At 67.4% G+C, this 46196-nt stretch carries 46 protein-coding genes; 30 read left to right on the top strand and 16 right to left on the bottom strand.

The genetic code is table 11. The features are described from left to right. Window positions 1-145 precede the first annotated feature (145 nt). Window positions 146-1417: a tyrosine--tRNA ligase gene (gene tyrS / locus ACFQ4G_RS18495; protein WP_238208973.1), complete on the bottom strand. Its 1272-nt coding sequence runs from the start codon at window positions 1415-1417 to the stop codon at window positions 146-148. A 140-nt stretch (window positions 1418-1557) separates the two neighbouring features. On the opposite strand from tyrS, the gene ACFQ4G_RS18490 reads away from it, so the two are divergent. From ACFQ4G_RS18490 to ribB, 3 genes are read left to right on the top strand one after another with little or no spacing between them, the layout of a single operon-like run. After that, window positions 1558-2697, top strand: a complete 1140-nt coding sequence (locus tag ACFQ4G_RS18490) for an anhydro-N-acetylmuramic acid kinase (RefSeq protein WP_238208972.1) — start codon at window positions 1558-1560, stop codon at window positions 2695-2697. A 49-nt stretch (window positions 2698-2746) separates the two neighbouring features. Continuing rightward, entirely contained in the window at window positions 2747-3850 is a 1104-nt protein-coding gene (gene aroC / locus ACFQ4G_RS18485) for a chorismate synthase (protein ID WP_238208967.1), read from the top strand. 47 nt (window positions 3851-3897) lie between these two features. Next, window positions 3898-4974: a 3,4-dihydroxy-2-butanone-4-phosphate synthase gene (gene ribB, locus ACFQ4G_RS18480; RefSeq protein WP_238208966.1), complete on the top strand. Its 1077-nt coding sequence runs from the start codon at window positions 3898-3900 to the stop codon at window positions 4972-4974. 5 nt (window positions 4975-4979) lie between these two features. Here ribB and ACFQ4G_RS18475 read toward each other — a convergent pair whose 3' ends face one another. Further along, a complete protein-coding gene (locus ACFQ4G_RS18475; protein WP_379040789.1) occupies window positions 4980-5915 on the bottom strand; it encodes a histone deacetylase family protein in 936 nt (311 codons plus the stop codon). 184 nt (window positions 5916-6099) lie between these two features. Between ACFQ4G_RS18475 and ACFQ4G_RS18470 the strand changes: the two genes are divergently transcribed. From ACFQ4G_RS18470 to ACFQ4G_RS18460, 3 genes are all read left to right on the top strand, one after another. Next, entirely contained in the window at window positions 6100-6783 is a 684-nt protein-coding gene (locus ACFQ4G_RS18470) for a L,D-transpeptidase (protein WP_238208964.1), read from the top strand. 205 nt (window positions 6784-6988) lie between these two features. Beyond that, complete coding sequence (locus ACFQ4G_RS18465) at window positions 6989-7441, top strand: hypothetical protein (protein WP_238208963.1); 453 nt, start codon at window positions 6989-6991, stop codon at window positions 7439-7441. 220 nt (window positions 7442-7661) lie between these two features. Beyond that, a complete protein-coding gene (locus ACFQ4G_RS18460; protein WP_238208962.1) occupies window positions 7662-9665 on the top strand; it encodes an acetyl-CoA carboxylase biotin carboxylase subunit in 2004 nt (667 codons plus the stop codon). A 227-nt stretch (window positions 9666-9892) separates the two neighbouring features. Here ACFQ4G_RS18460 and ACFQ4G_RS18455 read toward each other — a convergent pair whose 3' ends face one another. After that, entirely contained in the window at window positions 9893-11302 is a 1410-nt protein-coding gene (locus tag ACFQ4G_RS18455; RefSeq protein ID WP_238208961.1) for an HD-GYP domain-containing protein, read from the bottom strand. 177 nt (window positions 11303-11479) lie between these two features. Here ACFQ4G_RS18455 and ACFQ4G_RS18450 point away from each other — a divergent pair, with 177 nt between their 5' ends. From ACFQ4G_RS18450 to ACFQ4G_RS18435, 4 genes are all read left to right on the top strand, one after another. After that, a complete protein-coding gene (locus ACFQ4G_RS18450) occupies window positions 11480-11911 on the top strand; it encodes a gamma-glutamylcyclotransferase (protein ID WP_238208960.1) in 432 nt (143 codons plus the stop codon). 66 nt (window positions 11912-11977) lie between these two features. Further along, on the top strand, window positions 11978-12259 hold the full coding sequence (locus tag ACFQ4G_RS18445; RefSeq protein ID WP_379040793.1) for an acylphosphatase: 282 nt from the start codon (window positions 11978-11980) through the stop codon (window positions 12257-12259). A gap of 147 nt (window positions 12260-12406) precedes the next feature. Continuing rightward, window positions 12407-13162 carry a DUF599 domain-containing protein gene (locus ACFQ4G_RS18440; RefSeq protein ID WP_238208958.1) on the top strand — a complete coding sequence of 252 codons (756 nt, stop codon included), beginning with the start codon at window positions 12407-12409 and terminating at the stop codon, window positions 13160-13162. Next, a complete protein-coding gene (locus tag ACFQ4G_RS18435; RefSeq protein WP_238208957.1) occupies window positions 13159-13455 on the top strand; it encodes a DUF3253 domain-containing protein in 297 nt (98 codons plus the stop codon). Before ACFQ4G_RS18440 ends, ACFQ4G_RS18435 begins: the two co-directional genes overlap by 4 nt. A gap of 43 nt (window positions 13456-13498) precedes the next feature. Here ACFQ4G_RS18435 and ACFQ4G_RS18430 read toward each other — a convergent pair whose 3' ends face one another. Genes ACFQ4G_RS18430 through epmA form a run of 3 tightly spaced genes read right to left on the bottom strand, consistent with a single transcriptional unit; the run spans window position 13499 to window position 16504 of the window. Then, on the bottom strand, window positions 13499-14311 hold the full coding sequence (locus ACFQ4G_RS18430) for a YdcF family protein (protein ID WP_238208956.1): 813 nt from the start codon (window positions 14309-14311) through the stop codon (window positions 13499-13501). A 55-nt stretch (window positions 14312-14366) separates the two neighbouring features. Then, entirely contained in the window at window positions 14367-15422 is a 1056-nt protein-coding gene (locus tag ACFQ4G_RS18425) for a lysine-2,3-aminomutase-like protein (RefSeq protein ID WP_238208971.1), read from the bottom strand. An 8-nt stretch (window positions 15423-15430) separates the two neighbouring features. Beyond that, the gene (epmA, locus tag ACFQ4G_RS18420) at window positions 15431-16504 is read right to left on the bottom strand and encodes an EF-P lysine aminoacylase EpmA (protein ID WP_238208955.1); all 1074 of its coding nucleotides are present in this window, start codon (window positions 16502-16504) and stop codon (window positions 15431-15433) included. A gap of 160 nt (window positions 16505-16664) precedes the next feature. Between epmA and efp the strand changes: the two genes are divergently transcribed. Then, window positions 16665-17231, top strand: a complete 567-nt coding sequence (efp, locus tag ACFQ4G_RS18415; RefSeq protein WP_238208954.1) for an elongation factor P — start codon at window positions 16665-16667, stop codon at window positions 17229-17231. Between the two features lie 64 nt (window positions 17232-17295). On the opposite strand, the gene ACFQ4G_RS18410 is transcribed toward efp, so the two are convergent. Further along, complete coding sequence (locus ACFQ4G_RS18410; protein ID WP_238208970.1) at window positions 17296-18297, bottom strand: heparan-alpha-glucosaminide N-acetyltransferase; 1002 nt, start codon at window positions 18295-18297, stop codon at window positions 17296-17298. Between the two features lie 519 nt (window positions 18298-18816). Here ACFQ4G_RS18410 and ACFQ4G_RS18405 point away from each other — a divergent pair. The 9 genes from ACFQ4G_RS18405 (at window position 18817) to ACFQ4G_RS18365 (ending at window position 24827) form a co-directional block, all read left to right on the top strand. Next, complete coding sequence (locus ACFQ4G_RS18405; protein ID WP_238208969.1) at window positions 18817-19392, top strand: cold-shock protein; 576 nt, start codon at window positions 18817-18819, stop codon at window positions 19390-19392. A 12-nt stretch (window positions 19393-19404) separates the two neighbouring features. Continuing rightward, complete coding sequence (locus ACFQ4G_RS18400) at window positions 19405-19890, top strand: DUF192 domain-containing protein (protein ID WP_379040784.1); 486 nt, start codon at window positions 19405-19407, stop codon at window positions 19888-19890. Between the two features lie 153 nt (window positions 19891-20043). After that, a complete protein-coding gene (locus ACFQ4G_RS18395; protein ID WP_238208953.1) occupies window positions 20044-20523 on the top strand; it encodes a hypothetical protein in 480 nt (159 codons plus the stop codon). A gap of 69 nt (window positions 20524-20592) precedes the next feature. Continuing rightward, window positions 20593-21492, top strand: coding sequence for a dienelactone hydrolase family protein (locus ACFQ4G_RS18390; RefSeq protein ID WP_238208952.1), 900 nt, complete (start codon window positions 20593-20595; stop codon window positions 21490-21492). Window positions 21493-21729: 237 nt separating this feature from the next. Then, window positions 21730-22164, top strand: coding sequence for a response regulator (locus tag ACFQ4G_RS18385; RefSeq protein ID WP_238208951.1), 435 nt, complete (start codon window positions 21730-21732; stop codon window positions 22162-22164). A 114-nt stretch (window positions 22165-22278) separates the two neighbouring features. Then, window positions 22279-22488: a hypothetical protein gene (locus tag ACFQ4G_RS18380; protein ID WP_238208950.1), complete on the top strand. Its 210-nt coding sequence runs from the start codon at window positions 22279-22281 to the stop codon at window positions 22486-22488. Between the two features lie 160 nt (window positions 22489-22648). Then, window positions 22649-23833 carry a poly(ethylene terephthalate) hydrolase family protein gene (locus ACFQ4G_RS18375; protein WP_238208949.1) on the top strand — a complete coding sequence of 395 codons (1185 nt, stop codon included), beginning with the start codon at window positions 22649-22651 and terminating at the stop codon, window positions 23831-23833. 116 nt (window positions 23834-23949) lie between these two features. After that, on the top strand, window positions 23950-24561 hold the full coding sequence (locus ACFQ4G_RS18370) for a glutathione S-transferase family protein (protein ID WP_238208948.1): 612 nt from the start codon (window positions 23950-23952) through the stop codon (window positions 24559-24561). 65 nt (window positions 24562-24626) lie between these two features. Then, window positions 24627-24827 carry a hypothetical protein gene (locus ACFQ4G_RS18365; RefSeq protein WP_238208947.1) on the top strand — a complete coding sequence of 67 codons (201 nt, stop codon included), beginning with the start codon at window positions 24627-24629 and terminating at the stop codon, window positions 24825-24827. 78 nt (window positions 24828-24905) lie between these two features. On the opposite strand, the gene ACFQ4G_RS18360 is transcribed toward ACFQ4G_RS18365, so the two are convergent. Continuing rightward, on the bottom strand, window positions 24906-25796 hold the full coding sequence (locus ACFQ4G_RS18360; protein WP_238208946.1) for a MipA/OmpV family protein: 891 nt from the start codon (window positions 25794-25796) through the stop codon (window positions 24906-24908). Between the two features lie 143 nt (window positions 25797-25939). Then, window positions 25940-27121 carry an amidinotransferase gene (locus ACFQ4G_RS18355; RefSeq protein WP_238208945.1) on the bottom strand — a complete coding sequence of 394 codons (1182 nt, stop codon included), beginning with the start codon at window positions 27119-27121 and terminating at the stop codon, window positions 25940-25942. Between the two features lie 211 nt (window positions 27122-27332). On the opposite strand from ACFQ4G_RS18355, the gene ACFQ4G_RS18350 reads away from it, so the two are divergent. The 7 genes from ACFQ4G_RS18350 (at window position 27333) to hpnK (ending at window position 33559) form a co-directional block, all read left to right on the top strand. Beyond that, the gene (locus tag ACFQ4G_RS18350; protein ID WP_238208944.1) at window positions 27333-28529 is read left to right on the top strand and encodes a flippase-like domain-containing protein; all 1197 of its coding nucleotides are present in this window, start codon (window positions 27333-27335) and stop codon (window positions 28527-28529) included. Next, on the top strand, window positions 28520-29143 hold the full coding sequence (locus tag ACFQ4G_RS18345) for an MlaC/ttg2D family ABC transporter substrate-binding protein (protein WP_238208943.1): 624 nt from the start codon (window positions 28520-28522) through the stop codon (window positions 29141-29143). The genes ACFQ4G_RS18350 and ACFQ4G_RS18345 overlap by 10 nt, the downstream gene beginning before the upstream one ends. Before the next feature lie 105 nt (window positions 29144-29248). Beyond that, a complete protein-coding gene (gene hpnI / locus ACFQ4G_RS18340; RefSeq protein ID WP_238208942.1) occupies window positions 29249-30478 on the top strand; it encodes a bacteriohopanetetrol glucosamine biosynthesis glycosyltransferase HpnI in 1230 nt (409 codons plus the stop codon). Window positions 30479-30536: 58 nt separating this feature from the next. Then, window positions 30537-31970, top strand: a complete 1434-nt coding sequence (gene hpnJ, locus ACFQ4G_RS18335; protein ID WP_238208941.1) for a hopanoid biosynthesis associated radical SAM protein HpnJ — start codon at window positions 30537-30539, stop codon at window positions 31968-31970. A gap of 166 nt (window positions 31971-32136) precedes the next feature. Beyond that, entirely contained in the window at window positions 32137-32400 is a 264-nt protein-coding gene (locus ACFQ4G_RS18330) for a type II toxin-antitoxin system RelB/DinJ family antitoxin (RefSeq protein WP_238208940.1), read from the top strand. Next, window positions 32387-32668 (top strand): type II toxin-antitoxin system YafQ family toxin, encoded by a 282-nt coding sequence (locus ACFQ4G_RS18325; protein ID WP_238208939.1) that lies wholly within the window; start codon window positions 32387-32389, stop codon window positions 32666-32668. The genes ACFQ4G_RS18330 and ACFQ4G_RS18325 overlap by 14 nt, the downstream gene beginning before the upstream one ends. 51 nt (window positions 32669-32719) lie before the next feature. Continuing rightward, window positions 32720-33559: a hopanoid biosynthesis-associated protein HpnK gene (gene hpnK / locus ACFQ4G_RS18320; RefSeq protein WP_238208938.1), complete on the top strand. Its 840-nt coding sequence runs from the start codon at window positions 32720-32722 to the stop codon at window positions 33557-33559. Between the two features lie 108 nt (window positions 33560-33667). Here the strand turns inward: hpnK and ACFQ4G_RS18315 are convergent, their stop codons facing one another. After that, window positions 33668-36340: an MMPL family transporter gene (locus ACFQ4G_RS18315; RefSeq protein ID WP_238208937.1), complete on the bottom strand. Its 2673-nt coding sequence runs from the start codon at window positions 36338-36340 to the stop codon at window positions 33668-33670. Window positions 36341-37041: 701 nt separating this feature from the next. Between ACFQ4G_RS18315 and hpnH the strand changes: the two genes are divergently transcribed. After that, a complete protein-coding gene (gene hpnH / locus ACFQ4G_RS18310; RefSeq protein ID WP_238208936.1) occupies window positions 37042-38205 on the top strand; it encodes an adenosyl-hopene transferase HpnH in 1164 nt (387 codons plus the stop codon). Between the two features lie 97 nt (window positions 38206-38302). On the opposite strand, the gene ACFQ4G_RS18305 is transcribed toward hpnH, so the two are convergent. The 6 genes from ACFQ4G_RS18305 to hpnA form a co-directional block, all read right to left on the bottom strand. Next, window positions 38303-38983 (bottom strand): phosphorylase, encoded by a 681-nt coding sequence (locus tag ACFQ4G_RS18305; RefSeq protein ID WP_238208935.1) that lies wholly within the window; start codon window positions 38981-38983, stop codon window positions 38303-38305. Between the two features lie 164 nt (window positions 38984-39147). Then, a complete protein-coding gene (shc, locus tag ACFQ4G_RS18300; protein ID WP_238208934.1) occupies window positions 39148-41145 on the bottom strand; it encodes a squalene--hopene cyclase in 1998 nt (665 codons plus the stop codon). Between the two features lie 38 nt (window positions 41146-41183). Then, complete coding sequence (gene hpnE, locus ACFQ4G_RS18295) at window positions 41184-42500, bottom strand: hydroxysqualene dehydroxylase HpnE (RefSeq protein ID WP_238208933.1); 1317 nt, start codon at window positions 42498-42500, stop codon at window positions 41184-41186. Next, complete coding sequence (gene hpnD / locus ACFQ4G_RS18290) at window positions 42500-43354, bottom strand: presqualene diphosphate synthase HpnD (protein WP_238208932.1); 855 nt, start codon at window positions 43352-43354, stop codon at window positions 42500-42502. Before hpnD ends, hpnE begins: the two co-directional genes overlap by 1 nt. Beyond that, on the bottom strand, window positions 43351-44265 hold the full coding sequence (gene hpnC / locus ACFQ4G_RS18285; RefSeq protein WP_238208931.1) for a squalene synthase HpnC: 915 nt from the start codon (window positions 44263-44265) through the stop codon (window positions 43351-43353). Before hpnC ends, hpnD begins: the two co-directional genes overlap by 4 nt. Beyond that, window positions 44262-45302: a hopanoid-associated sugar epimerase gene (gene hpnA, locus ACFQ4G_RS18280; protein ID WP_238208930.1), complete on the bottom strand. Its 1041-nt coding sequence runs from the start codon at window positions 45300-45302 to the stop codon at window positions 44262-44264. Before hpnA ends, hpnC begins: the two co-directional genes overlap by 4 nt. Window positions 45303-45595: 293 nt before the next feature. Between hpnA and ACFQ4G_RS18275 the strand changes: the two genes are divergently transcribed. Beyond that, complete coding sequence (locus ACFQ4G_RS18275; protein WP_238208929.1) at window positions 45596-45841, top strand: acetyltransferase; 246 nt, start codon at window positions 45596-45598, stop codon at window positions 45839-45841. Between the two features lie 5 nt (window positions 45842-45846). Further along, window positions 45847-46008: a type II toxin-antitoxin system RelE/ParE family toxin gene (locus ACFQ4G_RS18270; protein ID WP_238208928.1), complete on the top strand. Its 162-nt coding sequence runs from the start codon at window positions 45847-45849 to the stop codon at window positions 46006-46008. Window positions 46009-46196: the final 188 nt, after the last annotated feature.

The raw sequence follows: 46196 nt of genomic DNA, 5'->3' as shown, positions 1-46196 counted from the left end.
CTGATGGATGTTCATCCGGTCTCTCCGACATAGCTGAAGCCTCGCAACTCCAGCCTCCTCGGTTCAGACCGGATGGACAACCTCCTGAAAGCTCACAGCTAGAGCGCGGGCGGAAGAGGGGACGCTTCCGAATAGGGCGCTCGCCTCATCCGACCCTGAGAAGCACGTGCTTCTTGCGGCCGAAGGAGAGCTTGATCACGCCGTCCACGTTGAGATCGGCGTTCGTCAGCACCGCCTTCTCGTCGGTGATCTGCACGTCGTTGACGCGCAATCCCCCGCTCTTGATCTGGCGCCTCGCCTCGCTGGTGGAGGGTACGAGCTTGGCATGGTCGGGCCCGAAGGCCGAGAGCACGCCGAAGCCGGCTTCGAGCACGGTCCCCGGAACCGTCACGCTCGGCAGGTCCTGCGCGACGCTGCCCTCGACGAAGGTCTTGCGCGCGGTCTCGGAGGCGGCGTCAGCCGCCTCGCGGCCGTGCATGAGCGCGGTCGCCTCGGTGGCGAGCACCTTCTTGGCGTCGTTGATCTCGGCGCCCTGGAGAGCGGCGAGCCGGGCGATCTCGTCCATCGGCAGCAGCGTGAACAGCTTGAGGAAGCGCGCCACGTCGGCATCCTCGGTGTTGCGCCAGAACTGCCAGTAATCGTAGGGGCTCAGCATCCCGGCATCGAGCCAGACGGCGCCGGCCGCCGTCTTGCCCATCTTGGCACCGGAGGACGTGGTGAGCAGCGGGCAGGTCAGGCCGTAGAGCTGCGGCGTGCCCATGCGGCGGCCGAGATCGATGCCGTTGACGATGTTGCCCCACTGGTCCGACCCGCCCATCTGCAGCACGCAGCCGTAACGGCGGTTGAGCTCGACGAAGTCGTAGGATTGCAGGATCATGTAGTTGAATTCGAGGAACGACAGCTCCTGGTCGCGCTCCAGCCGCATCCGGACGCTATCCATCGACATCATGCGGTTCACCGAGAAGTGCCGGCCGATGTCGCGCAGCATCTCGATGTAGTTGAGCTTCGTCAGCCATTCGGCATTGTCGACCATGGTCGCGGCATTGCCGCCGGTCCCGAAGGTCAGGAACCGCGAAAACGTCTTCTGGATGCCGGCCTTGTTCTCCTCGATCTGATCCAGCGTGAGGATCTTCCGACTCTCGTCGCGGCCGGAGGGATCGCCGACGCGGGTGGTCCCGCCGCCCATCAGGGTGATCGGCGTGCCGCCGGTGGCCTGGAGCCAATGCAGCATCATGATCGAGAGCAGATGGCCCACATGCAGCGAGGCCGCCGTGCAATCGTAGCCGACATAGGTCGTCAGGCGGCCCTCCAGCGCAGCGGCGTCGATCCCGGCGAGATCGGAGCCCTGGTGGATGTAGCCGCGCTCCGACAGAACCCGCAGGAAGTCGGATTTCGGCGCGAAGGGCTCGGCGGCGATGGTCGGAGCGGAGGACATGAGAGGTTCCGGATTCGATAGGTCGCGGCGCGGGACAGGGCAAACGCCCCCGTGATAGCACCGCACGATGATGCGGCGGCTCTTAGCAGGGCTGGCCCGGGAAGGCACGGGGCGTGAACGGAATGGCGATGATGCGGGCGATCGGCCTGATGAGCGGCACCTCCCTCGACGGGGTCGATGTCGCCCTGATCGAGACCGACGGCGAGGACGTGAAGGTCGTACGCAGCCATAACGGCTATCTCGAACCCCTCGGCCCCACCGGCTATCGCGGCTATTCCGACGAGGACCGTGAGCTGCTCCGCCGGGCCCTGTCCGATTCGGAAGCCGTGGTCGCCCGCGAGGACCGTCCCGGCTGCCTGCCCGAGGCCGAGGCCTTCGTCACCGCCGCCCATGCCGAGGCCGTGGAAGCCTTCCTTTCCGCCAACGGCCTGAGCGCCGCAGACATCGACGTGATCGGCTTCCACGGGCAGACCGTCGTCCATCGCCCCGACCAGCGCATGAGCGTCCAGATCGGCGACGGAGCCGCGCTGAGCCGCCGTCTCGGCATTCCGGTCGTGTCGGACCTGCGCCATGCCGACATCGCAGCGGGCGGACAGGGGGCGCCGCTGGTGCCGGTCTTCCACAAGGCCCTGGCCAAGGCCGCGGGATACGAGGGTGCCCTCGGCATCCTCAATATCGGCGGTGTCGCCAACGCCACGCTCATCGCCTCGAACGGCGACGTCATCGCCTTCGATACCGGCCCCGGCAACGCCCTCATCGACGACTGGATGCGCGAGCGTACCGGACGTCCACTCGACGATGGCGGCCGCACCGCCGCGCGTGGGCGGCCCGACGAGCCATTGCTCGCCTGGCTCCTGACCCACCCGTTCTTTGTCCGCCGGCCGCCGAAATCGCTCGATCGCAACTGGTTCTCGCACAAGCTCGCCGGCCAGCTCTCCACCGAGGACGGTGCGGCGACGCTGACCGCCTTCACCGCCCGCTCGGTCGCCCGCGCCCTCGATCATGCGCCGGAGATCCCTACGCGCTGGATCGTGGCCGGCGGCGGCGCCCGCAACGGCGAGCTGGTTCGCCTCCTGAACTATCACCTGCGTGCCGAGATCACGACGGCGGACGCCATCGGCTGGTCCTCGGCCTATCTCGAAGCCCAGGCCTTCGCGCATCTCGCGGTGCGTTCGCTGAAGGGACTACCGATCACCTTCCCGTCGACCACCGGGGTGCGCGAGGCGATGACGGGCGGGGTGCTGGCGCGGCCGGACGCATGAGCCCGACGCTTTGCCCTGAGCCGAAAGCCGCGCTAGAGCGTCCCACACCATGTCTCACAATACGTTCGGCCATCTCTTCCGCGTGACCACCTTCGGCGAGAGCCACGGGGTGGCGCTCGGCTGCGTCGTGGATGGGTGCCCGCCCGGCATTCCCATCGAGGCGGCCGACATCCAGGCGGAGCTCGACCGGCGCAAGCCGGGCCAGTCTCGCTTCACCACCCAGCGGCGCGAGCCCGACCAGGTCCGCATCCTGTCCGGCGTGTTCTCCGACGACCGCACGGGCGGCGTCCAGCTGACCACCGGCACGCCGATCGCGCTGGAGATCGAGAATACCGACCAGCGCTCGAAGGATTATTCCGAGATCCGCGACAGCTATCGTCCGGGGCATGCCGACTATGCCTACGATGCCAAATACGGCATCCGCGACTATCGCGGGGGAGGGCGCTCCTCGGCTCGCGAGACCGCGGCCCGCGTCGCCGCCGGGGCGATCGCCCGCCGGGTCCTGCCGGCAGAGGTCATCATCCAGGCCGCCCTGGTGCAGATGGGACCGCACGCCATCGACCGGTCGAGATGGGATTGGGACGAGGTGGCGCGAAACCCGTTCTTCTGCCCCGATGCCGAGACGGCCAGGTTCTACGAGGAGTATCTCGACGGCATCCGCAAGGACGGCTCGTCGGTGGGCGCGGTGATCGAGGTGGTGGCCGAAGGCGTTCCGCCCGGCCTCGGCGCGCCGATCTACGGCAAGCTCGACGCCGATCTCGCCGCCGCCATGATGTCGATCAACGCCGTCAAGGGCGTCGAGATCGGGGACGGTTTCGCTGCGGCCTCCCTGCGCGGCGAGGAGAACGCCGACGAGATGCGCTCGGGCAATGCCGGCGCGCCGACCTTCCTCGCCAACCATGCCGGCGGCGTCCTCGGCGGCATCTCCACCGGCCAGCCGCTGATCTGCCGCTTCGCGGTCAAGCCGACCTCGTCGATCCTGACACCGCGCATGAGCGTGACACGCGACAACCGCGACGTCGATCTCGTCACCAAGGGCCGTCACGATCCCTGCGTCGGCATCCGCGCCGTCCCCGTCGCCGAGGCGATGATGGCGTGCGTGCTCGCCGATCACTATCTGCGTCACCGGGGACAGGTCGGGACGCGGGGCTGACCCGCGCGCCGCGAGCCTATTCGCCCTGAGATTCCAAGAGACATCCCGTGCCCCATACCCACGTCACGCAGGCCATCGAGGCCTATGCCCGCGGCGAGATCGTCGTCGTCACCGATGATGACGATCGCGAGAACGAGGGCGACCTCGTCGTCGCGGCCTCGCTCTGCACGCCGGAAAAGATGGCCTTCATCATCCGCAACACCTGCGGCATCGTCTGCGCGCCGCTGACCCGCGCCGAGGCGCGTCGGCTGCGACTCGATCCGATGGTGGCCTCGAACGACGCGCCGCTCGGCACCGCCTTCACGGTGACGGTGGACACGAAACACGGGCTGACCACCGGCATCTCGGCCGAGCAGCGCTGCAACACGGTGCGGGCGCTCGCCAACGGCAACATGGGCGAATCGGACTTCGTCCGTCCGGGCCACGTCTTTCCGCTCATCGCCAAGGATGGCGGCGTGCTCATGCGCTCCGGCCATACGGAAGCGGCTGTCGACCTGTGCAAGCTCGCGGGACTTCCGCCCGTCGGCGTCATCTGCGAACTCGCCAACGACGACGGCACCGTGATGAAGGGGCCGCAGATCACGGCCTTCTCGGAGCTGCACAAGCTCAAGCGCGTCTCGGTGGCCGATCTCATCTCCTATCGCCAGGCGAGAGAGAAGCTGGTGGAGCGGGTCGGCACGTTCCCGGTCAAGTCGGAATTCGGCGATCTCACGGGCTTCGCCTACACCACGCCCTTCGAGACGGTTCAGCAATTCGCCTTCGTCCAGGGCAATATCGACGACGGCCGCGACGTGCTGGTGCGTCTGCACCGCTCGAACGTGGTGGCCGACGTAATCGGCGGCGGCAAGCAGATCGATTGCGTCCTGCGCCGCTTCGCCAAGGAGGGCCGCGGCGTCCTCGTCTATCTGCGCGACGGGACCGCCGGCGTGCCGCTCTCCTCCTATGCGGAGGAGGGGGCCGAGGCCCTGCGCGTGCGGCAATGGCGGGAGGTCGGTCTCGGCGCCCAGATCCTGCGCGACCTCGGCATCGTCTCGATCCGCAACCTCGCGACCTCGTCGCGCTCCTATGTCGGCCTGTCTGGCTTCGGCATCGAGCTCCTGGGCGACGTACCGCTGGAAGGGTAGGGCGCTCACCGCCCCATCAGCGCATCCACATGCGCCGTGACAGATCGCGCCAGGCCGTCGAGACTGTAGCCGCCCTCCAGCACCGACACGACCCGACCGCCGGCATGGCGGTCGGCGATCTCCATCAGCTTGCGGGTGGCCCAGCCGAAATCGCTCTCGTCGAGCTGGATGCTGGCCAGCGGGTCGAGCCAGTGGGCGTCGAAGCCGGCCGAGATGACGATGAGATCCGGTGCGAAGGCCGAGAGACGGGCCAGCACCCCCTTCTCGAACTTCTCGCGGAAGATGCCGCTGTCGTCCCCTGAACGAAGCGGCACGTTGACGATGGTGTCGTGGGTGCCGCGCTCTCCGACGGCCCCCGTGCCGGGAAATAGCGGCATCTCGTGGGTCGAGGCGTACATCACCGCCTTGTCGTCCCAGAATATGTCCTGCGAGCCGTTGCCGTGATGGACGTCCCAATCCACCAGCGCCACGCGGTCGGCGCCGTGACGCTCCCGCGCATGCCGCACGGCGATGGCGGCATTGTTGAACAGGCAGAAGCCCATCGCCTGCATGCGTTCGGCATGGTGGCCGGGCGGCCGCATGGCGACGAAGGCGTTCGAACACGCACCGCTCATCACGGCGTCCACCGCATGGACAGCACCGCCGACGCCGCGCAGGGACGCGTCGAGGGTGCCCGGCGACATCAGCGTGTCCGAATCGATCTGGACGTAGCCGGATTTCGGCGAGGCAGCGATGATCGCCTCCACGTAGGGAATGGGATGCGCGAGGGCGACCGTCGCCGTCTCCGCACGAGGCGCCGATTCACGGAGCAATCCCGAGAAGCGCTCCTTCTCCAAAGCCGCATCCACGGCGCGGATCCGATCCGCCCGTTCCGGGTGCCCGTCCGGCATCGCGTGATCCAGGGCGGATGGGTGGCTCACGTACAGGGTCGTCACGCTCATCCCTCCGAACGGTTTCCAGTCGACCCACTCGGCTCGACTGTGCTCTGAGCACAACATACGATGCAAATGCGCCACGGTAAGAGGCCGCGAGATTACGCGCCGATGAGTCTGCAGGTTAGATGGCGCAATAGTCCATCAACCACATTCTTCGAAGCCTTTCGGCCTCGAGTCAGGCTCCGTTCTCATGTCGTCCGCGCCCTGGTCGTTCCGCCCGTCCCGTCACTTCGACCTGCGCCGCTCGGCCGGAGCCGCGGCGATCCTGTCCGCCCTGTCGCTCGGTGCGTGCAACACCCAGACGGCGAACGTTCCGCTGGCTCCGCCCACCGCGCATACCGCCCTGACGCAGCCCGCCGCCCTCACGGGAGAGGCCCGCGACAAGGAATGGTTGAAACAGGCGCCCCAGGCCACGATCGATCCCAAGATCGCGCGCACGACCGTCGAGTACAAGACGAACGAGCCGCCCGGTACGGTCATCGTCGTGACGAAGGAGCGCCGGCTCTATTATGTGCTGCCCGACGGCAAGGCGATGCGCTATCCCGTGGCCGTGGGCCATGCCGGCATGGCCTGGGCCGGGACCGCGAATGTCGATCGCAAGGGCGAGTGGCCGGATTGGAACCCGCCGCCGGAGATGATCGCTCGCCGGCCGGAGCTGCCCAAGCGCCTCGAAGGCGGCCCCACCAGCCCCATCGGTGCCCGCGCGCTCTACCTCGCCGAGGGCAAGAAGGACACGCTGTTCCGCATCCACGGCACCAACGAGCCGGAGAAGATCGGGCAGGCCGTGTCCTCGGGCTGCATCCGCATGCTCAACGCCGACGTGGTCGACCTCTACGAGCGCGTGCCGATCGGCGCCAAGGTCGTGGTGCGCTGAGAGCGAGGACGCGTGCAGGCTGCGCTGCCCCGGCAGCGCAGCCTGCCGGAAAGGATACGATTCCGAAAGGCTCATTCGTGAGCAGGCTTTAACCTGAACGTTGATTCAGATTTGGCCGTTAACTCCTTGAACGGTTGCCTCCTGCATAGTCATCGACATGCAGAAACACAGACCGGCGCAAATAAAGCCGGGGAGGCATCAACCAATGATCAACCGTTCGCTTCAGCTCTTCTGTAACCGTGTCGTCGCCGCCGGCCGCATCACCGCCGCCGACGTCCAGATCCTCGGCCGCGACCTCCTCCCGGACGGCATCGCACATGCCGACGAGGCCGACATGCTCATCGCCCTCGACCGCGCCGTGCCGCAGAGCGACGTGTCCTATGCCGATTTCGTCAGCGCCGCCGTCGTGAACTTCGCCGTCTGGGGCGAGCGCCCCACCGGCTACGTCGATGCCGAGATCGCCCGCTGGCTCGTCGGCTCCCTGCGCAGCGATGCCGGCCCGACCCCGCTCGCCGCCCGCATCGCCTTCGAGATCGTGCGTGAAGCCGAGACCAGCCACGAGATCCTCGTGGCCTTCGCCATCGGCTGCGCCCACCGCCGCCACAACACCGAGCAGGCCTTCGGCGTCATCGAGCTCGATCTTCGCGACGCGGCCTGATCGCCCCGGCGCGACCCGCCCGCGGAACGGCCCAAGGCGGCCGAGGCACGGCAGTAACGGCCGGACGCCGAAGAATGCGCCTTCAGAATGGTATGCCAGCGAAGCCGGCAAATACCTTCCCTGGTCCAGCTTTGCGAAGCCGCACAACTGCTTTAACGGGAACGAGCTTGAGCGCGTCGTCGCTCGTGACCTATCCCGCTTTACCAGAGTGCCCGGACCGATGTTCGAGAAAATCCTGATTGCGAACCGCGGCGAGATTGCGTGCCGCATCATCAAGACCGCGCGCAGGATGGGTATCAAGACGGTCGCCGTCTATTCCGATGCCGACAGGGACGCCGTGCACGTGGCGATGGCCGACGAGGCCGTGCATATCGGCCCCGCTCCGGCGGCGCAGTCCTATCTGCTGATCGACAAGATCATCGACGCCTGCAAACAGACCGGGGCCCAGGCCGTCCATCCCGGCTACGGATTCCTGTCCGAGCGTGAATCGTTTCCGCGGGCCCTGGAAGCCGCCGGCATCGTCTTCATCGGCCCCAATCCCGGCGCGATCGCCGCCATGGGCGACAAGATCGAGTCGAAGAAGGCGGCCTCCGCCGCCAACGTCTCCACCGTGCCGGGCTTCCTCGGCGTGATCGAGAGCCCCGAACACGCCGTCACCATCGCCGACGAGATCGGCTATCCGGTGATGATCAAGGCGTCCGCCGGCGGCGGCGGCAAGGGCATGCGCATCGCCTATTCCTCCGGCGAGGTCGCCGAAGGCTTCGCCCGCGCCAAGTCCGAGGCCGCGTCCTCGTTCGGCGACGACCGCGTGTTCGTGGAGAAGTTCATCACCGATCCGCGCCACATCGAGATCCAGGTGATCGGCGACAAGCACGGCAACGTCATCTATCTCGGCGAGCGCGAATGCTCGATCCAGCGCCGCAACCAGAAGGTCATCGAGGAAGCCCCGTCGCCCCTCCTCGACGAGGAGACCCGGAAGAAGATGGGTGAGCAGGCCGTGGCTCTCGCCAAGGCCGTGGCCTACGATTCGGCCGGCACGGTCGAGTTCGTCGCCGGACAGGACAAGTCGTTCTACTTCCTCGAAATGAACACCCGTCTCCAGGTGGAGCATCCGGTCACCGAGATGATCACCGGCCTCGACCTCGTCGAGATGATGATCCGCTCGGCCTATGGCGAGAAACTGCCGCTGACGCAGGACGAGGTAAAGCTCAACGGCTGGGCCGTCGAGAGCCGCGTCTATGCCGAGGATCCGACCCGCAACTTCCTGCCTTCGATCGGACGGCTGACCACCTATCGGCCGCCGGAGGAAGGTCCGTTCGGCAACGCGATCGTTCGCAACGATACCGGCGTGGAGGAGGGCGGCGAGATCGCGATCCACTACGATCCGATGATCGCCAAGCTCGTGACCTGGGCGCCGACCCGCGCCGAAGCGATCGAATCGCAGGGCGAGGCGCTCGATTCCTTCGCCATCGACGGCATCCGCCACAACATCCCGTTCCTGTCGGCCCTGATGGCGCATCCGCGCTGGCGCTCGGGCAACATCTCCACCGGCTTCATCGCCGAGGAGTTCCCGGAGGGGTTCGCGGCTCCCGAGCCCGCGGGCGAGATCGCCCAGCGCATGGCCGCCGCGGCCGCGGCCATCGATCACAAGCTCAACACCCGCAAGCGCGGCATCTCGGGACAGATGCGCGATCCGGCCCTGCTCCATTTCGAGCGCGACCGCATCGTGATCCTGGCCGGCCAGTCCTATCCGGTGACGGTGGACGATCTCGGCGAACAGCTCGTCGTCACGGCCGAGGACGGCAAGACCTGGACGGTGGAAAGCGACTGGCGTCCGGGTGAGCCGGTCTGGTCCGGAGAGATCGGCGGCACCCGCGTCGCCATCCAGGTCCGCGGCCTTCTCAACGGCGTCGCGCTCCAGCACGGCGGCGCGGCGGCCGAGGCGCGGGTCTACACCCGGCGCGAGGCCGAACTCGCCGCCCTGATGCCGATCAAGGAGAATGCGGGCTCCGGCAAGCAGGTGCTCTGCCCGATGCCCGGCCTCGTGAAGGCCATCCTGGTGAAGGAAGGCCAGGAGGTGAAGAACGGCGAGCCGCTGGCCATCGTCGAGGCGATGAAGATGGAAAACGTCCTGCGCGCCGAGCGCGACGCCACCGTCTCGAAGATCGCGGCCAAGGAGGGCGACAGCCTCGCCGTCGACGCGGTCATCCTCGAATTCGCCTGACGGCGTTCTCCGCGGGGGACGTTTCATCCATCCCACCCTTTCCCGGACGCCTGAAGCGAAGCGGAAGGTGATCCGGGACCTGGCGAAGAAAGGGCCGCGTCAGCGGCTCATGATCGGCCGCGCGAACTGGACGCCCCTAAGGGTTTGGACGCTTCGCGGCTTCTTCCGCTGGGCCCCGGATCGGGTTCCGCTGGCGCTCCACCCGTCCGGGGAAGGGCACTTGAGGATCACACCGCCTCGGCGAGCCCGTCCACCAGGTCGAGCGCGCGCTCCAGCGCGGCGAAGCAGGCGGGATCGAAGGACGATCCGATATCGGCCCGCATGATCCCCAGGGCTTTCGGGATCGGCATCGCCGCCCGGTAGGGCCGGTCGGCGGTCAGCGCGTCGAAGACGTCGGCTACCGAGATGATGCGCGTCTCGAGGGCGATCTCGTCCCCGGACAGGCCGCGGGGATAGCCCTTGCCGTCGAGGCGCTCGTGATGACTGCCGCCGATGCGCGCCATGTCGTGGAACGCCTTCACCCGCGACAGGATCGTCTCCGACAGGGCCGAATGGTTGCGCATGGATTGCCACTCGATCTCGTCGAGCTTGCCGTTCTTGTCGAGGATCGCGTTCGAGACGCCGAGCTTGCCGATATCGTGCAGCAGCGCCGCCCGCCTGAGCCAGCGCCGATGGGCCGGCGCGAGGCCCATCTGCTCGGCGATCATGTCGGCATAGACCGCGACCCGCTCCGAATGGCCGGCGGTGAAGGGGCTCTTGGTATCGACCACCTGGGCGAAGGCGCGGGCGATATCGTCGAGGTAATCCTCGTCGATGACGACCTCCCGGTGCGCCGGTTCGAGGGCGAAGACGGAATCCTCGATTGTGTCGGAGGCGAGCGTCGCCCAGAACCCGTCGTCCTGCGCCACCCGTTCGAAACACGCCACGAGTTCGGGATCGAACCACGACCCGATGCGCGACCGTATCTCGGTCATCGCCGCCGCCCGCCCGGCCGAGCAGTGGAACACGTCGACGACCTGAGACAGGAGGGCGATGCGGGCATAGAGCGGGATGGCAGCTCCGGCGAGACGGTTGGGCTTGCCCTGGCCGTTCCAATGCTCATCGAGGGACAGGATGCCCGCGCAGACCGCTTCCGGAAACCGCATCCGCCGGGCGATCTCGGCACCGCGCTGGCAGCGGGTCTCGATGAGTTCGCGCGCGATCTCGCCGCCGTTCTGCATGATGTTGAGGATGGCGCGGAAGCGCTCGGCGAGGCCGGCCTTCAGGCCGGTATGGGAGAAGACGAAGCCGAGGACCTGCGGAAGCCGGTCGCTCACCGTCTTGAAGTCGTGTTTGAAGGTGAGGTCGTCGGTCAGGTAGAGTTCGCAGATCCGTGCGGCGTTGGACGAGCAGCCGAGGTCCTTCAGGAGGATCGTGTAGTACAGGTCCCACAGCTCGTATTCCTGCAGACCCATCTCGCGGCCGATATGGGTGCCGATCCAGCAGGAGCGCACGCAATGCCCCACCGGCTGGCCCTCGGTGAGGTCGAGGGCATGGCTGAGCGCACCCAGCAATTCCGAGAGCCGGACGCTCTGGTCGGTCGCGGCGGCATCGAAGTCGGTCCGGGACGTCGCGGTGGCGGTGATGGCTCGAAGCATTGTGCGCGGCAGGCCCTGGTCGTGATGTCGACCAGGTACCTCATGCGCCGTCGTCGTTGACAGCGGCTTACGAGTTCGTGCCTCTCGCGAAACGTGGTTGCCGAACGGTCAAGCTGAGGCCGATGGCGAAACGGAGCCCGACAGGCGCTCGTCACTTCCCCTCCGGTCATCAGGTCCATGCCCCTCTACTTCTCCTACGGCGCCAACATGGATGCCGCCGCGATGGCGGCACGCTGCCCCGGCTCGACTTCCCTCGGGACCGCCCGGCTGAACCGGCACCGCTTCATCATCATGCGGGAGGGCTATGCCTCGGTGGTGCGGGACCCGACATCCACCGTCTGGGGTATCCTGTGGGATCTGGCCCTGGCCGACGTGCCGGCCCTCGATCGCTACGAGGGCGTCGCCGGGCGCCTCTACACCAAGGCCTATCAGCCGGTGACGACTGCGACCGGGGTGAAGCGGGCCCTGATCTATCTCGGCTGCAGCGCCGTCGCCGGAGCTCCGAGGCCCGACTATCTCCAACCGGTCCTGGCGGCGGCCGAGGCCGCTTCCCTCCCGCCCGCCTATATCGCGGAGATGCGCCGGTGGCTGCGCGCCCCGCGTAGCTGAGGCGAGCGAAGCCCCGAACCGAAACGATGCCGCGCCGCTCGCGGCGAGCCATGCGAGGAGCGTTCCCTGGATACGATCAGAACCGTCGATGTCGTCATCAGCGGCCGGGTGCAGGGCGTCGGCTACCGCTACTGGACCCTCGGTCAGGCCGAACGCCTCGGCCTCGACGGGCATGTCCGCAACCGCGCCGACGGCAGCGTCGAAGCGACCTTCAGCGGGCGGCCCGATTCCGTCGCTTCCATGATCGAGGCCTGTCGGCGGGGGCCGGACGGCGCCCGCGTCAGCTCTGTGGAGGTGACAGAGGCGACCGAAACTCCCGCCTCAGGGTTCCACCTTCTACGGACCTGATCCATAGCCGACGCTCACAAGAGAACCGGATCGGAGATTCGTTTCCCACGCATCGGGCCGATACCCTATGGTCGCCCCCGCGGGCCGCAGGGTGGCGGGCCGGCGAGACCGGGCCGGTCCATCACGCACCGGAAGCGATCGGAGCCCATGCAGCACCCGTTGACTATCGCGGATTTCTCGCCGCTCGACATTGCGGGCCTCGCCTACTTCGTCCTCGCCTGGACCGGATACGGGTTGGCGGTGGCGCGGATGCGCGGACGGCGCACGAGTCTCAGCCAGATCATGAACCGTCAGCGGGAGAACTGGTCGCGCCAGCTCACTGTCCGCGACAACCGCGTGGTCGACACGACGATCAACGCCTCCCTGCAGAACGGGACGGCCTTCTTCGCCTCCACCTCCCTCATCGCGCTCGGCGGCGTGCTGACCCTGTCCCGCTCCGGCGACGACGTCCTGACCCTGTTCGGTGCCTTGCCCTTCGGCGCCATCGCCACCCGCGTCACCTGGGAGATCAAGGTCGCGGGGCTCGCGGTGGTGTTCGTCTACGCCTTCTTCAAATTCGCCTGGGCCTATCGCCTGTTCAATTACGGTGCGATCCTCATCGGCGCGGTGCCGCCGAAGGGGGTCGGTGCCCCGCCCGCCGAGATGGACCGCGCCGCACGCCGGGCGGCCGCCATGAACATCGCCGCCGGCATCCATTTCGCGAAAGGGCAGCGGGCATTCCTCTTCGCGCTGGCCTATCTCGGCTGGTTCGTGAATGCGTGGTTCCTCATCATCGCCACGACGGGAGTGGTCTGCGTCATGTGGCGCCGGCAATTTGCCTCCGACATTCGCGCCGCCCTCCTCGCCGAGGACGGCGGAGATACCCTACGAGACAAAGCCCCCCTGCAGGACACCGAATCATGAGCGCCGAGCGCAAGACCGTCAGCGAGGAGGAGATCGGCGAGTCGATCCTCCGCCTCGTTTTCGAGCGGGGGGAGGGCAAGACCGTCTGCCCTTCGGAAGTGGCGCGCCATCTCGGCGGCCCGCATCCGGATGGCTGGAGCCCGCTGATGCATCCGGTGCGGCGCATGGCGGTGCGCCTCACCAAGGAGGGCCGCATCGCCATCCTGCGCAAGGGGAAGCCGGTGGCCGACCCCGACGACTTCCGCGGGATCTACCGCCTCGGCCTGCCCATCGCCCCGACCGGGGAGGCGTGATCCGGCCCCTTTACCGATCCGGTCTCTCCCCGGCCGTCGAGGATCAATCGGAGTTCGGACGAGGCGCCGGCAACAGCGCGTCCGTGTAGCCGGACAGCCGGTAGGCGATCAGCCCGATCCATTCCTTGACCACCAGATCGAGGACCAGCAGCCCGTCGGACGCGAAGGTCTTCAATTTCCACGCGTCGCGCCAACCGGCGGTGCGGTAATCGACGGGATAGGCCGTCACGTCGAACCCGGCCTGGCGGAAGCAGCCCATGGCGCGCGGCATGTGCCAGGCCGAGGTGACGAGGAGCCAGCGCTCGCCGGCCACCGGCTTCACCAGTTGGGCCGAGAAGCGCGCATTCTCGTGGGTGTTGCGCGAGCGGTCCTCGAGGATCAGCCGGGTACGCGGCAATCCGAGCGTGTCCGCGAAACGGCTGACGACTTCCGCTTCCGATGTCCCGTCGGTGCCGAGCAGCCCGCTGCCGCCGGAAAACAGGAGCCGCGCTTGCGGGTAGCGGCGGGCCAGATCGGCGAAGGCGATCGGGCGCTCGCCCGCATCGTTGACCGAGAGTTGTCCGCGAGCGAGCGTCGTCTGGGTCTCGACCGCGCCGCCGAGGACGATGATGCCCTTGATCGGCGCGCCGTCGTCCGCGAACCGCGGAAACCGATTCTCGAGGGGCAGGGCGATCCAGGCGGCCAGGGGCAGGAGCCCGCCGAGGAACAATCCGGCGAAGCCGAGCAGGACCAGCCCGCGGCCGAAACGCGGCGTCCATCCTCCGAAGATCAGGATGCAGCCGGCGAGGCCCAGCAGAATGAAGAAGTTCGAGGGCGTGATCACGAAATAGATCAGCTTCGAGAGCGGAAAGAACATGTCTGGACCCTGAAGCCTCGTCTCTGCCGAACGACCCATCGGGCGGGGTGCGGGCTCAGCCCGGCTTCTCCGCATCCGGCGGGTAGGAATGCTCCCGACCCTGCGGATCGGTGACCCGCCAACCGGCTTCGTCCGCACCGACATAGGAAGGCCCGACCGGCACCTTGCCGTGACCGCCGGGAATATCCAGCACGTAGAGCGGCTGGGCGAGTCCGGAGAGCCGCCCGCGCAGATGTCCCATGATGTCCCGCCCCGCCGACAGGCCGGTGCGCAGATGGCCGGTGCCCGGCGCGAGATCGCCGTGATGGAGGTAGTAGGGCTTGACCCGGTTCTCGACGAAGTTCCGCATCAGGCGGGACAGCGTGTCCGGGTCGTCGTTGATCCCGGCGAGCAGGACGGACTGGCTCACCATCGGGATGCCCGCATCGACGAGCCGGGCGATGGCGGCCCGGGCGGGCGGCGTGAACTCGCGCGGATGGTTGGCATGGAGGGCGACGTAGACCGCCCCTCCGAAGCGCTTCAGTGCAGCCACCAGATCCGCATCGATGCGGGCCGGTTCCACCACCGGCACGCGGGTATGGACGCGCAGGACCTTGACGTGCGGGATGGCGCCGAGCGCCTCGGCGATCTGCCCGAGTCTGCGGGCCGAGAGCGCGAACGGGTCGCCGCCGGTGAGGATCACCTCCCAGATCTCCGGCCGGGCGGCGATGTAGGCGAGGGCGGCGGCGAGTTCGGCCTCGCTCAGGGTGCCGAGCCCGTCCGGGCCCACCATCTCGCGGCGGAAGCAGAAGCGGCAATAGACGGGACAGACATGGAGCGGCTTCAGCAGCACTCGGTCCGGATAGCGATGGACGAGACCGGGCATCGGTGAATGCGCGGCATCGCCGATCGGATCGGAATCCTCCTCCGGACGCGTCGCCAGTTCCTCCGCGCGGGGCACGAACTGACGGGCGATGGGGTCTTCGGGATCGGAGGGATCGATCAGTTCGGCCATGTCCGGCGTCACCGACACCGCGTAGCGCGCCGCCACCGCCTGCAGGACCGAAAGGTCGGCCGCCGGGACGAGCCCGGCCTCGGCGAGCTGCGAGGGGCTTCGGAGGGAGCGGGGCAGGGGTCGGTTCACGCGTTGCCCCCCTTCGCCGCCGGGGTCTCCGCCACGGGAGTCCAGATCACGTCGTCGATGCGCGGCGCGCCGACGGCGAGCATGACCAGCCGGTCGAGGCCGAGCGCGATGCCGCTCGCCTCCGGCATGATGGCGAGAGCCGCAAGGAAATCCTCGTCGATCGGGTAGGTTTCGCCGTAGATGCGCGCCTTCTCCGCCATCTCCGCCTCGAACCGGCGGCGCTGCTCGTGCGGATCGGTGAGCTCGCCGAAGGCATTGGCGAGTTCGACGCCGCAGGCATAGAGCTCGAACCGTTCCGCGACTCGGGGATCGCGGGCGCTGGGGCGAGCGAGGGCCGCCTCGCTCACCGGATATTCGCAGAGGAGGGTCGGCCGCCCGTCGCCCAGCCTCGGCTCGATGAGGGCGACGAGAACGCGGCTGAACAGGTCGGCCCAGCGATCGTCCGGCGCCACCCGCAGGCCGCAGGCCGCGACTCCGGCGGCCAGCGCGTCCCGGTCCGTCGAGCCATCGAGCCCGATCGTCGCCAGGAGGTCGATCCCGGCATGGCGTTCGAACGCCTCGGCGAGGGTTAGACGCTCGAAGGGAGCGAAGGGGTCGGATTCACGTCCGCGAAAGCGAAAGGAGCGGACCTTGGCCTCGTCGGCGGCCAGAGCGAGGATGTCGGCGCAGTCGCGCATCAGCACCTCGTAATCCTCGCCGGCCCGGTACCATTCGAGCATGCTGAATTCCGGGTGGTGCAGGGGGCCGCGCTCGCGGTTGCGGAACACCCTTGCGAGGCTGAACAGCCGCGTCTCGCCGGCCGCCAGCAGCTTCTTGCAGGCGAATTCGGGCGAGGTGTGAAGATAAAGCGGGGATTCCGCGCCGTCATGGCCGATGGCCAAGGTGGCGAACGCGGAGAGATGCGCCTCGTTGCCCGGCGAGACCTGGAGGGCGGCGGCCTCCACCTCGACGAAATCCTGCTCCGCGAAATGTCCTCGCAACGCGGCGACGATGCGGTTCCGTGTAAGCAGGGCCGGGCGGCGGTCGGCATGGCGATGCGGCGACCACCACGGCGAGGCGGACGCGCTCACGACCGACCGTCCCGCAGCCGGCTCGCCAAATGCGGCCGAGGCCGCCGTGCTGCTGGCAACGCGACGCCGGATAGGATAGTGGCGGAGCACAGATGTCGCTCCCGTGGGCAGAATCCACGCCGGGGCGTTCCATATATTGTCTCGAACAGGATCTGACCCCGTGAAGGTAATCGCCTCTACGCTCCGCAAGGGCAACGTCGTCGACAAGGACGGCAAGCTCTACGTCATCCTGACGGTGGAGAACATCCACCCCGGCAAGGGCACCCCCGTGACGCAGCTCGACATGCGCCGCATCACCGACGGTGTGAAGGTGTCCGAGCGCTACCGCACCACCGAGTCGGTGGAGCGTGCCTTCGTCGAGGATCGCGAGCACACCTTCCTGTACGAGGACGGCGAAGGCTACCACTTCATGAATCCCGAGACCTACGAGCAGGTCGCAGTGCCCAAGGACGTCGTCGGCAACGCCGCGCCCTACCTGCAGGAGGGCATGAAGGTGATGCTGGCCTCGCATAACGAGGTGCCGCTCACGGTCGAGTTGCCGCAGCGCGTCACCCTCGAGATCACCGAGACCGAGCCGGCGATGAAGGGCCAGACGGCGTCTTCTTCTTACAAGCCGGCGATCCTCTCCAACGGCGTGCGTACCGCCGTGCCGCCGCACGTGGCGGTGGGCACCCGCGTCGTCATCATGACCGAAGACGGTTCCTACGTGGAACGCGCCAAGGATTGATGCATCGACGACACGCGGCATCCGCCTCGCTGGTGAGGCGGATGCCGTTCTTCGAAGATGCCGATCACGGCGACGCCGGCGATCCATCGGCCGCGTCGTAGCAGGCCTGGGACAGGGCCTGGGCTTTCGCCCGCTCTTCCACCGTGAAGCCTCGCCCCGTGACCGCCCACAAATTCTCCCTTCGGAGCGCATCGCCGACGCAGCGGGCGGCCACCCGGCACGCCTGCGCTGTGCCACCGGTCGCCTCGCATTGCGTGCGGTAGTCCTGGCGGAACGCGACGAGACCGGCCTTCGGATGCGGGCCGGTGACCGCGACCACGCCCGTCAGCAGGGCGAGGAGCAGCGGCTGGTGGACGAGGTAGACCGCGAGGCTGTGGCGTCCCGCCAGGGCCAGCCCTCGCGAGGCGAGCGAGCGCGTCCGCCAATCAGGCAGCGCCGTGCGCAGGAAGGCCGGCAGTCCCAGCCGGGCCATCGCCACCCCCGCCAGGACCAGGCCGAACCAGGGAAACAGCGGCACGTAATCATTCGTGCGGGGCGGTATCGCGCCGAGCCCGAGAAAGCTCAGGATCGGATCGTCGAAGACGGCGAGGTGATAATCCGGGTTCGCCATCACCGCAGGCGCAGCGAGGACGACGATGCCGACCACGACCGCCGCCACCGGCGACACCCGCAGGAACGGCACGGCGAGCACGCTCGACACGGCGATGCAATGCAGGATGCCGAAGAAGATGTAGCTGTCCGGAAAGGCGTAGCGCGTCGCCGCCGTGATGAGGAGGGCGGCGACGCCGATCCGCGCGAGGCGCAGCAGAAACGCCCGTGGCCTGAGCCCATCCCGGTTCATCAGCACGAGGCCGATGCCGACGAGCACCAGGAACGTGCCTGCGATGAGATGGGCCGCGACCTTGCCCGGAGGCGTCAGGGCGTAGTTCTCCGGCGTGAGCGCCAGATACCCGAGATCCCAGGTGGTGTGATAGGCGGCCATCGCCAGGAGGGCGATGCCGCGCGCGACGTCGAGGATGCCGAAACGCCGCCGCGTTTCGCCGGAAGGCGCAACGGTCCGCCCCATCTCGGCATCGGAGACGGGGTTCGACATCGACGGCCTCATGCGGCCGGGCTTTCCTGCCGGCGCCGTTCGGTCGGACTCCGCGGGAGCGCGCAGGGAAAGGCCCCGGGATCGGGACGGAAAATCTGTGTCATGGGCGTTGGCTATCGCCGGTGGCGCGGTCGGCGCAAGGGCGGAACCGTCGCGGGAGCACGCGTTCGACCGGACGCCGCGAAGACGTGGCGCCTCTCCCGATCGTGACGAGGAGTTGATCGGCATCCGAAGCCTGCGTCCAGCACAGTCTGTGATGGATCCGTCCAGCGAGCGAAATCCTCGTGGAGCCTCTGCAGCAGCGGCCGGCGATTTGTGGCGCTAGGGCCGATATGCTGAAGAATGTATCAATCCCCGGCGTCGATGATGGTCAAACGGGCTTCCGCCGAGTCATGACTTTGTTAATCTCTCGTGCGGATCGCGACGCGTGATTCGGTGTGGGTTGCTTACATGTCGGACGATTTCGGACCAGGCCAGCACGGCCTTCACGCGATGGGAGAGGCCGCCAGCGCACGTGGCACCGATCTCGTCGACGGCGACGTGCAGCGCCCCCTCGACCTCGTCGAGGTGTCCGGGCGCATCAAATGGTTCGACGTCTCGAAGGGCTTCGGCTTCATCGTACCCGACGACGGCTCGGCCGATGTGCTCGTCCACATCACCTGCCTTCGCCGTGACGGACATCAGGCGGCGAGCGAGGGCGCGCGGATCGTGGTGGAGGCCACCGAGAGGCCGCGCGGATGGCAGGCCTTCCGCGTGATCTCCCTCGACCAGTCGACGGCGACCCACCCGTCCGAACTGCCTCTGCCCCGCACCCATGTGAGCGTGACCGCGACAAGCGGCCTCGAGACGGCGGTGGTGAAATGGTTCAACCGCCTGCGCGGGTTCGGCTTCCTCAGCCGTGGTGATGGCTCGCCGGACATCTTCGTCCATATGGAGACGCTTCGCCGCTACGGGATCGCCGAACTGAAACCCGGCGAGACCGTTCTCGTCCGGTATGGCGACGGCTCGAAGGGCAAGATGGCGGCCGAGGTCCGGCTCTTGGACGGCGCGCTGCCTGCCTCCCACTGACGGAATGACCAAGTGACATCGATCCGCGACGCTCGTCCCGGCGCAGCCCTCCACGCGCTCCTCATCCTCCTTTTCGTCGTCACAGGGTTCGGCGGGGCCCTGGCCCAGGACGCCGCGAAGGTCGAGCCGCTGGAGATCACCGGCAAAGGCGGCCGGCACAGCTTCTCCGTGGAGGTGATGCGCGACGACGAATCCCGCTCGCGCGGCCTGATGTTCCGACGCTCGATGGCGCCGGAACACGGCATGCTGTTCGACTTCCAGAAAGTCGAGCGCGTGGCGATGTGGATGAAGAACACCTATCTGCCGCTCGACATGCTCTTCATCCGTCCGGATGGCAGCATCGCCCGCGTCGCGGCCAATACCGAGCCCCTGTCCACGAAGGTCATCCCGTCGGGCGAGCCGGTGCTCGCGGTGCTGGAACTCAATGCCGGGACGACCGCGCGGCTCGGCATCAAGGCGGGAGACCGGGTCGAGCACGCGATGTTTGGATCGCGCTGACCGGATCGGTCCGAGATGTCCGATCCCGGCACCTGCGAACGCAGCGTGAACAAACATCTTGACGCCTGTCTCGTTTCGAACCAATGTTCCCTTATTGTTCCAGAGCGGGCGAGCCGAAATCGGTGAGCTCGTCGGATATGGCAGGGGAACGCGATGATCGACGTCCAGCCTTCATGCGATGACATGGTCCTGTTCGAGAACGCGGACTGGCACGTGATCGAGGACGGGCTCGAGCATCGCGAGACTGGATATTTCGTCGCTCGCGACAGCCTGGGACGGCGGTCCGTGGACGAGTTGTGGGAATGGCCGCTTCATCTCGCCGAGAAGAGTTGGTGCTCGCCGCGTCTCTTCCGCGAAGCGTTCCTCATGGCCATCGATCTGTTCGGTATGGATCGCGACGAGGCACTCGCGCGGTCCTTCATCGCCGGCTTCGGCCTGAGGATGGGGCAGGGCGGTGTTGCCGGCAGCGACGGCTTCACGAAGCTCTCGGAACTGGTGCGCCCGAAATCCATCCCCCGGAGGCGTCCTGCCGCCTCGGACATGCGATCGGTCTCGGACATGCGATCGATCTCCCATCGCGGCGGAGCCGGATGGATGGAGGAGACGGAAACCGCGCGCTCGGCTCTGTCCTGACGTGACCTCCGGTCATGATGCCCTAGTTTTCGGGCATGCCGTGAGCGGCGTCGACCGGGAGGCCATCGCATGGACGATCACGAGACAGACAAGAACCGTCCGAAGGCGGGTCTGGGCGGACTCGACGGACTCGTCGTCTCGCCCTTTTCGCGCCGCGGATTCGTCATGACGAGCCTCATCGCCGGTTTCACCCTGGCAGAGGCGCATGCGCAGGCTCAGGTGGTCACGACCGATTCGGACGGCCTCGTCGCCGGAGAGGTCAAGATCCCGGCAGCCGATGGGCCGATGCCGGGCTATCGGGCGATGCCGGAAGGAGCGGGGCCGTTTCCGCTGATCCTCGTCATCGAAGAGATCTTCGGGGTTCATGAATACATCAAGGACGTCTGCCGCCGCCTCGCCAAGGCCGGCTATTGCGCGGTCGCACCCGAACTCTACGCCCGCCAGGGCGATCTTTCGACGATGACGGATGTGAAGGCGATCGTCCGCGACGTCATCCTGAAGACACCGGATGCGCAGTGGATCGGCGATCTCGACGCCGCGGCCTCATGGGCCGTCGCCGATTCGAAGGCCGACCCGAAGCGGATCGGCACGATGGGGTGGTGCCGCGGCGGACGCGGCGCCTGGCTCTATGCGGCGCACAGACGGGACCTGAAGGCGGCGGTGGCGTGGTACGGCCCCCTCGGCGGCGACCGCACCGACCTGCAGCCGAAGACGGCGGGCGACGTCGCGGCCGATCTCAACGCCCCGCTTCTGGCGCTCTACGGCGGAGCCGATACCGGAATTCCCGTCTCCAGCGTCGAAGAGGCTCGCGACAAGGCGAACGCCGCCGGGCGGAGCGTCGAACTCGTGGTCTTTCCCGAGGCGCCGCACGGGTTCCACGCCGATTACCGGCCGAGCTACCGCAGGGACAGCGCGGAACAGGGATGGACCCGCGCCCTGGCGTTCCTCAAAAGCCACGGGGTCGGCTAAATCGTACGCCGCTCCACTGGCCTTTAAAGCTGCAGAGCGGTGCTATCCGACGCCTCCCGCGGGGGCGTTCCCTCTGCTAGAATGGAGAAACGGCCGCGATGGTCGTTGTTTTTCGGAGTGATGCATCGCGGAACTAGTCGTCCGAGCGCCGGATCGACACATTGACGGGTGGGACTACATAGCGTTGCTGAGGTGACGGCCGATACGGCCGTCAGGCCTGAAGAGCGTTCCGGACCCATGAGTGCTGCGAATCCATCGGGCGAGAAACCGGTGATCCTCGTCGTCGAGGACGAACCCGATGAGCGCTTCCTCGCGGCCGCTTTGCTGGAAGAGACGGGGTTCAGCGTCATCGAGGCGGAGACCGCCGAGCGTGCCCTCGCGATCCTGAACGAGAAGGAGGGCGCGGTCAGCGTCGTCTTCTCCGACGTGCGCACACCCGGCCCCATCGGCGGCTTCGAGCTGGCCCGGATCATCGGAGTGACCTGGCCCCGCGTGCGCGTGCTGCTGACGTCGGGCGATGCGGGAGACCAGCCGAGCGATCTGAGGGTCTCGGCGACCTTCATCCCGAAGCCGTGGCGAGCGTCGGACATTCTGGCCTGGGTCGAGGAGGCGGCGGGCCGTACCCCGGAACAGGGCCCGGGCATCGACGTGATCGGCGGCAGCCCGCCCTGACACGGAACTTTGCTCGCATCGTCAAATTATCATGGATTAAATGGAAACTTCGTCGGGTCCAGCCGTTGGTCAGGTCAATCGTCAACTGACCAGTCACGATCCGACGAGTATCCGATGAACACCGCCGCCAACTTCAACATGGCTAATATCAATCGTTCGGGCCAATCGTACACGATCTTCCCTCAGTCGCGTCTGATGCAGAGCGTCGGCGAAGACCTTCGCGCGTTCTACGGCCAGGTGATCGATCCGGCGGCTCCCGCCGACCTGCTGCGCCTGGCTGCACTGATCGACGAGAGGCGCGGTGTCGATGAGACTGCGGAATAGCCAAGCATTCGGCGCATCCTGACGCCAACATCGCCGTCAGTGCGGCCTGAATGACGCAGGCCGCGAAGACTTCGCGCCGAGACTTGTATCGTCGTCCCATACATCGAACAAAACCTGATATGTCGGACTCGCCCTTCTGGATCGATCCGACGAGCCCCTCATGCGTCTGAAAGAATGCCTCGTTCTCGGCGCTTCGCTGGCCGTCGCGTCGCTGTGCGAACCGGTTCTCGGCGCGACACCGCCCGCTCAGCCCGCCGACGGGCCGGGAGGCATCGGAAATCGTTCCGTCCCGATCGTGAAACGTGCGCTCGGGCGGCCGAGTGCAGCGACCTTCGTGTTCTACTCGACCGGCGCCGCTCCGGCGGACGGGCGGCCCGTCGTCGTCTTCCTCCACGCCTGGGGATCGCCCAATCCGCAGCCTTACGGTGCCTGGATCGATCACCTCGCCCGGGCGGGATATCTCGTCCTGTTTCCGCGCTTCCAGGAGGTCAACCGGACGCGGCCGGCGGATGCCACCGGCAATGCCGAGAAGCTCGTGAAGGCCGCGCTGTCGGATCTCGAAAACGATCCCGATGCCAGACCGAACCCGAAGCGTGTCGCCCTGATCGGCCACCTCGCCGGTGCACCGATCGCCGCCAACCTCGCCGCCGACGCGGAGAATGCCGGCCTTCCGGTTCCCCGCCTCGTCTTCGCCATCATGCCCGGCGGCATCGCGAGCGATCCCCGATCCCGTGGTGTCGTGTTGCGTGACCTGTCGAAGATCGCGCCGGAGACCCTGCTGATCACCGTCATCGGCGATCGGGACGCCCGTGCCGCCGATCTCGCCGCCCGGAGGCTCCTGCGCGAATCGAGCGCCGTCGCGCCGGAGCGCAAGCTCTTCATCCGCGCGCTCTCGGACGATCACGGCTTTCCCTCCCTGACGGCGACGCTGACCTCGCCGGGCGCCGTGGACACGGCCTATGACGCGGGTGCGATCAAGCTGCCGCCGGAGCCCCCGCGCGATCCCAAACAGCCTCCCGCCCCGTTCAAATGGTCGGCGGACATGTCGCTGACGGGCGAACAGACGACATTGCTGGCGCAGCTCAACAATTCCCGCGCGGACAGCCTCGATTACCTCGCCTATTGGAAGACGTTCGATCTCGCCGCCGCCGCGGCCTTCGGCGGCGATCCGGCGACGCTCAAGGCCAACCCGCGCCTGAGCGATATGGAGCGCTGGAGCGACGGCTGGCCGGTGAAGCGCCTCGTGGTGGAGACGCCACGCGCCACTCCGGCGGCGGCGGCGCCAGCAGTTCCCACACCCGCAGCGGTGACCCAACCCAAGCCGAAACCCGTACGCCGCCCCTGATCCCGGACCTCGTCGAGGACTGCAAGCGCCCAACCGGCGTGGACGGGGCTTGTCTTCGCATGGGATTTTCCCGAAAGCAGAGCCCCCAAATTCCGCTTCGAGCCCAGCGAGTCCCGATGAAGCTGTTCCATTCACACTTCTCGCCCTTCGCGCGGAAGGTCATGGCCTGCGCCCATGTGCTGGGGATTGCCGACCGCATCGCCCTGCTGCCGAGCGCGGCGCATCCGGTGAAGCGTGACGGCACCATCCTCGCGCATCATCCCATGGCGCAGGTGCCTACCCTCCTCGACGACGAGGGCCACGCTCTCGCCGATAGCCGGGTGATCTGCGAATATCTCGATGCGCGTGCCGGCGGCAAGCTGTTCCCGCCGGCGGGACCTGCGCGCTGGTCGGCGCTCAATGCGCAATCCATCGCCGACGGCATCCTCGATGCGGCCCTGCTGATCCGTTACGAACTCACGGCGCGCGACGCGTCCGAACGCTCCGTCGCCTGGATGGATGGGCAGGAAGCCAAGATCGTGAGCGCACTCGCGGCCCTGGATTCCGAGGCGGAGAGCTTCGCCGACCGGATCGATATCGGAACGATCAGCATCGCCTGCGCCCTCGGCTATCTCGACCTGCGTTTCGCCGAACTCGGCTGGAAGCGGTCGCACCCTGATCTGGCGGCGTGGTTCACGCGTTTCGCCGAGCATCCCGCCATGCTGGCGACGAGGCCACCGGCGGCCTGAATAGGTTCGCACAGGGCTGGCGCGCGCCTTGCTACGGCCCGATCCGGTTCTCCGGATGTCGCGCCATGCCCGATTTCGTTGCCGCCCTCATCACCGCCGCCGCCTTCTGCGCGGCGGTCATCGTGACGAACGCTCTCACGCGCTGGGCGCTGCAACTGCATATCGCGCCGGCGGATCTCGCCGAGAACGGGTTGCTGCAATACGGCGTCGCGCTCGCCTTCGCCTCTTCGGCGTGGAAGCGGGCATTGGGCCGGCGATCGCTCTGAAACCTGGCCCGGTCGGCACGCAATCCGTGCCGACCGAGCGATATTCAGACGAGATGGCGGTCGAGAAGAGACCTCTGCTCAGAACCAGGGTTTGGTGACGAAGCTGTAATTCACCTTCATTCCGAAGGTGTACTGGTTGGGCGTGCCGTAGCGGCCGGCCACCAGCGGACTGTTGGACGAGGAGCCGACGATCCGGTTGTAGCCGACATATCCGGTCACCGCCCAGGTCTCGTTGAACGTGTAGGTGAGGGCTCCGAGCGCACCGACGGTGATGTAATTGTCCGGCTTGAACGGCCTCAGCCCGCCGTTGAGCGCCGATTCGAAGGGCTGGACGCCGAAATAGCGCTTGGCGAAGGATTCGTCTCCGAAGTTGAAGCGCGGTCCGATCGAGACCTGCCAGCGGTCGAAGGGCTGGATCACATCGGCGCCGAGCGATCCGACGAAGCCGTGGTGACCGAAGACGCCGTGGCGGAGTTCGGCGCGGGTCCGCAGCCACTCCACCGGGTAATATTCGAGGAAGACGCCGGGCTCGATCGCGTATTGCGCGTCGCGCAGGCCGAAGAGGTTGCGACGGTCGTCACCGTAATAGCGACCGGGAACGTAGCGAGCGGTGACGCCGACATGGACCTTGGACGAGTCGTAGAAGGAGAAGCTGATACCGTCGTCGGGCGACGAGAACCGGACCGGATCGCCGACCTTGCTGATGCTGATCGAGGGGTAGCCGATGGCGGTGTAGTCGTCGGAACCCGGATATCGCGGCGTCGCCTGGATGTTGGCGGTCACCGTGACGACCCAGAGGTTCTGGTCGAGGGCGACGAACGTCGGAGGCCGCTGCGGCTCCATCAGGTCGGCCGCCAGCGCACCGGTCCCGGATGCGAGACAGGCCGATAGGGCGAGGGCCGCGCCGGCAGAGGCCGCGCGGTTCCGTTGACCATGGTGCGATCGGGGCGTCGGGGTCAGTGTATCCATGACGCCGGTTGTGGACACAATTCCCTAATGCATCACACTGAAATCCGCGCGAGGCCGCGGTTTCCGTATCGGTGTGTCCGGGGAAACACGTCGAGCGAGGGCTCCGCCACGCCGTCTCTCGACGCGGCGGAGTCTACCCGATCCTAGAAGTAGGATTTCAGGGCACCCCGGCGGCGCACGTCGAGGGTGGCGCAGTGGAACGAGCCGCCGAACGGGCCGTAGGACAGGAACGGAGCCGGGATCGGATCGAAGCCCCAGTCCTTGAGCGCCTTGATCAGGGTCGGCTGGCTCGCGTCGACGACGATCTTCTTCTCGTCGATGGCCAGCACGTTGATCGAGGTCCAGGGCGAGCACATGGAGATCTTGCTCATGAACCCCTCCACCGGATCGGGGCGGGGCGCGATCAGCACGTCCCACTTCTTGAGCACGGCCGGCAGCTTCTCGACGTCGATATAGTCGGGGTTCACCAGCACCTTGCCCGGCGCCAGGGGCATGAAGGACGAGTCGATGTGCATCGGCTGCGGGCAGCGGCTCTCGATCTCGTGGATGCGGAAGCCCGGACCGAGATGGCGGCGCAGCCACTCGATGCCCATGAGGTTCGTGACGTTGGAGCGGGTAACGAACAGATCGCGGCCGCAGCGGACGAAATCCGCGGCGTCGAAGACCGGCTCGAATTCGTTGACCGTGAACTGCATCGGCTCGCCGGCCTTCAGGTTCGGCACGCGGTAATCGTAATTGTACAGCTCGTCGGTGAGCTGGGGCCGGGGCGCCGAGGTCCAGCGCGCGCCGTTACGAAAATATTCCTTGAACAGCGAGCGGTAGGCGTCGCCCTCGAAGTAGCGCGAGCGCCAGCACATCGGGCTCTCGATGATCTCGTCGCCGATGACGAGATACGGGTCGCGCGGGCAGGCGACGCAGAAGCCGCGCGAAGACCAGCGCGGAGCGTTGTACTTGCGCGAGAAATCCACGGCGTCGGGGCGCCGGATCTTCACGCCCTCGCCGGCGAGGATGGTGATGAAGTTGTCGAGCTCCTGCTGGGCGAGCTTCTTCATGAACTTCGGATAGCGGAAGCCCGCAGCGAGCCGGTAGAACGGCTGGGCCGCACGCGGCAGGTTGAAGATCACGGTGAGGTGGTGGGACGGGATGGTCGCGCCGTCGAGGCTGCCGACGATCACCTCTTCCAGAGGGTCCCACTCGTTCCAGGCCATGACGGGCGATTGAGGGGCGGGGGGATTGCGATACGGGGCCGAGGCGGTGTCGTAGCTGTCGATCCGCGCGTCGGCGAGCACGGCGTCCTGTGCCGTGGTGAAAGCTTCGCGGTCCATCATTCGTCCCTTGTGGCGCCGTTCGTGCGGCTGTTTCTTCGAGGCCTCTGCCCCTTCGCCGCTTTGGACCGCACTGTGTCTATCCGGTGATAGACAACGAAATCCAAAGCTGCAACTTCCGATGATGCCAACGTTTTCCGGAAGGTTTTTCGTCCGGTGCGTCGGTGAATTTCTCTAAAAAATCGTCCGTGCCGACGGTCGAAGGGGGATCATGAAGCGTCTGACGACATTGGCCCTCATCGCCGGGCTCTGCACGGTTGCAGGTCTGTTCTGGTCCTCGGGACTCGATGACGTGGCCGCCGCGGTCGTGAGTGCCGGCTGGGGTGCCGCCATCGTCGTGGTGGCGCGCGCCGCCGCCGTGGCGTGGGCCGGGCTCGGCTGGTTCGTCGTGTTCCCACGTTCGGAGCGTCCGAGCCTCCGGGATTGCGTCTCCCTGCGCTTCGTGCGCGAGGGCATCAACACGCTCCTTCCCGTGGCGACCGTCGGCGGCGATTTCGTCGGTGCGCGTCTGCTGGCTCAGCGCGGCCTGTCCGGCGGCCTTGCCGGTGCCAGCATGTTCGTCGACCTGATGACCCAGGCGGTCACCCAGTTCCTCTTCACCGTCGGTGGTGTCGCGCTTCTCGCCTGGCTGCACGGTGACGGTCCCGTCGTGCGCACCGTGGCCGGCGGCCTCGCCATCGCCGCTCCCGCGCTCGGCGCCTTCTTCCTCATCCAGCGCCGCAGCGGCCACAGGATCATCCAGGCTCTGCTGAGCCGCTTCGCCGCCGCCCGCGAATGGCGGGCGCTCGGCGCCGTCGAGGTGCTCTACGACAATCTGCGCCGACTTTATTCCTCGCCCAAGCGGGTCGTCGGCGCCATGGGCGTCCACCTGATCGGCTGGGTCATCGGCGCGGCCGAGGTCTACGTGGCGCTCCACTTCATGGGCTATCCGATGACCGTGGCCGAGGCCATCGTGATCGAGAGCCTCGCTCAGGCCGTGCGCGGCGCGGCCTTCGCGGTGCCGGGCGCCCTCGGCGCCCAGGAGGGCGGCCTCATCGCCCTCTGCGCCATCTTCGACATTCCCGCGGAGGCGGCCCTGGCACTCTCCCTCGTGAAACGGCTGGCCGATCTCGCCGTCGGCCTTCCCGGACTGGTCGCCTGGCACTTCATGGAAGGCAAGAAGGGGGCACCGGAGACCGGCGAGCAGGCTTCGCCGGCACTGGCAGCCGAGCGGCAAGACTTCGATCGGCAGGATTCCGAGCGTCAGGGCTCCGATCCGTATGACGTGGCGAAGACCGGAAGCGACATCGCCCGCACCGGAAGCATCGACGCCGTGCCGGTGGCTCGCGTGCCCGCGAACCTTGTCGGAAACCATACCGTTCTGCGGTCGATGGAGAGCGAGATGGGGGCGTTGCGGAAATGCGCGTGAGTGGCTTCGCCTCGGGGCTCATCGCCTCGACCCTCCTCGTCTTCGGCCTGCTCTCGGGATCTCCCGCGCGGGCCGCGGAGGATGCCGCGGTGCAGACCGTGCGCGGGCTCTATGCGAGCTTCGAGGGCGCGCTCAAGGCGCCCGAGGCCGACGTGAAGAGCCGGGCCCTCGTCATCGGTCCGGTCCTCGACCAGAGCATGGACTTCCCCGGCATGGCCAGGGTCGCCGTCGGGGCGAAGTGGAAGGGCTTCACGCCCGAGCAGCAGGGCGCACTGACGGAAGCCTTCAAGCAGTATTTCACCGCGACCTACGCCACGCGCCTGTCACAGGCCGCGGGCGGCAAGTTCGACGTCAAGCCCGAGAGCGAGGCGCGCGGACAGAACCGCGTGGTCCAGACCGAGGTGGCCAATGCCGAGGGCGATGCCTCGCAGGTCGACTATCTCGTCGGTTCGGGCAACCGGATCCAGGACGTCTACCTCAACGGCAATGTCAGCGAGGTCGCCGCCATGCGCGGCAGCTTCACTGATCCGCTCAAGTCCGGCGGCGCGGACGGCCTGCTGAAATTCCTCCGCGATCGGACGGCGGCGATGCTCGCCGCCAAACCAAAGCCTTAGACGCAGGCCAGACGCCCCTCGCCGCGCCCCGCCGGCGATCCCATCCGTGCCGCTTTCCCGACCCTGCGGCACCCTCATGCAAACCGTGACCGAGCCTCGCCCATCATGGACCTCCCCCTGACGGACCTGCCCCTGACGGATCTGCCTCTGGCGAACCTGACCTGGCTGTCGATCCTGTTTCAGCTGCTGGCACTGGCCGGATGCGTCTACGGGTTGACCGCGGCTTTCCTCGCCGGACGCTACGCCCGCCGCGCCGTCCCGGTCCTGGCGGCGAACGCCGTGCGTCCCTCGGTCACCATCCTGAAACCGCTCTGCGGCATGGAGCCCAATCTCTACGAGAACCTCGAGACCTTCTGCCGTCAGGATTACGCCGGACCGATGCAGGTGGTGTTCGGCGTCCAGAACGCCACCGACCCGGCGATCGCTGTCGTGCGCCGCCTCGCCGAGGCCTATCCGGCCCTTCGCCTCGACCTCGTCATCGATGCGCGCCAGCACGGCTCGAACCGCAAGGTCTCCAACCTCATCAACATGTCGGCGGAGATCGCGCACGACGTGATCGTGCTGGCCGACAGCGACATGGTGGCGAGGCCCGACTATCTCGAGCGGATCGTCGCCGAACTCGGGCAGCCGGGCGTCAACGGCGTGACCTGCCTCTACCACGGCGTGCCGGCCCATCGCGGCGTCTGGGCCCATCTCTCGGCGCTCGCCATCGACGTGCAGTTCCTGCCCAACGTCGTCATGGGAACCTCGCTCGGCCTCGCCAAGCCGTGCTTCGGCTCCACCATCGCCTTCACAACGGCGGCGCTCGCCGAGATGGGCGGCTTCGAGGCCTTCCGCGACGACCTCGCCGACGATTACGCCGTGGGCGAAGCCCTGCGCGCCAAGGGCGGCCTCGTGGCGATCCCGACCTTCACGATCGGGCATACCTGCGTCGACACCGATCTCGCCGGCCTGTGGAAGCACGAGCTGCGCTGGAACCGCACCATCCGCAACGTCGATCCGGCCGGCTATGCCGGCTCCATCGTCACCCATGCCTTCCCGCTGGCGCTCATCGGCGCCCTGATCCCCGGCGCCGGAACCAGCGGCCTCGCCGTGGCGGCCCTGGCGCTCGCCTGCCGGATCATCCTCTGCGTCCGCCTGGAGCGCGCCTTTGGCCTCGCTCCGCACCCCTACTGGCTGTTGCCGATACGTGACATCCTCTCCTTCATGAACTTCTCATGGAGCTTTGTCTCGGGTGCGGTGACATGGAAAGGTCACGATTATCGGGTGGTTGCGGATGGCACACTGATCCCCGAGCGAAGCCTCGGCCACGATGCTGGTGCATCTTCGCTCTGATCTTCGCTTTTAGCGTCCCGCCCGCCCTTTTTCCTTTCTCGCTGAGGCCTTGAACCCCATGCGCACGCTCTTCCTCCAGGCTCCCACCTTCGATGGTTTCGACGGCGGCGCGGGCTCCCGCTACCAGGCCAAGCGCGAAATCAAGTCCTTCTGGTACCCGACCTGGCTCGCCCAGCCGGCCGCCCTGGTGCCGAACTCGAAGCTGATCGACGCGCCGCCCCACAACATCAAGCTCCCCGAGATCGTGGCCCAGGCCAACGATTTCGACCTCGTGGTGCTCCACACCTCGGTCCCTTCCTTCAAGTCCGACGTGAAGACGGTGGAGGCCCTCAAGGCCGCCAATCCGAAGCTCATCGCCGGCCTGATCGGCGCCAAGGTCGCCGTGGACGCCGCCGGCGCCATGGCCCAGGCGCCCTGCATCGATTTCTGTGCCCGCAACGAGTTCGACTTCACCGTCAAGGAAGTCGCCGACGGCACCCCGATGTCCGAGATCAAGGGTCTGTCCTATCGTGATGCCAATGGCGTCGTGGTCCATAACGAGGACCGCGAGATCATGACGGACATGGACCAGCTGCCGTTCGTGACCTCGGTCTACAAGCGCGACCTCGAGATGGAGAAGTACTTCATCGGGTACCTCAAGCACCCCTACATCTCGTTCTATTCCGGCCGCGGCTGCAAGAGCCGCTGCACCTTCTGCCTCTGGCCGCAGACGGTGGGCGGACACACCTACCGCACCCGCTCGGTCGCGCACGTGGTCGAGGAGATCAAGTACTGCCTGAAGGAGTTCCCGCAGACGAAGGAGTTCTTCTTCGACGATGACACCTTCACCGACAATCTTCCCCGCGCCGAAGAGATCGCGCGCGAGCTCGGCAAGCTCGGCGTCACCTGGTCGTGCAACGCCAAGGCGAACGTGCCCCGCGAGACCCTGAAGGTTCTCAAGGACAACGGCCTGCGCCTCCTGCTCGTCGGCTACGAGTCCGGCAACCAGAAGATCCTGAACAACATCAAGAAGGGCATGCGCGTCGAGGTGGCCGAGAAGTTCACCAAGGATTGCCACGACCTCGGCATCGCCATCCACGGCACCTTCATCGTCGGCCTGCCCGGCGAGACCAGGGAGACGATCCAGGAGACGATCGCCTTCGCCAAGCGCATCAACCCGCACACGATCCAGGCGTCGCTGGCCGCCCCCTATCCGGGCACCTTCCTCTACAAGCAGGCGGTGGAGAACGGCTGGCTCGACGTCGCGAATGCCGAGCTCGTTGACGAGAACGGCGTGCAGATCGCGCCGCTGCACTACCCGCACCTGTCGCATTCCGAGATCTTCGCGGCGGTGGAGGAATTCTACCGGAAGTTCTACTTCCGCGCCCCGAAGATCGCCTCCATCGTCTCCGAGATGGTGCGCTCGCCCGACATGATGAAGCGCCGCCTGCGCGAAGGCGTCGAGTTCTACCGCTTCCTGAAAGAGCGCCAGGGCACCTCGAAGGCCGCCTGACGCTCGAAATCTGCGGATGATCGCGGCCGGGCCCTCGTGCCCGGCCGCTTTCGTTTGGTGCGATTCGATCGGCGCGATGACCTTTCCCTTGTCAGAGCTAGCGAGCCCGTCGCTCCATGGGTATGTTCGGCTGAGATCGAGGATTGGGCATGATCCGGGATTGAAAATGGCAGATAAGCTGATCGTCAGAGCGAGCGTAGACGCGAAGACCAAGCGCGAAGCGAGTGCTGTGCTCGCTTCCATGGGTCTCACCGCGTCCGATGCAGTCCGCCTGATGTTCGCGCGGGTCGCCGCGGACAAGACTTTTCCATTCGAGGCTCTGACTCCGAATTCGGAGACCGTCGATGCCATGAAGGCCGCTAGACGGGGCGATACGACAAAGGTCGGCAGCATCGAGAGCCTGCTGGCCGACCTGCATGCGGGCGATTGAGTATACGATCCGGTTCAAGCGGGACTATCGACGCGAGCTCAAAGGACGCTACAAACGAACGCTGGAAGCGGACCTTTCGGGAGTGCTCGAATCGTTGCTGAAGGACGAGACGCTTGCTGTGAAGTTCCGTGATCACGCGCTGTCTGGGAATTGGGCCGATCATCGCGACTGTCATCTCAGGCCCGACCTCGTGCTGATCTACCGGCTGGCGGGCTTGGATATTCTACAGCTGGTCCGGCTCGGCTCGCACAGCGAACTCGGGCTCTGACGGTGCATTGTGTCGTGATCGGCCACGCGCGCCAGAAGCCATGAGCACACCATGAAGCGACTCGTCGTCACTGCGGACGATTTCGGCCTGAGTCTCGAGGTCAACGACGCCGTCGAGCAGGCCCATCGCGAGGGCATCCTCACGGCGGCGAGCCTGATGGTGTCGGCCCCGGCGGCGGCCGATGCCGTGGCGCGGGCGAGGCGCCTGCCGTCCCTGCGCGTCGGCCTCCACCTCGTCATGGTCGAGGCTTGGCCGACCCTGCCGGCGGCGGAGCTGCCCGACCTCGTCGACGCGGATGGGCTGATCCGCCGCGACATGGGACGTCTCGGCCTCGATCTCGCCGTGAAGCCGTCGGCGCGCCGCCAGCTCTCGGCGGAGATCACGGCCCAGTTCGAAGCCTACAAGGCCACGGGCCTGCCCCTCGACCATGTCAACGCGCACAAGCATTTCCACGTGCATCCGCTCATCGCCGGTCGGGTGCTGGCGATCGGCCGCGGCTACGGCATGCGGGCGATCCGGGTACCGCGCGAGCCCCGCGCCATCCTTCGCGCCGCCGAGCCGGGCACGAACCCGAAACCCGCCCTCGACATCGCGCCCTGGGCCGGATTGCTGGCCGTCCGCGCCCGTCAGGCCGGCCTGCTGATCCCCGATCGGACCCTCGGGCTGGCATGGTCTGGCGCGATGACGCCGCAACGTGTGGCGGGGCTCCTGGAGCACCTGCCGAGCGGCCTGACCGAGCTCTATACCCACCCGGCCACCGCCGGCGGGTTTCCTGGCGAGGCGCCGGGCTACGCCTATGCCGCCGAGCGCGATGCCCTGATCGCGCCGGAGACGATCGCAGCCGTGAAGAGGGCCGGAGCGACGAGCGGCGGCTTCTCCGATTTTTCCTGAGGAAGGACCGCTCCTCGATCAAGGCGTGTCGAGCCTTTTGTCTGCCCAGTCAAAAGGCCGCCGTCGCTCCCGCGACGGCGGCCTTTCTCGTGAGAATTGCCCTTCTGCCTACTTCGCCGCCACCGCCTCGGCCGGACGCCTGACCTGGAGGTCGGGCGGCACGGCCGCATCGCCCTCGGGGCGCTTGGGGTCCGGCTGCTTCGGCGGGGGGCCGAGGAAGGCGGGGACCACGAAGAACGCGGCGACGAGGGTGAAGAACAGCGACAAAGCGAGGAGCTTGCCCATGCTGGCCGTGCCGGGATGACTCGACAGGACCAGCGAGCCGAAGGCCGTGCCGGTGGTCAGCGCCGAGAAGAAGATCGCCCGCGTCAGGCTGGAGGCCAGCATGTCGGTGACGCCCGCCCGCCAGGCGATGACGTAGTAGATGTGGAAGGCCACGCCGACCGCGAGCATCAGCGGCAGGGCGATGATGTTGGCGAAGTTGAGCGGCATGCCGACGACATGCAGGGCCATCAGCGTCCACAGCGTCGCCAGCACCAGCGGCCCCAGGGTCATCGCTACGTCCCACGGCTTGCGCAGGGCCACCGACAGGATGATGAAGATCGCCACGAGGGCGGTCAGCGCGGCCTGCACGAAGGCGCCGAGGATCGTGTAGCTCGACGAAGTGGTCGCCACCGGCGCCCCGGTTGCATGCGGGGCCACCGTCTGCACCTCCTTGGCGAAGCGGCGCAGGACGACATTGTCGTTGGCATCGCCGCTCGGATGGACCTCGATCCGCGCCCGCCCGTCGCTGGCGATCCATTCGGCCTTCAGCTTGGGCGGGATGTTGTCGAGGGTCACCTTCTGCGGCGCGAGGAGTCCGCGGAGCCGGACGAGCAGGGTCTTGAGGTCGGTGGTCACGGCGACGTTGGCGGACTCGCGCACCTGCGGCGTCGCAGCGGCGAGGCTGTCGAGGGTGCCCGCCAGGGACCCCGCGGCCTTGGCTCCGGCGGAATTCCCCGTGGAGACACCCTTGAGGGCCGTGGCGGCCTCCCTCAGCGCCTTCACCGTGTCGGCATCGGTGGGGGGCGGCGGCTTGCGGACGGGATTGAGGATCGGTCCGAGCAGCTCCGCCGTCTCTGCGATCGTCGCGAGCTTCTGGTCCTGGTCCGGCGGCACGAAGGTCTCGATGTCGATGACCTTGGCCACCGAAGGCAGGGCCTTCAGCTTCGCGGCGAGCTCCGGCACCGCGGCGACGGAGGGCGCGATCACGTCGATCAGGTTCGGGCTGGTCTCCGGATCCTTGATGAGATCGAGATAGGTCGAGATCGATTCCACCTTGGTGCTGCGCAGGTGCATCGGGTTGGAATCGAAGGGCAGCTTGAACAGCAGCGGGATGCCCGCCACCGTGATCACGCCGACGACGATGAGCACGAGCTTGCGGTGCTCGATGATCCAGGGGTCGACGCCGGAGAGCCAGGTCGTCTCGACGGCCTTGGCCTCGCCCTTCGGCTTGAACACGGCGATCAGGGCCGGGAGCAGCGTCAGCGCGAAGACATAGGCCACGATCATGCCGACGCCGGCGATGAGGCCGAGTTCGGACACGCCGCGGAAGGCGGTGGGCAGGAAGGCGAAGAAGCCGGCCAGGAGCGAGATGGCGGCCAGGCTCAGCGACCAGCCGACACCCCGCGCGGCGGCGCGGATCGCGCTCGGCAGGTCGGGCTGCTCGAAGCGGTCGGCCCGGTAGCGCACGGCGAACTGGATGCCGAAATCGATCCCGAGCCCGACGAACAGGGCGGTGAACGCCACCGAGATCGGGTTCAGCTCGCCCACCATCAGCAGGCCGAGGGCGGTGGTGACGATCAGGCCGGCGAAGGTGGTGATGATCACCGCGATGACGAGCGGACCCGAGCGCAGGGCGAGCCACAGGAACAGCACGATGGCTGCGACGGTGACGCCGTTGTTGAGCAGCGCATCGTCCGAGAGGGTGGCGAACTCGTCATCGGCCACGGCCACGGGGCCGGTGAGGCGCATGCGCGGGTTGTCCACCCCATCGAGGCCGCCGAGGGTGTTGATCGTCAGCTTGGTCGCGAGGCCGCGGACGAGGGCGGAGGCCTCGGCACCCGGCTGAAGCGCCGCGTAATCCAGCTTGGGCTGGATCATGATGAACTTGCGCAGCTCCGTGCTCTGGGCCTTGCCGCTTGAGAGGAGGAGCTGCCACGACAACCGGGCCGGCTCTCCGGCCAGCACCTTCCGCAGCACCTCGTCGATCCGCGTCATCGGACCGTCGAGATCCTCGATCTTGGCGTCGCCGCTCTTGATGCCCTTGGCGCCGAGGCCGAGCACGCGCATCACGCCGCGCAGCGTCGGGTCGGCCGCGAGAGGCCCGAGCAGACCCTGCTGCTCGACGAGCTGCTCCATGGTCTTGGTCAGCTCCTCCTGCGACATCAGCAGGAAGCCGTTCTTGTCGTAGAACGGGCCGCCATCGGGGCGGTAGACGGTCTCGATCTGGTCGGGATGGTCGAGAAGGGCCTTGGCGAGATTGGCCGCGGCCTCCTCGGCGACCTCGGGCGTCTTGCCGTCGATGACCGCCACGAGGGTGCCGGTCCGTTGCGGGAACGCCTTCTCGTAGTTGATCTCGTCCTGGCGCCAGGGCACGTCCTTGTCGATCAGGCGCTCGACATCCGTGTTGATGCGGAACAGGTGCGCGCCGAGCGCCGCGCTTCCGACGGTGAGAATCGCCACCAGGGTGATGACGAGCCAGCGCCGATGGACGGAAAACGCGACGAGACGTTCGATCACAAGTATCCTGCCTGACTAGCGACACGGTCGCCCGAGCATGACCGGCCAGCCTCGCGAATGCGATGGGCGGCGGGCGCACTCGGCACGGGACCGGTCTCGGTCCTAGGGTCGGTTACCACTTGGCAGCGCAATCCACGAGTCCCGGCAGCGCAGCGCGCCGCTCCGGACACATGAATTCCGTGTCGATGGGTCACCGGATGTCATTCGCGCTCGCACGTGCACGCACGAGCAGCGGTCCATATCGCTCGATCGTTTCCGTAATGACCCGCAGACGGGAATGCAACGCGGGGAGAATACCGGGCGTCGCAGTACGGCGCAGGTGCCCGCCGATGTGCGCCCGCGCACTGCAGCATGCCCCGTCCCGGTTGAAAGGCGATGTTTCAGGCGGCTGGGACACAGGGAAGCGCCGAGCCGGGAGGCCGCCGGGAATGGCGCAGTTCTGGCATTCCCTGACCGAATAGGAAAAAGCACCGGGCTTTGCGATAAGGCATCGAAGTCGGCTCGATGTCGACGCGGTAGTCACCACCCGACCTGTGGCCGGCCAACCTGTGGCTGGATTGTCCCAGGGCCGCGCAAACACGTTCCGCCCACCGGGCAAGGCGAGCCCATCGAGAGCGGTTCCAACCTAGTTCGCTGGAATTCCGCCGCTTTTCACGGTAATGCACCCGATCATATCGGGGCCAAAAATAAGGAGCCGCGTCTTGGGTATTCCCCTCCGTTACGTCGCGAAGATTGGCGGCTACATTCTCAAGCAGCACCTCACCGGTCGCAAGCGCTACCCGCTCGTGATGATGATGGAGCCGCTGTTCCGCTGCAATCTCGCCTGCGCCGGCTGTGGGAAGATCGACTATCCGGACGAGATCCTGAACAAGCGCCTGCCGGTGGCGGACGCGCTGGAATCCGTACGCGAGTGCGGCGCACCCATGGTGGTGATCGCCGGCGGCGAGCCGCTTCTCCACAAGGATCTGCCGCAGATCGTCGAGGGCATCATCGCGCAGAAGAAATTCGCGATCGTGTGCACCAACGCGCTGCTGCTCGAGAAGAAGATCAAGGACTACAAGCCCAGCCCGTACTTCACCTGGTCGATCCATCTCGATGGCGACAAGGAGATGCACGACCAGTCGGTGTGCCAGCGCGGCGTCTACGACAAGGCCGTCGCCGCCATCACCAAGGCGAAGGAGATGGGCTTCCGCGTCACCATCAACTGCACCTTCTTCAACAATTCCTCGGCCGACAAGATCGCCGATTTCTTCGACACCGTGACGAAGCTCGGGATCGACGGCATCACCGTCTCCCCCGGCTACGCCTACGAGCGCGCCCCCGACCAGCAGCACTTCCTGAACCGCAAGGCCACGAAGGACCTGTTCCGCGGCGTGTTCCGGCACGGCAAGGAGAAGGGCCGCCAGAACTGGACCTTCCAGCAGTCGGGCCTGTTCCTCGACTTCCTGGCCGGCAACCAGACCTACCATTGCACGCCCTGGGGCAACCCGACCCGCACCGTGTTCGGCTGGCAGAAGCCCTGCTATCTGCTCGGCGAAGGCTATGCGGCCACCTTCAAGGAATTGATGGAGGAGACCGACTGGGATTCCTACGGCACCGGCAATTACGAGAAGTGCGCCGACTGCATGGTCCATTCGGGCTACGAGGCCTCCTCGGTGGTCGATTCCGTGAAGAAGCCGTGGAAGCCGCTGATCCACGCCATCCGCGGCATCAAGACCGAGGGCGAGATGGCTCCCGAGGTCAGCCTCGAGAACCAGCGCCCGGCCGAGTTCGTGTTCTCCCGCAACGTCGCCCAGAAGCTGTCCGAGATCAAAGCCTCGGGCGTCGACACCAAGCGCGAAGCCCGCAACCGCACGGCGGCCTGACCCACTTCACACGACACGGTTTATCGAAACGAGAAGCCCCGCGATGCCGATGCATCGCGGGGCTTCTCGTTTTCCGCTCGGGCGAAGCTCGGGCCCGTCAGGCGTCGGGTAGCCCCAGGCTAGGGCCGAAGGCGGCGCGAGACCGCGAGAGCGCCCCGAAGGCCCGGCCCGAATCGCGGGCGAGGCGGATCAGCGCCGGCAGATGCGCGGGGCGCCGGGCGAGCGCCGCCAGAACGGCGAGGATGTCGGGATCGCCGTTCGGTTTCAGCGCCGTCGCGACGAAGGCGGGCAGGGCGCGACCGGCCGGGTCGCACACCACCCGGATCGCCGCGAACGGAAGCCCGTGACGATCGGCGAAATCCGCGGCGACATGGGATTCCATATCGACCGCCGCCGCGCCGGTGCGCGCACGAAGCCCTGCCTTCGCCTCGACGCTCATCACGGCGGCGTCGACCCCGGCGAGGTCAGCGCCCAGCGCCCTCACACCGGCCCGAGACAGGGCGGCGAGGAGCGCCGCGCGGTAGCCGAAATCAGTCTCGCGGCGGCCCGCATCGCTGACGATGCCGGTGGCGATGACGATGTCACCGGGAGCGAGGGCCGGATCGAGCCCTCCCGCGATGCCGAAGCTCACCACCGCCCGGCATCCGGGCTCGGTGCGGGCGGCGAGGAGCGTGCGCAGGCGCTCGGGCGACCCGCCGGCCCCCACGGCCTCGATTCCGGGACCGGTAGCGAGCCGCGCCTCCTTGGAGAGGCCGGTGACGGCGAGGATGGGGAGCATGGGAAAATCCGGAACGCGAAATTCCTCCCCCCTCTGCGGGGGAGGGTGCCTGCTGCGCAGGCGGGAGAGGGGGCGACCTGTCCGGAGATGGCGCTCCCCTCATCCGACCCGCTGCGCGGGCCACCTTCTCCCGCAGAGGGGAGAAGGGAAGGTTCCGAAAGGGCCTACATCCCGTAGGCGACGGACCGCGTGTTGCTGCGCTTGAGGTTGCGATACCGGGCCATGGCCCAGAGCGGGAAGAACTTCGGGTAGCCGTGGTAGCGCAGGTAGAACACCCGCGGGAACCCGGTCGCCGTGTAGCGCTCCTCGGACCAGAATCCGTCGGCGCCTTGCGTCCGCGTCAGGTAGTTGATGCCCCGCGTCACCGCCGGATCGTCCGCCTCGCCCGCCGCCATCAGGGCGAGGAGCGCCCAGGCGGTCTGGGACGCGGTGGAGTAGCCGGGCTCGAAGGCCGGATCGATCTTGTAGGACGAGGCGTCCTCGCCCCAGCCGCCATCCGGGTTCTGGATGCGGATGAGCCAGGCCACCGATCTGCGGATTTCCGGCGAGGCCGGATCGACGCCGGCGGCGTTCAGCGCGCACAGGACCGACCAGGTACCGTAGATGAAGTTCATGCCCCAGCGGCCGTACCAGGAGCCGTCCTCCTCCTGGTCGTCGAGGAGGTATGTCACGCCGCGATCGAGGGCCTTGGAGGTCTCGCGGGTCTCGCCGAGCTGCGACAGCATCGAGACGACGCGGGCGGTGACGTCGGCGGTGGGCGGATCGAGCAGGGCGCCGTGATCCGAGAACGGGATGTTGTTGAGGTAATGATGGTTGTTGTCGGCGTCGAAGGCCGCCCAGCCGCCATCGCTCGATTGCAGGCCCTCGACCCATTCGCGGGCGCGGGCGATGGAGACGGCGTAGTCGGGCACGTCGGCGACGAGCCCGTGCTGTCGCGTCGCCCGGTCCATGGCCATCACCACGACGGCGGTGTCGTCGAGGTCGGGGAAGTGCGGATTGGCGTATTGGAACGCCCAGCCGCCGGGACGGACATTGGGACGGCCGGCCGCCCAGTCGCCCTTGATGTCGAGCACCTGGAGCGGACGCAGCCAGTCGAGGCCGCGCCGGGCCTGATGCTCGGCATCGGGTCCGCCAGCTTCGAGCAGGGCATGGCCGGCGAGTGCCGTGTCCCAGACCGGCGAGAGGCAGGGCTGGACGTAGGCCTCGTGCTCCTTGACCACCACGAGCTTCTCGACGGCCTCGCAGGCGATCCGCACCTGCGGGTGATCGGCGGGATAGCCCAGCACCTCGTACATCAGCACGGTGTTGACCATGGCCGGGAAGATCGCGCCGAGGCCGTCCTCGCCGTTGAGGCGCTCGCTCGTCCAGGCCACGGCCTTGTCGATGCCGCGCTGGCGGCGCTTCTTCGGGAAATAATCCTGCGTGACCTGCAGCAACCGGTCGATGGCGCCGAAGATCGGCGTCCAGGGCCAGGTCGCGTGCGGGCTGCCGGGCCAGGACCGGACGTGGTCGGGGGGCGTCACGAACAATTCGGCGACGCCGAGCCCGAGCGGGTTCTTGGCGAGCGGCTTCTTGGCCTGCAGCACCAGCAGGGGCACGATCACGCAGCGCGCCCAGTAGGAGATCTTGTCGAGGTGAAAGGGAAACCACTTCGGCAGGTGCATGATCTCGACGGGCATCACCGGCACGGCGCGCCACGGCACCTCGCCGAACAGGGCCAGCAGGAACCGCGTGAACACGTTGGAATTGGCGGCGCCGCCGCGCGACAGGATGGCCTCGCGGGCGCGCCGCATATGCGGGGCCTCGATCGAATCGCCGACGAATTTCAGCGCGTAATAGGCCTTCACGCTGGCGCTCATGTCGAACGGGCCGTCATGGACGAGGGCCCAGCCGCCATGTTTGCCCTGCGTGCGGCGCAGGTAGTTGCCGATCTTGGCCATCAGGTCGGGCGGGATGGTCGTCGCCCGGAACTGGTGGAACATGATGTATTCGGAGGGGATCGTCGCATCCGCTTCGAGCTCGAAGCAGAGATGCCCGTCCGCATGGACGAGGTTGGTCAGGGCCTGCGTCGCCCGCATCACCCCATGCTCGACGTCGTCCAGGGAGATTTCCTGGGTCTTGGGACGCTGTAGCGTCTCGACCTTCTTGAATGCCTCTCGCATCGTCCTCGCCTCGAGCGCCGCCATACACGGCCCCTTCCTCACGCCGCGCCGCGCGCCACAGCTTCACGGCGCGCAGGCGCGCCCCTGAGGAGCGCTTGCGCGGCCGTCGTTCCCGAACGGATCGCTCCCTCGATCGTCGATGGCAGGCCGGTCGCGGTCCAGTCGCCTGCCAGGACGAGATTGTCGTGGGCCGTCACGGCGCTCGCGCGTCGTGCGGCCTCTTCGGGCGTCGCCGCAAAGGTCGCCCGCTTCTCCTTGACGATCTGCCAGCTTGGCAGTTCCGGTGCAAGTCCGGTCAAAGTCGAGAGCTCGGCCCAGATCTGCCTGGCCAAGTCTTCGCGCGACACATCGAGCAGGCGATCCGCACCGCTGATGGTCACCGACAGTCGATCGGGATAGGCGAACAGCCATTCCGTCAGGCCGTTCACCACGCCCAGAAGTAACGGCGAGCCCTGTGGAGGAAGAACCGCGAAATGGGCGTTGACGATGGAGCGGTAGGATTTCGGCGCGGAGAGACCGGGGATCAGGTCGGCGGCGACCCAGGGCGGCAGCGCCAGCACCACCGAATCGTCCGGGCCGAGCGTGACCGATTCGTCGCTGAAGAGCAGGGTGTCGACACGTCCCTCGCCGGCACCGAGACCGCGCAGGCGACGGCCGAAGCGCAGTTCGGCCCCGCGCTTCTCGAGATAGGCGAGGGCCGGATCGACGAAGGCCGCGGAGAGACCGCCCACGGCGATCAGCGGACGGCAGGCGGCGCCGCCCGCGCCCAGCGTCTCGCGCAGGATGGTGGCGGCGAGCCCGACATCGCTCTCCTGCGGGTCGGTGTTGAGCGCGGCGAGAAGCACCGGATGCCAGAGACGCTCGTAGAGCGGCCCGGAGCATTCCATGCGCTCGCCGATCGTGCCGCCGCGGCCCGGCGCCTTGCCGGACGCGGCTCGCAGGATGCTCAGGGGCGCGAGGTAATCCATGGCCCGGCTGCCGGGCACGCGGCGCGAGGCCTGGAGCACCCACCACGGCACCCGGCCGGCATTCGGCCGCAGGGTCCAGCGCTCGCCGGTCTTCAGGTCGGCGAAGGGGAATTCGGCTTCCTCCGGCCCGGTCAGAGCGTCCGAGGGCGCATCGACCAGCTTGAGGAAATCGAGTGCCGAGCGGTTGCCGGACAGCAGCAGGTGATTGCCGTTGTCGATGGTCAGGCCGAGCGTCGCATCGAAATACGAACGGCAGCGCCCGCCCGCCTGCTTGGCGGCCTCGTGCACGATGACGCGATGGCCGCGCTCGGCCATCGACACGGCGGCCGACAGGCCCGCGAGGCCTGCACCGACGACGTGGACCGTTCCGGTCTGCGTTCCCGTCATCACAGGATCCCGTGGCGCAGGGCGACGCCGAGGAGGGCGAGTTTCGAGGGCTTCACCCGGGCGCGGGGCATGGCCCAGCCGCGCTTCAGCACCGCGTCGAGATAGAGCCGGTAGGCCGCCGCCATCAGGCGAGGGGCCTTGGTCTCCCTGCGCGGGCTGCGATCGATGATCGCCCAGGTCTCGGAATAATGGTCCTGCGCTTCCTTCGCCACGGCGAGGCAGACCTCGCCGATACGGGGATGGGCGATGGCGCTCTGCGGCGTCGGGTCGGCGAGGCCGATGGCGGCGAGCTTCTCACGTGGGAGATAGAGGCGGCCGCGCTCGGCATCCTCGTCGATGTCGCGCAGGATGTTGGTGAGCTGCAGCGCGCGGCCCTCGTGATGGGCGAGGCGGATGCCGTCGGCCTCGGGCAGGCCGAAGATGCGCACGGACAGCCGCCCGACCGCACTGGCGACCCGGTCGCAATAGAGATCGAGGGTGGCCTCGTCGGGGGCGACGATGTCCTCGAACGCATCCATCGCCATGCCGTCGATGACCGCCTGGAAATCCTCGCGCAGCAGGCCGTAGCGCCGGATGGGCACCACGAGGTCGCGCACGCGCGGGGCCGGGTTGCCGGCATAGAGGGCGTCGATATCGGCGCGCCAGCGGTCGAGTTCGGCCGCGCGGACCGGCGCCGGTCCGCCATCGTCGGCGACGTCGTCGACGGAGCGGCAGAAGGCGTAGACCGCGTACATCGCCTCGCGGCGATCCTTCGGCAGCAGCCGCATGGCGGTGTAGAACGAGGAGCCGGCGGCAGGCAGGGCGGCTTCCCGCGTCTCCGCGGTCGCGGGAGCGGGCGATGCGGTGGCGCTCATGGCCGGGCTCCGTGGCTCGCGACGCGCATGGCCTGACGGCGGAGAATGCGCGAGCGGAGCGGGCGCCGCGCCAGCGTCGCGGCGATCCCGCCAAGCGCCGTCAGGGCGAACCCCGCCTTGCCGTGATGGACCTTCTCGGAGAGCGGGTCGCGGGTGAGCAGCCCCTTGGTGAGCACCACGGCGAGCCGGTGGATCGCCGCGATCTCGAGGCTGAGGCGCAGGTCGTCGATCAGGTCGGGCAGGATCGCGCCCTCGTCGAGAAGCACCATCGTCCGCTCGGCGAGTTCGCGGATGACGGCGCGCAGGGCAGGGGACGCCCTGTCGGCGGCCAGCGCCTCCACGGTGACGCCGTGGCGGTCGAGCACGTCCCTGGGCAGGTAGACGCGGTCGTTGCGGCGGTAATCCTTCGCGCAATCCTGCAGGTGGTTGATGATCTGGAGCGCGGCGCAGATCGCGTCCGACGGTCCCCAGACCACGGCAGGGTTCTCGCCATGGACGTCGAGGACGTAGCGCCCGACCGGCATGGCCGAGAGCCGGCAATAGGCGATGAGGTCGTCCCAGTCCTCGTAGCGGTTCTTCACGGCATCGAGACGGAAGGCGTCGAGGAGTTCGAGGGCGTGGGTCGGCGGCAGGCCGCGCGTGGCGAGTTCGCGCTTCAGCGGCTCGGCCTCCGGGTCGGACGGCCCCTTGCCCGTGAGGGCATCGGCGAGCCGATCCAGGAGCGCGATCTTGCGCTCGGGCGGCAGCTCGGCATGATCGGCGACATCGTCGCCCGCCCGCACGAAATCGTAGAACGCCAGGATGGCGCCGCGATTCTTCGGGTGGATCAGGTGGGAGGCGACGGGAAAGTTCTCGTCCTTGTGCCCCTTGCCCGAACGCGCATCCGTCGCGTTGTCGAGGGTGGCGCTCACTTCACGTATCCCGACTGGCGGAACCACGCGAGGGCGTCCGACAGGCCCTCGCGATAGGGCCTCGCGGTGTAACCGAGTTCGGCCCGTGCCTTGGCATCGGTGAAGAACATGCGGTAGCGCGACATCTTGATCCCGTCGATGGTCGCGAACGGTGCCTTGCCGGTGAACCGGGCCATCTGCTCGGAGACGAACGCGATCGGATAGACCACGGCGCGCGGCAGGTTGATCGTCGGCGGCTTGCGCCCGACCATGCCGGCGATGTCGGCGAGCATCTGCGACAGGAGCACGTTCTCGCCGCCGAGGATGTAGCGCTCGCCGGTCCGCCCATGGCGCAGGGCCAGGAGATGGCCGTGTGCGACGTCGTCCACATGGGCGAGGTTGAGGCCGGTATCTACGAAGGCCGGCATCCGTCCGAGCGCCGCTTCCACGATGATGCGGCCGGTGGGCGTCGGCTTGACGTCGCGGGGGCCGATGGGCGTCGACGGGTTGACGATGACGACGGGCAGGCCGTTGCGTGCCGCCATCTCCTCGACCACGCGCTCGGACACGACCTTGCTGCGCTTGTAGGCGCCGATGGCCGTGCCGGGGGTCAGGGGCCGGGTCTCGTCGGCGGGCGTGCCGTCGTCATGCGGCTTGATGGTGGCGACGCTCGACGTATAGACGATGCGCTCGATCCCGGCGCGCAGGGCTTCCTCCATGAGGATGACGGCGCCGTCGCGGTTGGTGCGGACGATCTCCTCCGGGTCCGGCGCCCAGAGCCGGTAATCGGCGGCGGCATGGACGAGGTAGCGCTGTCCGGCGAGCGCGGCGGCGACCGATGCACGGTCGCGCATGTCGCCCTCGACGATCTCCACGTCGGTCCAGACGAGGTTGGTGCGCGGGGACGAGGCCCGCACCATGATCCGCACGGAAAAGCCCGCCTTGCGGAACACGTCCACGAGAGCGGCACCGAGAAAACCACTCGCACCGGTGATGAGGACCGGGCCGGCATCGAAACGGCTCTCGTCGAACCTGCCGGAAGGGGTCGCCTCTGTCATTTCTCTCGTAGGGTCAGGGGATCGAACGGGAATCGGACCGTAACGGCCCGACCTCAGAAGCGCGCTTTTGTCATCGATACCGGCGCCGGACAAGCGCAGGGGAGCCACACCCAGGAATGGTCGTGCGCCACAACACAAGCGATATCGGGCATTCTCGATCGTGTCGGAGGCCGGACCCGATCCCCGCTCGCGCCGGAAATCTGGAACGCTCGCTCGGTTTCAGCCGCCGCGCCTACCGTGGCAGTGGGTCGCAAAATTCGAACTATGGTAGGATACCGCGTGGAGGCCCATCGATGAGCGATATCGTAGATCAAGCCGCCGAGGCGATGCGTCGGATGCCACCAGCCGAGCGGGACAGCGTCGTAAACGCGATTCTCATGCCTGCCCGCCGGAATGCCGCAAGCGACATCGAGCCCGATGATCTGCCATTCGTTCTGGAGGGGCTGGCACAGATCGGTCGCGGCGACGTCATCGAAGGGGAAGCAGACGCGCTCGTCGCCGCAGCGTTCGAGCGGCACCGGCCTCGCTCAGCGATGTAAAGACAGTGAGGCTGCTTTTCTCTCGACGTGCAGCGGACGATCTCGACCAGATCGCGGCCTACATCACTCAGACCTCTCCACAGGCCGCGAAATACGTCGAGGCCGGCCTCGCAAAAGCCCTTCGGATGCTCACCGAGCAGCCCAATGCGGGGCGTTCGATTGCGTGAATCAAGCGCCTGCTGCACGGGCGCGGGAGGTGATCGCACGATCGGTGCGTCACATCCCGCCCGAAGATGTCAGGCCAGCCGGAGGCGGCCGGCCTTCTGTCCCGGCAGCGCCGCATTGACGGTCTTGACGATGCCGTCGGCGTCGAGGCCGGCCTCGGCGTACATCGTCTCCGGGCTGTTGTGGTCCT

This window comes from Methylobacterium marchantiae (genome assembly GCF_042679825.1).
In the GTDB taxonomy this organism is placed as follows: domain Bacteria; phylum Pseudomonadota; class Alphaproteobacteria; order Rhizobiales; family Beijerinckiaceae; genus Methylobacterium; species Methylobacterium marchantiae.
This window is presented reverse-complemented; position numbering and strand designations above follow the sequence as displayed.

Excerpts from the sequence above, each read along its gene's own strand:
- ACFQ4G_RS18490 (WP_238208972.1), top strand. The coding sequence starts at position 1,558 with ATGGCGATGATGCGGGCGATCGGCCTGATGAGCGGCACCTCCCTCGAC.
- aroC (WP_238208967.1), top strand. The coding sequence starts at position 2,747 with ATGTCTCACAATACGTTCGGCCATCTCTTCCGCGTGACCACCTTCGGC.
- ACFQ4G_RS18475 (WP_379040789.1), bottom strand. The coding sequence starts at position 5,915 with ATGAGCGTGACGACCCTGTACGTGAGCCACCCATCCGCCCTGGATCAC.
- ACFQ4G_RS18470 (WP_238208964.1), top strand. The coding sequence starts at position 6,100 with ATGTCGTCCGCGCCCTGGTCGTTCCGCCCGTCCCGTCACTTCGACCTG.
- ACFQ4G_RS18465 (WP_238208963.1), top strand. The coding sequence starts at position 6,989 with ATGATCAACCGTTCGCTTCAGCTCTTCTGTAACCGTGTCGTCGCCGCC.
- ACFQ4G_RS18460 (WP_238208962.1), top strand. The coding sequence starts at position 7,662 with ATGTTCGAGAAAATCCTGATTGCGAACCGCGGCGAGATTGCGTGCCGC.
- ACFQ4G_RS18455 (WP_238208961.1), bottom strand. The coding sequence starts at position 11,302 with ATGCTTCGAGCCATCACCGCCACCGCGACGTCCCGGACCGACTTCGAT.
- ACFQ4G_RS18450 (WP_238208960.1), top strand. The coding sequence starts at position 11,480 with ATGCCCCTCTACTTCTCCTACGGCGCCAACATGGATGCCGCCGCGATG.
- ACFQ4G_RS18440 (WP_238208958.1), top strand. The coding sequence starts at position 12,407 with ATGCAGCACCCGTTGACTATCGCGGATTTCTCGCCGCTCGACATTGCG.
- ACFQ4G_RS18435 (WP_238208957.1), top strand. The coding sequence starts at position 13,159 with ATGAGCGCCGAGCGCAAGACCGTCAGCGAGGAGGAGATCGGCGAGTCG.
- ACFQ4G_RS18430 (WP_238208956.1), bottom strand. The coding sequence starts at position 14,311 with ATGTTCTTTCCGCTCTCGAAGCTGATCTATTTCGTGATCACGCCCTCG.
- ACFQ4G_RS18410 (WP_238208970.1), bottom strand. The coding sequence starts at position 18,297 with ATGGGGCGGACCGTTGCGCCTTCCGGCGAAACGCGGCGGCGTTTCGGC.
- ACFQ4G_RS18405 (WP_238208969.1), top strand. The coding sequence starts at position 18,817 with ATGGGAGAGGCCGCCAGCGCACGTGGCACCGATCTCGTCGACGGCGAC.
- ACFQ4G_RS18395 (WP_238208953.1), top strand. The coding sequence starts at position 20,044 with ATGATCGACGTCCAGCCTTCATGCGATGACATGGTCCTGTTCGAGAAC.
- ACFQ4G_RS18390 (WP_238208952.1), top strand. The coding sequence starts at position 20,593 with ATGGACGATCACGAGACAGACAAGAACCGTCCGAAGGCGGGTCTGGGC.
- ACFQ4G_RS18385 (WP_238208951.1), top strand. The coding sequence starts at position 21,730 with ATGAGTGCTGCGAATCCATCGGGCGAGAAACCGGTGATCCTCGTCGTC.
- ACFQ4G_RS18380 (WP_238208950.1), top strand. The coding sequence starts at position 22,279 with ATGAACACCGCCGCCAACTTCAACATGGCTAATATCAATCGTTCGGGC.
- ACFQ4G_RS18375 (WP_238208949.1), top strand. The coding sequence starts at position 22,649 with ATGCGTCTGAAAGAATGCCTCGTTCTCGGCGCTTCGCTGGCCGTCGCG.
- ACFQ4G_RS18370 (WP_238208948.1), top strand. The coding sequence starts at position 23,950 with ATGAAGCTGTTCCATTCACACTTCTCGCCCTTCGCGCGGAAGGTCATG.
- ACFQ4G_RS18365 (WP_238208947.1), top strand. The coding sequence starts at position 24,627 with ATGCCCGATTTCGTTGCCGCCCTCATCACCGCCGCCGCCTTCTGCGCG.
- ACFQ4G_RS18360 (WP_238208946.1), bottom strand. The coding sequence starts at position 25,796 with ATGGATACACTGACCCCGACGCCCCGATCGCACCATGGTCAACGGAAC.
- ACFQ4G_RS18355 (WP_238208945.1), bottom strand. The coding sequence starts at position 27,121 with ATGGACCGCGAAGCTTTCACCACGGCACAGGACGCCGTGCTCGCCGAC.
- ACFQ4G_RS18350 (WP_238208944.1), top strand. The coding sequence starts at position 27,333 with ATGAAGCGTCTGACGACATTGGCCCTCATCGCCGGGCTCTGCACGGTT.
- ACFQ4G_RS18345 (WP_238208943.1), top strand. The coding sequence starts at position 28,520 with ATGCGCGTGAGTGGCTTCGCCTCGGGGCTCATCGCCTCGACCCTCCTC.
- hpnI (WP_238208942.1), top strand. The coding sequence starts at position 29,249 with ATGGACCTCCCCCTGACGGACCTGCCCCTGACGGATCTGCCTCTGGCG.
- hpnJ (WP_238208941.1), top strand. The coding sequence starts at position 30,537 with ATGCGCACGCTCTTCCTCCAGGCTCCCACCTTCGATGGTTTCGACGGC.
- ACFQ4G_RS18330 (WP_238208940.1), top strand. The coding sequence starts at position 32,137 with ATGGCAGATAAGCTGATCGTCAGAGCGAGCGTAGACGCGAAGACCAAG.
- ACFQ4G_RS18325 (WP_238208939.1), top strand. The coding sequence starts at position 32,387 with ATGCGGGCGATTGAGTATACGATCCGGTTCAAGCGGGACTATCGACGC.
- hpnK (WP_238208938.1), top strand. The coding sequence starts at position 32,720 with ATGAAGCGACTCGTCGTCACTGCGGACGATTTCGGCCTGAGTCTCGAG.
- ACFQ4G_RS18305 (WP_238208935.1), bottom strand. The coding sequence starts at position 38,983 with ATGCTCCCCATCCTCGCCGTCACCGGCCTCTCCAAGGAGGCGCGGCTC.
- shc (WP_238208934.1), bottom strand. The coding sequence starts at position 41,145 with ATGCGAGAGGCATTCAAGAAGGTCGAGACGCTACAGCGTCCCAAGACC.
- hpnE (WP_238208933.1), bottom strand. The coding sequence starts at position 42,500 with ATGACGGGAACGCAGACCGGAACGGTCCACGTCGTCGGTGCAGGCCTC.
- hpnD (WP_238208932.1), bottom strand. The coding sequence starts at position 43,354 with ATGAGCGCCACCGCATCGCCCGCTCCCGCGACCGCGGAGACGCGGGAA.
- hpnA (WP_238208930.1), bottom strand. The coding sequence starts at position 45,302 with ATGACAGAGGCGACCCCTTCCGGCAGGTTCGACGAGAGCCGTTTCGAT.
- ACFQ4G_RS18275 (WP_238208929.1), top strand. The coding sequence starts at position 45,596 with ATGAGCGATATCGTAGATCAAGCCGCCGAGGCGATGCGTCGGATGCCA.